The 51,027-nt window shown below is 67.4% G+C and carries 50 protein-coding genes and 3 tRNA genes (1 of these 53 cut by a window edge); 16 read left to right on the top strand and 37 right to left on the bottom strand.

Features of this window, described 5'->3' with window-relative positions; translation table 11 throughout:
• Positions 1–216 precede the first annotated feature (216 nt).
• Positions 217–726, bottom strand: a complete 510-nt coding sequence (locus tag NS220_RS05375) for an amino-acid N-acetyltransferase (RefSeq protein WP_058623052.1) — start codon at positions 724–726, stop codon at positions 217–219.
• Between the two features lie 70 nt (positions 727–796).
• Positions 797–3,322, bottom strand: coding sequence for an ATP-dependent Clp protease ATP-binding subunit (locus tag NS220_RS05370; protein ID WP_058623051.1), 2,526 nt, complete (start codon positions 3,320–3,322; stop codon positions 797–799).
• 189 nt (positions 3,323–3,511) lie between these two features.
• On the opposite strand from NS220_RS05370, the gene NS220_RS05365 reads away from it, so the two are divergent.
• Genes NS220_RS05365 through NS220_RS05355 form a run of 3 tightly spaced genes read left to right on the top strand, consistent with a single transcriptional unit; the run spans position 3,512 to position 4,979 of the window.
• Positions 3,512–4,138, top strand: a complete 627-nt coding sequence (locus NS220_RS05365; protein WP_058623050.1) for a hypothetical protein — start codon at positions 3,512–3,514, stop codon at positions 4,136–4,138.
• Positions 4,138–4,752 (top strand): hypothetical protein, encoded by a 615-nt coding sequence (locus NS220_RS05360; RefSeq protein ID WP_058623049.1) that lies wholly within the window; start codon positions 4,138–4,140, stop codon positions 4,750–4,752. Before NS220_RS05365 ends, NS220_RS05360 begins: the two co-directional genes overlap by 1 nt.
• The gene (locus NS220_RS05355; RefSeq protein ID WP_058623048.1) at positions 4,749–4,979 is read left to right on the top strand and encodes a helix-turn-helix domain-containing protein; all 231 of its coding nucleotides are present in this window, start codon (positions 4,749–4,751) and stop codon (positions 4,977–4,979) included. Before NS220_RS05360 ends, NS220_RS05355 begins: the two co-directional genes overlap by 4 nt.
• A 133-nt stretch (positions 4,980–5,112) precedes the next feature.
• Here the strand turns inward: NS220_RS05355 and NS220_RS05350 are convergent, their stop codons facing one another.
• The 3 genes from NS220_RS05350 to NS220_RS05340 all read right to left on the bottom strand — a co-directional run bounded on the left by NS220_RS05350 (position 5,113) and on the right by NS220_RS05340 (position 7,659).
• Complete coding sequence (locus NS220_RS05350) at positions 5,113–5,841, bottom strand: hypothetical protein (RefSeq protein WP_058623047.1); 729 nt, start codon at positions 5,839–5,841, stop codon at positions 5,113–5,115.
• Positions 5,842–5,919: 78 nt separating this feature from the next.
• Positions 5,920–7,386 (bottom strand): cardiolipin synthase, encoded by a 1,467-nt coding sequence (gene cls / locus NS220_RS05345; protein ID WP_193755277.1) that lies wholly within the window; start codon positions 7,384–7,386, stop codon positions 5,920–5,922.
• A gap of 81 nt (positions 7,387–7,467) precedes the next feature.
• Positions 7,468–7,659 (bottom strand): hypothetical protein, encoded by a 192-nt coding sequence (locus NS220_RS05340; protein ID WP_058623046.1) that lies wholly within the window; start codon positions 7,657–7,659, stop codon positions 7,468–7,470.
• A 133-nt stretch (positions 7,660–7,792) separates the two neighbouring features.
• Between NS220_RS05340 and NS220_RS05335 the strand changes: the two genes are divergently transcribed.
• Positions 7,793–8,929: a DUF4192 family protein gene (locus NS220_RS05335; RefSeq protein ID WP_058623045.1), complete on the top strand. Its 1,137-nt coding sequence runs from the start codon at positions 7,793–7,795 to the stop codon at positions 8,927–8,929.
• Here the strand turns inward: NS220_RS05335 and lysS are convergent.
• The 13 genes from lysS to tilS all read right to left on the bottom strand — a co-directional run bounded on the left by lysS (position 8,922) and on the right by tilS (position 20,742).
• The gene (gene lysS, locus NS220_RS05330; protein WP_058623044.1) at positions 8,922–10,442 is read right to left on the bottom strand and encodes a lysine--tRNA ligase; all 1,521 of its coding nucleotides are present in this window, start codon (positions 10,440–10,442) and stop codon (positions 8,922–8,924) included. The genes NS220_RS05335 and lysS overlap by 8 nt on opposite strands.
• A gap of 87 nt (positions 10,443–10,529) precedes the next feature.
• The gene (gene panC / locus NS220_RS05325) at positions 10,530–11,384 is read right to left on the bottom strand and encodes a pantoate--beta-alanine ligase (protein ID WP_058623043.1); all 855 of its coding nucleotides are present in this window, start codon (positions 11,382–11,384) and stop codon (positions 10,530–10,532) included.
• Complete coding sequence (locus NS220_RS05320) at positions 11,381–12,109, bottom strand: DUF2520 domain-containing protein (protein WP_058623061.1); 729 nt, start codon at positions 12,107–12,109, stop codon at positions 11,381–11,383. The genes panC and NS220_RS05320 overlap by 4 nt, the downstream gene beginning before the upstream one ends.
• Positions 12,106–13,677, bottom strand: a complete 1,572-nt coding sequence (locus NS220_RS05315; RefSeq protein ID WP_242864535.1) for a PH domain-containing protein — start codon at positions 13,675–13,677, stop codon at positions 12,106–12,108. Before NS220_RS05315 ends, NS220_RS05320 begins: the two co-directional genes overlap by 4 nt.
• Entirely contained in the window at positions 13,674–14,201 is a 528-nt protein-coding gene (locus tag NS220_RS05310) for a PH domain-containing protein (RefSeq protein WP_242864536.1), read from the bottom strand. The genes NS220_RS05315 and NS220_RS05310 overlap by 4 nt, the downstream gene beginning before the upstream one ends.
• 97 nt (positions 14,202–14,298) lie before the next feature.
• Positions 14,299–14,784 carry a DUF3180 domain-containing protein gene (locus tag NS220_RS05305; RefSeq protein WP_058623042.1) on the bottom strand — a complete coding sequence of 162 codons (486 nt, stop codon included), beginning with the start codon at positions 14,782–14,784 and terminating at the stop codon, positions 14,299–14,301.
• A complete protein-coding gene (gene folK / locus NS220_RS05300; RefSeq protein ID WP_058623041.1) occupies positions 14,781–15,308 on the bottom strand; it encodes a 2-amino-4-hydroxy-6-hydroxymethyldihydropteridine diphosphokinase in 528 nt (175 codons plus the stop codon). Before folK ends, NS220_RS05305 begins: the two co-directional genes overlap by 4 nt.
• Positions 15,305–15,673 (bottom strand): dihydroneopterin aldolase, encoded by a 369-nt coding sequence (gene folB, locus NS220_RS05295; protein WP_058623040.1) that lies wholly within the window; start codon positions 15,671–15,673, stop codon positions 15,305–15,307. The genes folK and folB overlap by 4 nt, the downstream gene beginning before the upstream one ends.
• A complete protein-coding gene (gene folP, locus NS220_RS05290) occupies positions 15,673–16,464 on the bottom strand; it encodes a dihydropteroate synthase (protein ID WP_058623039.1) in 792 nt (263 codons plus the stop codon). The genes folB and folP overlap by 1 nt, the downstream gene beginning before the upstream one ends.
• Positions 16,461–17,048 (bottom strand): GTP cyclohydrolase I, encoded by a 588-nt coding sequence (gene folE / locus NS220_RS05285; RefSeq protein WP_058623038.1) that lies wholly within the window; start codon positions 17,046–17,048, stop codon positions 16,461–16,463. The genes folP and folE overlap by 4 nt, the downstream gene beginning before the upstream one ends.
• Before the next feature lie 6 nt (positions 17,049–17,054).
• Entirely contained in the window at positions 17,055–19,058 is a 2,004-nt protein-coding gene (gene ftsH, locus NS220_RS05280) for an ATP-dependent zinc metalloprotease FtsH (RefSeq protein ID WP_058623037.1), read from the bottom strand.
• A gap of 110 nt (positions 19,059–19,168) precedes the next feature.
• Positions 19,169–19,720 (bottom strand): hypoxanthine phosphoribosyltransferase, encoded by a 552-nt coding sequence (gene hpt / locus NS220_RS05275; RefSeq protein WP_058623036.1) that lies wholly within the window; start codon positions 19,718–19,720, stop codon positions 19,169–19,171.
• Between the two features lie 23 nt (positions 19,721–19,743).
• Entirely contained in the window at positions 19,744–20,742 is a 999-nt protein-coding gene (tilS, locus tag NS220_RS05270) for a tRNA lysidine(34) synthetase TilS (protein ID WP_058623035.1), read from the bottom strand.
• An 89-nt stretch (positions 20,743–20,831) separates the two neighbouring features.
• On the opposite strand from tilS, the gene NS220_RS05265 reads away from it, so the two are divergent.
• Positions 20,832–21,365, top strand: coding sequence for an inorganic diphosphatase (locus NS220_RS05265; RefSeq protein ID WP_058623034.1), 534 nt, complete (start codon positions 20,832–20,834; stop codon positions 21,363–21,365).
• 67 nt (positions 21,366–21,432) lie between these two features.
• On the opposite strand, the gene NS220_RS05260 is transcribed toward NS220_RS05265, so the two are convergent.
• Positions 21,433–22,878 (bottom strand): peptidoglycan DD-metalloendopeptidase family protein, encoded by a 1,446-nt coding sequence (locus NS220_RS05260; protein WP_058623033.1) that lies wholly within the window; start codon positions 22,876–22,878, stop codon positions 21,433–21,435.
• Positions 22,879–23,092: 214 nt separating this feature from the next.
• Here NS220_RS05260 and NS220_RS05255 point away from each other — a divergent pair.
• From NS220_RS05255 to NS220_RS05245, 3 genes are all read left to right on the top strand, one after another.
• Positions 23,093–23,165 (top strand) — tRNA-Glu (locus tag NS220_RS05255).
• 28 nt (positions 23,166–23,193) lie between these two features.
• Positions 23,194–23,267: transfer RNA gene (locus NS220_RS05250), tRNA-Asp, on the top strand.
• Positions 23,268–23,331: 64 nt separating this feature from the next.
• Positions 23,332–23,404 (top strand) — tRNA-Phe (locus NS220_RS05245).
• 236 nt (positions 23,405–23,640) lie between these two features.
• Here the strand turns inward: NS220_RS05245 and NS220_RS05240 are convergent.
• From NS220_RS05240 to merA, 7 genes are all read right to left on the bottom strand, one after another.
• Positions 23,641–24,615 (bottom strand): Abi family protein, encoded by a 975-nt coding sequence (locus NS220_RS05240; RefSeq protein ID WP_193755276.1) that lies wholly within the window; start codon positions 24,613–24,615, stop codon positions 23,641–23,643.
• Positions 24,616–25,131: 516 nt separating this feature from the next.
• Complete coding sequence (locus tag NS220_RS05235; protein ID WP_058623031.1) at positions 25,132–26,133, bottom strand: IS481 family transposase; 1,002 nt, start codon at positions 26,131–26,133, stop codon at positions 25,132–25,134.
• Positions 26,134–26,202: 69 nt separating this feature from the next.
• Complete coding sequence (locus tag NS220_RS05230; protein WP_058623030.1) at positions 26,203–27,123, bottom strand: cytochrome c biogenesis CcdA family protein; 921 nt, start codon at positions 27,121–27,123, stop codon at positions 26,203–26,205.
• Positions 27,124–27,126: 3 nt separating this feature from the next.
• On the bottom strand, positions 27,127–27,651 hold the full coding sequence (locus NS220_RS05225) for a TlpA family protein disulfide reductase (protein WP_005882713.1): 525 nt from the start codon (positions 27,649–27,651) through the stop codon (positions 27,127–27,129).
• Positions 27,648–27,947, bottom strand: coding sequence for a hypothetical protein (locus NS220_RS05220; RefSeq protein WP_005882715.1), 300 nt, complete (start codon positions 27,945–27,947; stop codon positions 27,648–27,650). Before NS220_RS05220 ends, NS220_RS05225 begins: the two co-directional genes overlap by 4 nt.
• Before the next feature lie 29 nt (positions 27,948–27,976).
• Positions 27,977–28,639 (bottom strand): organomercurial lyase MerB, encoded by a 663-nt coding sequence (gene merB, locus NS220_RS05215; RefSeq protein WP_058623029.1) that lies wholly within the window; start codon positions 28,637–28,639, stop codon positions 27,977–27,979.
• A 45-nt stretch (positions 28,640–28,684) separates the two neighbouring features.
• Positions 28,685–30,109: a mercury(II) reductase gene (gene merA, locus NS220_RS05210; protein WP_005882720.1), complete on the bottom strand. Its 1,425-nt coding sequence runs from the start codon at positions 30,107–30,109 to the stop codon at positions 28,685–28,687.
• Between the two features lie 105 nt (positions 30,110–30,214).
• Between merA and NS220_RS05205 the strand changes: the two genes are divergently transcribed.
• Positions 30,215–30,604: a heavy metal-responsive transcriptional regulator gene (locus NS220_RS05205; protein ID WP_040347802.1), complete on the top strand. Its 390-nt coding sequence runs from the start codon at positions 30,215–30,217 to the stop codon at positions 30,602–30,604.
• Positions 30,605–30,793: 189 nt separating this feature from the next.
• On the opposite strand, the gene NS220_RS05200 is transcribed toward NS220_RS05205, so the two are convergent.
• The 8 genes from NS220_RS05200 to NS220_RS05165 all read right to left on the bottom strand — a co-directional run bounded on the left by NS220_RS05200 (position 30,794) and on the right by NS220_RS05165 (position 36,627).
• Entirely contained in the window at positions 30,794–31,048 is a 255-nt protein-coding gene (locus NS220_RS05200) for a hypothetical protein (RefSeq protein WP_058623028.1), read from the bottom strand.
• 1 nt (position 31,049) lies between these two features.
• Positions 31,050–31,658 (bottom strand): hypothetical protein, encoded by a 609-nt coding sequence (locus tag NS220_RS05195; protein ID WP_153004164.1) that lies wholly within the window; start codon positions 31,656–31,658, stop codon positions 31,050–31,052.
• Positions 31,655–32,587, bottom strand: a complete 933-nt coding sequence (locus NS220_RS05190) for a tyrosine-type recombinase/integrase (RefSeq protein ID WP_058623026.1) — start codon at positions 32,585–32,587, stop codon at positions 31,655–31,657. Before NS220_RS05190 ends, NS220_RS05195 begins: the two co-directional genes overlap by 4 nt.
• 205 nt (positions 32,588–32,792) lie before the next feature.
• The gene (locus tag NS220_RS05185) at positions 32,793–33,035 is read right to left on the bottom strand and encodes a helix-turn-helix transcriptional regulator (RefSeq protein WP_058623025.1); all 243 of its coding nucleotides are present in this window, start codon (positions 33,033–33,035) and stop codon (positions 32,793–32,795) included.
• Complete coding sequence (locus NS220_RS05180; RefSeq protein WP_058623024.1) at positions 33,032–34,399, bottom strand: replication initiator; 1,368 nt, start codon at positions 34,397–34,399, stop codon at positions 33,032–33,034. The genes NS220_RS05185 and NS220_RS05180 overlap by 4 nt, the downstream gene beginning before the upstream one ends.
• Positions 34,386–34,814: a hypothetical protein gene (locus NS220_RS19635; RefSeq protein WP_153004163.1), complete on the bottom strand. Its 429-nt coding sequence runs from the start codon at positions 34,812–34,814 to the stop codon at positions 34,386–34,388. Before NS220_RS19635 ends, NS220_RS05180 begins: the two co-directional genes overlap by 14 nt.
• Positions 34,811–36,229, bottom strand: a complete 1,419-nt coding sequence (locus NS220_RS05170) for an FtsK/SpoIIIE domain-containing protein (protein WP_058623022.1) — start codon at positions 36,227–36,229, stop codon at positions 34,811–34,813. The genes NS220_RS19635 and NS220_RS05170 overlap by 4 nt, the downstream gene beginning before the upstream one ends.
• Positions 36,229–36,627 carry a hypothetical protein gene (locus NS220_RS05165; protein ID WP_058623021.1) on the bottom strand — a complete coding sequence of 133 codons (399 nt, stop codon included), beginning with the start codon at positions 36,625–36,627 and terminating at the stop codon, positions 36,229–36,231. The genes NS220_RS05170 and NS220_RS05165 overlap by 1 nt, the downstream gene beginning before the upstream one ends.
• A 154-nt stretch (positions 36,628–36,781) precedes the next feature.
• Between NS220_RS05165 and NS220_RS05160 the strand changes: the two genes are divergently transcribed.
• The 7 genes from NS220_RS05160 to NS220_RS05140 all read left to right on the top strand — a co-directional run bounded on the left by NS220_RS05160 (position 36,782) and on the right by NS220_RS05140 (position 47,119).
• On the top strand, positions 36,782–37,333 hold the full coding sequence (locus NS220_RS05160) for a hypothetical protein (protein WP_058623020.1): 552 nt from the start codon (positions 36,782–36,784) through the stop codon (positions 37,331–37,333).
• 214 nt (positions 37,334–37,547) lie between these two features.
• Positions 37,548–39,389 (top strand): site-specific DNA-methyltransferase, encoded by a 1,842-nt coding sequence (locus tag NS220_RS05155; protein ID WP_058623058.1) that lies wholly within the window; start codon positions 37,548–37,550, stop codon positions 39,387–39,389.
• 14 nt (positions 39,390–39,403) lie between these two features.
• Positions 39,404–42,064 (top strand): DEAD/DEAH box helicase, encoded by a 2,661-nt coding sequence (locus tag NS220_RS05150; RefSeq protein ID WP_058623019.1) that lies wholly within the window; start codon positions 39,404–39,406, stop codon positions 42,062–42,064.
• A gap of 1,016 nt (positions 42,065–43,080) precedes the next feature.
• Positions 43,081–43,713: a hypothetical protein gene (locus tag NS220_RS05145; RefSeq protein ID WP_153004162.1), complete on the top strand. Its 633-nt coding sequence runs from the start codon at positions 43,081–43,083 to the stop codon at positions 43,711–43,713.
• The gene (locus tag NS220_RS19630) at positions 43,710–43,970 is read left to right on the top strand and encodes a hypothetical protein (RefSeq protein WP_193755275.1); all 261 of its coding nucleotides are present in this window, start codon (positions 43,710–43,712) and stop codon (positions 43,968–43,970) included. Before NS220_RS05145 ends, NS220_RS19630 begins: the two co-directional genes overlap by 4 nt.
• Positions 43,971–43,983: 13 nt before the next feature.
• Positions 43,984–44,442, top strand: a complete 459-nt coding sequence (locus NS220_RS19625) for a hypothetical protein (protein WP_153004160.1) — start codon at positions 43,984–43,986, stop codon at positions 44,440–44,442.
• A gap of 613 nt (positions 44,443–45,055) precedes the next feature.
• On the top strand, positions 45,056–47,119 hold the full coding sequence (locus NS220_RS05140; RefSeq protein WP_058623017.1) for an MDR family MFS transporter: 2,064 nt from the start codon (positions 45,056–45,058) through the stop codon (positions 47,117–47,119).
• Between the two features lie 136 nt (positions 47,120–47,255).
• On the opposite strand, the gene NS220_RS05135 is transcribed toward NS220_RS05140, so the two are convergent.
• The 3 genes from NS220_RS05135 to NS220_RS05125 form a co-directional block, all read right to left on the bottom strand.
• Entirely contained in the window at positions 47,256–48,842 is a 1,587-nt protein-coding gene (locus NS220_RS05135) for an AMP-binding protein (RefSeq protein WP_058623057.1), read from the bottom strand.
• An 88-nt stretch (positions 48,843–48,930) separates the two neighbouring features.
• On the bottom strand, positions 48,931–50,127 hold the full coding sequence (gene chrA, locus NS220_RS05130; RefSeq protein ID WP_058623016.1) for a chromate efflux transporter: 1,197 nt from the start codon (positions 50,125–50,127) through the stop codon (positions 48,931–48,933).
• A gap of 40 nt (positions 50,128–50,167) precedes the next feature.
• Positions 50,168–51,027 carry the 3' portion of a Gfo/Idh/MocA family protein gene (locus tag NS220_RS05125; RefSeq protein WP_058623015.1) on the bottom strand. Its footprint extends 97 nt past the window's final position, so 860 of the gene's 957 nt are visible here — the last part of the coding sequence; its start codon lies off the right edge, out of view; its stop codon occupies positions 50,168–50,170.

Below are 51,027 nucleotides of genomic sequence, written 5' to 3'. Positions count from 1 at the left end.
GAGGCGACAGGGGCGGGCGCGCTGTCGGAGGCGGGCGCGGATCGCCAGGGCGGAGCCGCGACGAGCCACACGACGAGGCCGATCACGAGCAGCGCGAGGAGCGCGGCGGCGAGACGGCGTCGACGGTAGACCGCCGGGGACTGCCTCCGCCTGCGGGGGGCATCGGTCATCGTTCCAGCGTATGCGGCCTCGCTGTGCCCTCACCCCACGGCACGCTCAGAGCTGCTTGAGCATCCGCGTGTTGCCGAGGGTGTTGGGCTTCACGTGCGCGAGGTCGAGGAACTCCGCGACACCCTCGTCGGGGCTACGGACGAGCTGCGAGTAGACGTCGGGGTCCACCACCTGCTCGCCGATCTCGGCGAAGCCGCGGCGGGTGAAGAAGTCGACCTCGAAGGTGAGGCAGAACAGTCGCGAGACACCCAGCTCCCGCGCGCGCTCCTCGAGGTTCTCCACGATCGCCCGGCCCACGCCGTGGTGCAGCCAGTCGTCGTGCACGATCAGAGTGCGGATCTCGCCGAGGTCCTCCCACATCACGTGCAGGGCCCCGCAGCCGATGACGACGCCGTCGGCCTCGGCCACGACGAACTGCTGCACCGAGCCGTAGAGCACGACCAGGTCCTTGCCGAGCAGGATGCGCTTCTGCACGAACGGTTCGAGGAGTTCGTGGATGCGGCGGACGTCGGCGGTTCCGGCGGGGCGGACGACGTACGGCGCGGATGAGGTCATTCGACTAGCGTACGCCGCAACGCAGGAGGGACCTGGATGCCGTGGCATCCAGGTCCCTGTCTGTTACGCGTCAGCTGCCCGCGAGCGTGTCGGGGGTCGCGGCGATCTCGCCGGCCGTCCCGACGCCGATGGCGACCTTCTCGCCGCGCGGAGCGGTGTCGAAGGTGAACTGGCCGTTCTCGACGCCGACCTTCACGTGGTCGCCGGACTCGAGCTCGCCGTGCAGGATCTTCTCGCTGAGACGGTCCTCGACCTCGCGCTGCATGGCGCGGCGGAGCGGTCGCGCACCGAGGGTCGGGTCGAACCCGATCTCGATGAGCTTGTCTTTCGCGTCGTCCGACAGCTCCACCGTCATGTCGCGGTCGAGCAGACGGTCGGCGAGGCGCTTCACGAACAGACCGACGATCTGACGGAGCTCGTCCTTGTTCAGCTGCGGGAAGACGATCACGTCGTCCACGCGGTTGAGGAACTCGGGCTTGAAGTGGCGCTTCAGCTCCTCGTCGACCTTGCCCTTCATGCGCTCGTACGAGGTCTGGGCGCTGCCCTCGACCTGGAAGCCCACGGGACCACCGGCGATCGCCGACGAACCGAGGTTCGTCGTCATGATGATCACGGTGTTCTTGAAGTCGATGACGCGACCCTGACCGTCGGTCAGGCGACCCTCTTCGAGGATCTGCAGCAGCGAGTTGAAGATGTCGGGGTGGGCCTTCTCGATCTCGTCGAACAGTACGACCGAGAACGGCTTGCGACGCACCTTCTCGGTGAGCTGGCCTCCCTCTTCGAAGCCGACGAATCCGGGAGGGGCACCGAACAGCCGCGAGACCGTGTGCTTCTCACCGAACTCGGACATGTCGAGCGAGATCAGCGCGCCCTCGTCGTCGAAGAGGAACTCGGCGAGCGCCTTGGCGAGCTCGGTCTTTCCGACGCCCGTGGGGCCGGCGAAGATGAACGAACCGCTCGGACGCTTCGGGTCCTTCAGGCCCGCACGCTGACGACGGATCGTGCGCGAGAGGGCAGCGATCGCCTCTTCCTGGCCGATGACCCGCTGGTGCAGGGCCTTCTCCATGAACATGAGGCGGCTGGACTCCTCCTCGGTGAGCTTGAACACCGGGATGCCGGTCGCCTGGGCGAGCACCTCGGCGATCAGGCCCTCGTCGACCACCGCGTGCGAGGCGACGTCGCCCGAACGCCACTGCTTCTCGAGGCGCAGACGCTCGGCGAGCAGCGACTTCTCCTCGTCGCGGAGCGACGCGGCCTTCTCGAAGTCCTGCTCCTCGGAGGCCTGCTCCTTCTGCTCGCGGACCTTGGCGATCTTCTCGTCGAACTCGCGCAGCTCCGGCGGGGACGAGAGGATCGACAGGCGGAGGCGGGCGCCGGCCTCGTCGATCAGGTCGATCGCCTTGTCGGGGAGGAACCGGTCGCTGATGTAGCGGTCGGCGAGGTTGGCCGCCGCGACGATCGCGCCGTCGGTGATCTGCACCTTGTGGTGCGCCTCGTAGCGGTCGCGCAGGCCCTTCAGGATGTTGATCGCGTGGGGCAGGCTCGGCTCGGCCACCTGGATCGGCTGGAAGCGGCGCTCGAGAGCGGCATCCTTCTCGAAGTGCTTGCGGTACTCGTCGAGCGTAGTGGCACCGATGGTCTGGAGCTCACCGCGGGCGAGGAGGGGCTTGAGGATGGATGCCGCGTCGATCGCGCCCTCGGCGGCACCCGCACCCACGAGGGTGTGGATCTCGTCGATGAAGACGATGATGTCGCCGCGCGTGCGGATCTCCTTCGTGACCTTCTTCAGGCGCTCCTCGAAGTCACCGCGGTAGCGGGAACCGGCGATGAGGGAGCCGAGGTCGAGCGAGTAGACCTGCTTGTCCTTCAGCGTCTCGGGGACGTCGCCCTTCACGATCGCCTGAGCCAGGCCCTCGACGACGGCGGTCTTTCCAACACCGGGCTCGCCGATGAGGACGGGGTTGTTCTTGGAGCGACGCGAGAGGATCTGCATGACCCGCTCGATCTCTTTCTCGCGCCCGATCACGGGGTCGAGCTTGTTGTCGCGCGCGGCCTGGGTGAGGTTGCGTCCGAACTGGTCGAGCACGGCCGAACCGCCCTGGGCGGCCCCCTGGCTCTGCTCGCCGGCTCCGGATGCCACACCCGCGGGCTCCTTGCCCTGGTAGCCCGAGAGCAGCTGGATGACCTGCTGGCGCACCTTGTTCAGGTCGGCGCCGAGCTTCACGAGCACCTGCGCTGCGACACCCTCGCCCTCGCGGATGAGGCCGAGCAGGATGTGCTCGGTGCCGATGTAGTTGTGGCCGAGCTGCAGCGCTTCGCGCAACGACAGCTCGAGCACCTTCTTCGCGCGCGGTGTGAAGGGGATGTGGCCGGTCGGCTGCTGCTGACCCTGGCCGATGATGTCCTGCACCTGCTCGCGGACCGCGTCGAGCGAGATGCCGAGCGACTCGAGCGCCTTCGCGGCGACACCCTCGCCCTCGTGGATCAGCCCGAGCAGGATGTGCTCGGTGCCGATGTAGTTGTGGTTGAGCATCTTCGCCTCTTCTTGGGCGAGGACGACCACACGACGGGCACGGTCGGTGAATCTCTCGAACATCTCAGTCCCTCCAGAAATGGGCTGACAGGCACGCCTCCGCGCGCCGTACATCGAGAGTAACCAGCAGCCGGATGCCAGAGCCCCGTGTTCGCCGTGGGCATACCGGAAGCGGCGGCGGTCTTGCGCGACCCATCGGTATTCGTTAACTTATCGACGAACGATAACAACGATCATCGATAAGGAGTTGTCATGACCTCCCCCCGTCCGGCCTCCCGCGTCCTCTCCCGCGGCGACACGGCCTCGTTCTGGTTCTTCGTCGTGGCGGGTGTCGCGATCGCGATCTGGGCCGTCGTGCGCAGCATCGCGAACATCGCGGCCGCCGTTCCGAACCGGGATGTGCGCGTCGCCGCGCCCTTCCTCGACACCGTGGCGCAGGCGCCCCTCGGGCCCGACGGCGCCCCCGTCCCCGTCGAGCTCACCGGCGGCGTGATCACGGCCCCCAGCCTTCCGCCCGCGTCCCTGGGCGCATTGTTCATCGCCGAGGGACTGTTCGCCGCCGTCGTCGTCACCGTCGTCACGCTTCTCCTGCTGCTGACCTCCGACATCCTCCGCGGACGCATCTTCAGCCGCCGCAACACCGGTCTCGTCTCGGCGGCCGGCGTCGTGACGCTCGTCGGGTTCGCCGGCGTGCCGTTCTTCCAGAACATGGTCGCGAACGGGGCGATCGCGTACCTGTCGGACCGTACGTTCGATCGCGGGGCCGTGCAGCTGATCGATGTCCCTTCCCTCATCGGCATCGCCTTCGTGGCGGGCCTCGCGGGCACCGTCTTCGCCGTGGGCGACCGCCTGCAGCGCGACACGGAAGGGCTCGTGTGATGACGAATCCGTCCTGGGTGTCGGCCCGCATGGAGCGCGGCACCGTCCTGCTGTTCGTCGCCGCCGGGCTCGTGATGGGCTTCGCGCTCGCACTCCCCGCGATCCGTGCGGCGATCGACATCGCCGGAGGCGGCGCGACCATCAGCCTCCTGACCGAGGCCGAGGTGCCCCGGACCCCGGGGGCGGACGGCGCGACCCTCGCCTCCGCGACGTTCGATTCGGCCCGGATCGTCGCCGAGGGACTGAGCGGGAGCACTCGCGCGCTCCTCGCCCTCGGCGCGGCGTTCGGCGCGCTGACGACCCTGCTGACCGTCAGCGCCGTGGTGCTCTTCTTCCTCCTGCTGATGTGGCGACGACCGTTCCACCGGGCGCTCATCACCGCCACCCAGGTCGCGGGCGCCGCCCTGCTCATCGGCGGGATCCTCTCGGCGGGTCTCGGGGGCCTCGGACGCATGATGGCCGCGGACGAGCTCAACCCGGCGGCGGGTGGGGTTTTCGTGATCGGCTTCTCGTTCGACCCGGCCTGGATGCTGGTCGGACTCGGAGTCCTCGCCCTCTCCGTCGTGTTCACCTACGGCACCCGCCTGCAGCGCGACACGGAAGGCCTCGTATGAGCCCGGCAGCCGACGAGGACCCGACCGGCATCCATTGCCGCCTCGACGAGCTCCTCGAAGCCCGCGGGATGACGCTCACCCGCCTCAGCGAGATCGTCGGCGTCTCGGTGGTGAACCTCTCCGTGCTCAAGAACGATCGCGCGCGCGCGATCCGCTACTCCACGCTGTCGGCCATCTGCCGAGCCCTGGAGTGCGAGGTCGGCGACCTCCTGGTGATCGACCGCTGAGTCCGCGCGACGCCCGCGCTCGCTCGGGCTCGCCGGCTCAGCGTGTCAGCGTGTCAGCGAGTCACCGGCTCAGCGGGTCACCGGCTCAGCGGGTCACCGGCTCAGCGGGTCACCGGCTCAGCGGGTCGCGAGCTCAACGCGTGCCGAGGATCGACACCGGCCCGTCGACGTTCACGTCGCCGCCGGAGAGGACGAGGGTCGTGGCGCTCGTCTCCCCGAGGCCTGACACGTCGGCCACGCTCAGCCGGGGCGCGATGTCGAGGGTGCACACCTGATCGGCGGGCGGGGTGGCGAAGCCGACGGCGATCGCGTCCTGCTGCGCCGAGACCGTCTCGACGGCGGGAGGACAGCTCGAGCTCCCGTAAGTCAGGATGGCGACGAGCGAGTCACCGACCCAGCCCGCGCTGGGCTCGAAGTCGGTCGCGGCCGGGGGTGCCACGGCATCCGTCAGCCCTGGCAGGGTCGCCCGCCCGGTCACCACTCCGGTCACCGAGATCTCGAGGTCCTTCGACGCATCGAGCCCCTCGGGCAGGGGGACGAGCGTCGGGCGGGGAACCATGTCGCCCGTGCACGTCGTCCCCGGGCGCTCGGTCAGGTCGACAGTGAGCACCCCGTCGGCGACCGTCGGGACGTCCGTGATCCGCGCCACGCAGGAGGAGCTCCCCCAGGTGACCAGAGCGATGGAGGCGCCGCCGTTGAGCCACCCGGCTTCGACCGGGGACGGCTCGGCCGAGGCCGTGGCATCCGGTTGGGCGGGAGCCGACGACGGCGCCGACGCCGCACCCGAGGCGCACCCGGTCGCGGCGCCCAGGACGATCAGCCCGGCTCCGAGGAGCCCGAGAAACGAGAGACGACGAGACATGAGACCTCCGGGGGCGAGTTGTCGTCGCCCCATCGTGGCCGAGAATCCTGGATGCCAGCGGCGAAGACCGCGGCCGGCCTACTGCAGCGCCGAGGTGAGGCGGGCCAGATTATCGAGGATCGTCGATCTCAGCGGTTGCTGCTGCCACTCTTCGGTGGTCAGTTCACGGCTGAGGCCGCGGTAGACGTCTTCGACCGCGCGCATGTCGCGGACGAACTCCTGCCCGCGGACGAGCATCGACACCTCGAGGTTCAGACCGAACGAGCGCATGTCCATGTTGCTCGACCCGATGACCGCGACCTCGTCGTCGATCGTGACGCTCTTGCTGTGGAGGATGAACGGTTTGCGGTACATCCAGATCACGACGCCGGCCCGCAGGAGCGTCTCGTAGTAGCTGCGCTGAGCGTGGTAGACCATCGCCTGGTCGCCCTCTTCGGAGACGAAGAGCTCGACGTGCACACCGCGCTGGCACGCGGTGGTGATCGCGAGCAGCAACGCCTCGTCGGGGACGAAATACGGACTGACGATGATGATGCGCTCCCGCGCCGCGAAGAGCAGGCCGAGGAAGAGCTTGAGGTTGTTCTGGAAATCGAAGCCGGGGCCGGAGGGGACGATCTGACAGTCGAGCTCGCCCGGTCCGGTCGTGACACTGAAGAGATCGATCTCGTCGCGCAGCGTCTCGTCGGTCTCGCTGTACCAGTCGGAGAGGAAGACGGCGTTGATGCTGGCGACCACCGGTCCCTCGACGCGCACCATGAGGTCGACCCAGTGCAGGCCCCGCCGGATGTTCTTGCGGAGGTTGTAGGACGAGTCGGTCACGTTCTGCGAACCCATGTAAGCCACGTCGCCGTCGATCACGAGGAGCTTGCGGTGGTTGCGCAGGTCGGGGCGCTGCCAGCGACCCCGGAGCGGCTGGACCGGGAGCATCAGGTGCCAGTGCGCGCCCATCGCGTCGAGCCGACGGAGGGTCTTCTTGTAGAAGGGCTTCCCGCGGTTGGCCCAGTGATCCAGCAGCACCCGCACGACCACCCCGCGCTCGGAGGCTTCCTCGAGGGCCCGGAAGAAGTTGTCGGTCGAGTCGTCGGATTGAAGGATGTAGAACTCGACGTGCACGTAACGACGAGCCTGACGGATGGCGTCGGCCATGGCATCCAGGCTCTGCTGATAGTCGGAGATCAGGGTGGCGGCGTTGTCTCCGGCGATGGGCATGGCGCCGAGATTGCGGTTCAGCTGCACGAGCGCCCGGAACCAGTGCGGGGCGTTCGGTCGCAAGGTGCCGAACTCGAGCGACGCGCTCGTGTCGTGGATGTACTCGTTGATCGCGGCCTGCTTGCGGCGACGGCGGCGCGGCAGACGGGGGTTTCCGATCAGCAGGAACAGGAACACGCCCACGAACGGGATGAAGTAGATCGCCAGCAGCCACGCCATCGCGGCGGTGGGGCGGCGGTTGCGGGGGACGACGATGATCGCGGCGATGCGCACGACCAGATCGATCACGAAGAAGGCGATGACGAGCCAGCTCGCTTCGAACGTGGCGTCGATCACGGGTCCTCCTGGGCGGGTCGTCCCCTCAGCGTAGTGAGTACCCCCGACACGCGACGGGACCGACGTCGGCGGACGGCGTCGTTACCGGGCTGCACTGTCGCCGGCGACGGGAGGGAGACCGCGCTTCGCGCGCTCCTCGGCCTCGATGCGCGCGTAGGCCTTCCGCTCCGTGCGATCCATGCGGATGGCTCCGCGCAGGATCAGGAAGAACGTCACCGAGACGACGATGGTCGGCAGAATCGCCCACAACACCGGCAGCCAGGAGTTCTCCATCCCTCAAGGATACCCGCGGTCCCGTGACCTCCGGCCCGGTACTCCTCCTGCACACCGGGCATCGTGTCGAATCCCTCCCCCTTTCGCGCCCGGCGGCCTTCGCGCGAGAGAGGAATCCACGACGCTCGTCGTCATGTCCACGGTCATCCGAGCCTCCTCGCCCCTGTCCCTCCTCGCCCTCGTGCCACGTCTGCTGGGCTGCACACCGCGACGCAGCCTCGTCCTCGTCCCCTTCGCGGAGTCGCGATCGCTCGCCGCCCTGCGGGTCGACCTTCCCGCCGACGACAACCCCGACCTCCCCCGCATCGCATCCACCCTGATCGGCATGGCCTGCAAAGTCCCGCTGACGGATGCCGTGACGGTCGTGATCTACACCGATGACGACGTCGCCGATCGGGGGATGCTCCCCCACAGCGCTCTCGTCGACGCCGTCCTGGAGCGCGCGCACATCTGCGGACTCCGCGTGGTCGAAGCGCTCGTTGCGGGGGCGAACGGGTGGGGCAGCTACCGGGATCCGTCCGTCGGCGGCGCGCACACCCTCGATGAGATCACCGCCGCGGGTCCGGACGTTCCCGAATCCTTCCCCGAACACGATCAGGTGGCCGCGGCCGCGCTGCCCGTCGTCGACCTCGCCGAGACGGAGCGCATGGCGCGTGCCCTCGAGGACGTCGATCTCCTTCTCGACGTTCCGCGCCGCCGGAAGAACCTGAGCGTGTCACGACGGCGCTCCGCCGAGGCGATCCTCGACGAGCTCTCCGATCCACCCGCGCTCTTCGAAAGCGTCCTGGAGCCGCTGACCGACACGACCGGTCGGCACCGACTCGCGAGCCTCGCCTTCGCCCTCGAACGTCCCCTGCTACGCGACGTCGCCCTCATGCAGTGGGTCGGCGACATCGCCGCCGGGGACGCGGCGTTCCACGCGCAGACGCGATTCCCCGACGGCGAGGGGTATCCGCAGGACATCGCCCGACCGATGTGGGGAGAGGGTGCGATCCCCGACCTCGACCGGCTCCTCGTCGCCCTCGACCGCTGTCGCCGAGTGGCCGCTACCGCGCCGCGCTCCCGGCGGCCGGGCGCTCTCGCCGCGTGCGCGTGGCTGGCCTGGGCGACGGGGCGCTCCACGCACGCGGCGTTCTATGCGGAATCCGCCCTCGAGATCGACCCCGCGCACGGGCTCAGCGGGATTGTGCTCACCCTCACCGACAACGGCCGACTGCCGGAATGGTTGTTCGAACGGACCCCGCGCCGAGCGCGGGGGCGCCTCACTTGACCAGCGGGAAGAGGATGGTCTCGCGGATGCCGAGACCCGTGATGGCCATGAGCAGCCGGTCGATTCCCATCCCCATGCCTCCGGTCGGCGGCATGCCGTGCTCAAGGGCACGGAGGAACTCCTCGTCGATCGACATCGCCTCGACGTCGCCGCGCGCGGCCAGAGTGGCCTGCTCGACGAAGCGTTCACGCTGGATGACGGGGTCGACCAGCTCGGAGTACCCTGTCGCCAGCTCGAAGCCGCGGACGTACAGGTCCCACTTCTCGACCACGCCGGGGATCGAACGGTGCTCGCGCACAAGCGGGCTGGTGTCGACCGGAAAGTCCATCACGAACGTCGGCCGGGTGAGGCCGCTCTTGACGAAGTGCTCCCACAGCTCCTCGACCCACTTGCCGTGCGTCTCGTGCGCGGGGGCTTCGACACCGGCTTCGGCGCCGAACGCGCGGAGCTCGTCGACAGGGGTCTGCGGGGTGATCGTGCGCCCGGACGCCTCCGAGAGGGAGTCGTACATCGAGATCCGATCCCATTCGCCACCGAGGTCGTACTCGGTCCCGTCCGCCCATGTGACGGTGGTAGAACCGGCCACCGCGACGGCGGCGTTCTGAATGAGGGTCTGGGTCAGATCAGCGATGCCGTTGTAGTCGGTGTACGACTGGTACGCCTCGAGCATCGCGAACTCCGGGCTGTGCGTGGAGTCGGCACCCTCGTTACGGAAGTTGCGGTTGATCTCGTACACCCGATCGATGCCGCCGACCACGGCGCGCTTGAGGAAGAGCTCGGGCGCGATGCGCAGGTAGAGCTCGGCATCGAAGGCGTTCGAGTGCGTCACGAAAGGACGAGCGCTCGCGCCACCGTGCTGCACCTGCAGCATGGGGGTCTCGACCTCGACGAAGTCGCGCTCGGTGAAGGTGCGGCGCAGGCTCGCGTTGACCTTGGCACGGGCGAGCACTGTCTCGCGTGCGCGGTCTCGCACGATGAGGTCGAGGAAGCGGCTGCGCACGCGACTCTCCTCGCTCAGCTCGCTGTGCAGGTTCGGCAGCGGAAGGACCGCCTTGGCGGCGATGCGCCACTCGGCGACCATGATCGACAGCTCGCCTCGGCGGCTGGAGATGACCTCTCCCGAGACGAAGACGTGGTCACCGAGGTCGACGAGCTCCTTCCACGCCTGGAGGGACTTCTCGCCCACCGCGGCGAGGGACACCATCGCCTGGATGCGACTGCCGTCGCCCGCCTGCAGAGACGCGAAGCAGAGCTTGCCGGTGTTGCGGCTGAACACCACTCGGCCGGCCACTCCGGCGGTGACACCGGTCTCGGCCCCGGCTTCGAGGTCGCCGTAACGCTCGCGGAGCGCCGGGATGGTGTCGGTCACGGGGACCACGACCGGGTATGGCCCGCCCGCGGCGTCGGTGCGCTCGGCCAGGAGGCGCTCGCGCTTACCGAGGCGGACGGCCTTCTGCTCGAAGACGTCTTCTTCGGTGGGCTCGGGGGCGTCGTTCGCGGGCGCGTCGGTCATCGTGAGGGCTCCTCGGGGTCTCCCCCAGTCTATTCGCCGGGCGTCGGGTGCCCCTGGCCGTCGCACTCGCCGCGCGACCGCGCTGACTCAGCGCAGCGAGATCTCCGCGTTGTCGATGAAGCGGTGGCCCCCGACGGTCGCGGCGATGAGCGCCAGGGCCCGCCCGCGGTGCCCTTCCTCGACGGGCAGAAAGGTCGCCGGATCGACGACGGTGAGGTACTCCAGCGCGATGCGCTGCTCGCCCATCAGCGACGACTGCGCCGCCGCGATACAGGCGTCGACGCCGAGGTCGGCGTTGGAGGCGGCGGCTTCGAGAGCACGCGGAAGCTTCGCCGCCGCTCGGCGATCGGCGTCGTCGAGGAGAGCGACGCGACTCGACACCGGCAGACCGTCCTCGGCGCGCACCGTGGGGACCACGGCCGTGTCGATCGCGAAGTCAAGGTCGCGGATCATCCGGCGGACGAGGAAGACCCTCTGGAGGTCGCGCTCCCCGTAGATCGCGATGTCCGGGCGCACGAGATGGAAGAGCTTCGCCTCGACCGTCAACACGCCGTCGAAGTAGAACGGGCGCGATCGTCCCTCGTACCGGAAGCCCAGGTCTCCTGCGGCGACCCGCATCGTGGCGGTCCCGGCGGGCAGGAACTCCGTCGCCGTGGGGGCGAAGACGATGTCGACCCCCAGGTCGACCAAGAGATCGGCATCCGCCTCCGGGGAACGGGGGTAGGCCGCGGTCTCCTCGGCGGTCCGGAACCGCAGCGGGTTCACGAACGTCGAGACCACCACGACATCCGCGCGCCGACGTGCCTCGCGGATGAGGTCGACGTGTCCCGCGTGCAGAGCGCCGAGAGTGGAGACGAGGGCGACGCGGGCGGCCCCCTCGGGGGAGTCGGCGCTGCGCACATCCGCCAGGCGGGAACGCAGATCGTCGATGGTGCGGATCATTCGTTGATCGTAGCGTCCGGCTTCGACCCCTCCGGCCCCGGCCCGGTGCTGTCGGCGAGGGCCTGGTCGACGCTCGAGCGGACGAGAGCGGAGAGGTACCCGCCCGTGTTCGACACTCCCACCCGCGAGAGCAGCGCTGCCGATTGCTGCACGATCGAGCGCGAGAACTCGGTCGCTGTCGCGATCGCCTCGGCGTACGTGGCGCGGTCGCCTTCGGCGACCACCACCGGCTCGCACCCGAGCTCGACGGCCAGCGCCTGCGCGATCGGGAGCACGGGAGCCGGAGCCGTCACCGCCGCGTACGCCTGGGCGAGCTGGTGCAGGTCCAGTGACGACGCCCCGGTGAAGGCGATCGCGGGGTGGATCGCCAGCGGGATCGCCCCGCTCTTCATCGCGGGGGCGAGGACGCCGACGCCGTACGCGGGGTCCGTGTGCACGACGAGTTGCCCCGGCTGCCACGCGCCGAGGTCGGCCAGTCCCGAGACCAGCCCCGGGAGCTGGTCGTGCGGCACCGCGACGACGACCAACTCGCTTCGCCGCGCGACCTCCTCGGGCGACAGCACCGGCAGCCCGGGAAGGATGGCCTCGACGCGATCGTCGTCCGATCCCGAGGTGATCCCTGTCAGCGCATGACCCGCCCCGGCCAGCGCGGCACCGATGACCGGGCCGACACGACCCGCTCCGATGATCCCGACGCCGAGTCGTCCGTCGCGCATTCCGCTCATCCCGCCCACCTGTGGGTCCTGTCCTGCGCCGAGGCCGTCACGGTCGCGCGCGCGGTGTCTTCCATCAACATCATGGCCGCGTCGCGGTCGAGCACCGCCACCGAGGTCTGAACCGTTCCCGAGATCACGTGCGCCCCCAGCCGCGCGGTGCGCATCGCCCGGGCCAGCGGCCCCTGGTGCAGCCCGATCGACTGCAGGCGCGCAAGAGGGAAGATCGACAGCGATCTCCAGATCCATCCTCGACGGAGGAACAGCGCATCGACCGTCAGCAGCACCCCGTTCCGACGCCACGACAGCGGGCGCAGGATCCGCGCGCGACGCGGCGTCGTGACGTACGGATCATCGGCGGCCGGCCCCAGAACGCCGTCTCGGACGACATCGGCCCAGCCGTCCGCGGGAAGGCCCGGCGCGAGGATCCGAAGGACGCGTTCGACATCGTCGCGCGTCCCCACCGGAAGAACGGCGGCGAGCTGGTCGGTCGAGGAATCGGTCGACGACCGGCCCGAGAGACGGTTGACCGAGATCGACCACCATCCGAACGGACGCCACAGCAACGGTTGGCGGACCTCGATGGCATGCACTCGACCGGGCGGAACGACCTCGCTGATCGTCGTGAACAGCCCGAACGTCAGCCGGACCCCGTCTGGCGTCGGCGCGATCGAGTATCGCAGCCCCCGCGCGATGGAGCGGACGTAGTACGCCCCGTAGGCGAGGAACGTGGGCACCACCGTGACCAGCAGCCATACCGTCGAGATCGAGGCGGCGACGATGATCGCCGCGACCAGCCCGAGAAGCCACAGCATCGAGCCGCTCAGCACCCGTGAGGCCACCAGCCGTCCCAGGGGAATCCGCACGATGCTCTCGGGCTCGGCGTCGGAGAAATCCTCGCCCTCGACGAGGCCCTGGATGCCGGACCCCACGGCCTCGGCGGTCGCCCGCACCAACGAGCCCCCGGCGACCGTCGCGCCGGGCCCCGCCTCCGCGAGACGACGACCGGACGCCAGACGCAGGATGTCGCCGCGGAGGGCGTCCGCGTCCCTGGCGGAGAGGTACTCGAGCTTGACGTTGGCATCCAGGCCCGCACCCACCACCTCGAGCTTCGCCAAACCGAGGAGCCGCGCGACCATCGGGCGTGTCAGGTTCACACCCTGCACGCGGTCGAGCGGCGCGCGACGGTGGGTGCGGAACAGAACGCCCGATCGCACCTCGACGTCGTCGCCGATGCGCAGGGTGTGAAACCGCCACGACAAGCGGAAGGCCCCGAGGAGGATCACCAGCACCACCACGACCGCGCCCGCAGCGATGAGGAGCAGGTTGTGCGAGAAGAGGAAGTCGACGGGATCCGGTGGCATCGCCCCCGGGGGAAGGTCGGTGAACACCGGGAAGAAGAGCTCGAACAGGCGCTCCCGCAGATTCGCGACCAGGACGCCGATCATCACGAGCAGGAAGAGTCCCCCGCGCAGGAGCGGCGTGAGGGGATGGAGCCGGTGCCACTCTCCGTCGCTCATGGGCGAACGGGTCGCGATGCGCCCGGTCGCCCCGGGGCGCGACGGGGTGGCGTCGGTCACAGCCCGGTCCGACGGGTCTCGGCGACGGCGATGAGAGTGTCACGCAACTGCTCGGCCGCGGCCTGGGTGAGGCCGGGGATGGTGACACCGGTGGATGCCGCGGCCGTCACGAGCTTGAGCTGCGCGATACCGAAGCCGCGATCGAGGGGACCGTGAGTGATGTCCACGAGCTGCATGCGGCCGTACGGCACGGCCACCACGCGCTGCCAGAGGATCCCGCGGCGGAAGACGAGGTCGTCACGACGCAGCTGGTACCCGAAGGACCGCGCCTGGCGCGGGGTGATGATGAGCCCCACGAGCGTGATGACCGCGAGGACGCCCGCGGGAATCCACTGCCACTGCAGGTCGAGGAAGAGCTGGAGGCCGACGGCGACCGCGAGGACGAGGAGAAGGAACGCCCCCTGCGAGATCACCTGCACCCGCACGTAGGCGCGGGCCAGCTGATGCCACGTGCCGTCGCCGAGCGGCAGGCGCCCCGCACCGCGCGGCTCCAGGATGCGGAGGTACGTGCCCTCATCCAGAATCGGCGCATCACGCGACTCCGCCGTCTCGGGTGTCGCGGCCCCCGGCCGGCGGGCCGACTCGGCGACCGCGTCGTCGCGGTGCGGACCCGACTCCCCCTCAGCGGGGGGCGGCGTCCGCTCCGGGAAGTCCGGGGTGTTCGTCATCGTCGTCCTTCCGGATGGTGCAGAGCTGCTCGGCCACGAGACCCGCGACGACGAGGACGACTCCGCACACGACCGTCGCGATGATCGATGCCATCGAGCCTACCGACGGAGTCACCGGGCGGGTGAAGAGGAAGGACAGCAGCCCCGCACCGAAGCCCGTCGCCGCAGCGCCCACGAGAGAGGACGCCTTCGCCAGCATCGCGATGCGCAGTGCGCGGAACGGATCGATGCGCCGGGTCGAACGTCCGCGTGTCGCCCGCGCGACCGGGACCGCGAGGACGACGATCACCGCGGCCAGGAGCACGAGGATCGTGGGCAGGCTCGCGGCGGGAGAGAAAGTCGGGCGTCCCATCGCCGCAAGGACGGTGTCGAGGATGAAACCGCACACCGCGCCGACCACCGCCGCGATGACGAGGATTCCCGCGCCCGTGCGTTTCATCGTGTGCCTCCCCGCAGCTCCCGCAGCAGATCCTCGACCCGTCCGCGGCCCGGGATCGCGGCATCCGGGTCCACGTCGAGCCACGGCGCGAGGACGAACTCCCGCTCGTGGGCCCGCGGGTGCGGCACCGTCAGATCCTCGTCGTCGACGCGTTCGTCGGCATAGGCGATCAGGTCGAGATCGAGCGTGCGGTCTCCCCAGCGCTCGCGGCGGACACGACCGTGGTCGGCCTCGATGCGGTGAAGCTCGCGCAAGAGGGCACGCGGGGCGAGTCGAGTCGACACGAGGGCGACGGCGTTGAGGTACCGCGGAGCGTCGGTGTCCTCCCCGTGCACGGTGACCGCCACGGTCTCGAGGGGCTTCGACACGCGCACCTCTGTCGTGAGCGGAAGAGCGCGCAGCGCATCGACGGCGGCGGCCAGGGTCTCGGCGCGGTCGCCGAGGTTCGCCCCGAGCGCCACGACAGCCGGCACTTCGGCATCCCGAGGCGGATCACCGATCCCGTGAGCCAGACGAACGCTCATGCACGACCTCGACGGATCGTCACGGCGACATCCCCGAACGGGACGGTGATCGGGGCGGACGGCTTGTGGACGGTGACCGTCACCGCCTCGACGCGCGGGTCGGCGAGAACGTCGTCGGCGATGCGCTGCGCCACGGTCTCGAGGAGGTCGGCCGGCTCGCCCTCGACGATCTCGACGATCCGTTCCGCGAGCTCGCCGTAGTGCACGGTGTCGCTGACGTCGTCGGTCACCGCGGCGAGGTGCAACGGCAGGCGGAGCGTCACGTCGACGACGAACTCCTGCCCGTCGCGCTTCTCGTCGGCGTACACCCCGTGATGGCCGAAGGCGCGCACCCCCGTGAGGGTGATCTCGTCGACGGCATCCATCAGGCCTCCCAGGCGCGGGCGACGGCGAGCGCGTCGCGAGTGGTCGGAACATCGTGCACACGGACGGCCCACGCCCCGGACCGCGCCGCGAGCGCGCTCGTGACGGCGGTGGCGAGGTCGCGGCGGGCGAGATCGGCGTCGTCACCGAGCACCTCCGCGAGGAAGCGCTTGCGGCTCGTGCCGATGAGCACGCGCGGACCGAGTTCTGCAAGGGTGGGGATCGCGTTCAGAACCCGCCAGTTCTGGATGCCGCGCTTGCCGAAGCCCACCCCCGGGTCGACGATGAGGCGCTCCGGGCCGATACCCGCGGCGCGGGCGTGCGCCACCCGTTCGGCGAGCTCTTCGGCGACCTCGCGGCCCACGTCGGCGTAGTCGGCGCGGGCGTACATGTCGGTGGACGGGCCCCGCCAGTGGCCCAGGGCGATCTCGGCGTCGGTCTCCGCGACAGCGGCAAGCATCTCGACGTCGGCGAGGCCACCCGACACGTCGTTGACGATTCGGGCGCCCGCGGCGATCGCGGCGCGCGCCGTCGAGGCGTTCATCGTGTCGATGCTGACGACGGCACCCTCGGATGCCAGTGCCTCGACGACCGGCAGAACGCGCTCCTGCTCCACCCGAGGCGCGACCCGTTCCGCCCCCGGGCGCGTGGACTCGCCGCCGACGTCGAGGAGATCCGCCCCTTGCGCGCGCAGCGAGCGCGCGTGCGCGATCGCCACGTCGGGGTCGAGGTAGCGCCCGCCGTCGCTGAAGGAGTCCGGCGTCACGTTGACGATCGCCATGATGAGGGTCACGCGCGCGCCCCGATCAGGGCGACGAGCTCGGAGCGGGCGGCCGCGTCGGTGTAGACACCGCGTGCGGCGATCGTGACGGTCGAGGCGTCGAGCTGGCGGCCGCCGCGCATGGTCACGCACTCGTGCACCGCATCGAGCACCACGAGCACTCCGCGCGCATCGAGGGCGGATGCCACGGTGTCGGCGACCTGCTCGCCGAGGCGCTCCTGCACCTGGGGACGAGCCGCCAGGATGTCGATCACCCGCGGAAGCGCGCCGAGACCGACGACTTCTTCCCCGGGCAGGTACGCGACGTGCGCCCGACCGCGGAAGGGCAGCAGGTGGTGCTCGCACATCGACCGGAACGCGATGTCGCGAAGCATCACCGCGCCAGAGGGGAGGGTGTCCGGCGCCGGGCCGCGCGTCACGGAGATGGTGTGTTGCAGAGGGGCGGCGGCATCTTGCCCCACTCCCCCGAAGAACTCGCTCCACGACTCGGCCACGCGGGTCGGCGTCTGGCGGAGCCCGGGGCGATCGGGGTCCTCCCCGATCGCCTCGAGCATCTCGCGTACGAGCGCGGCGACGCGCTCCCGGTCGACGGCCACGGCGCCTTAGGCCGTGGCCGGTCGCGTCTGTCCGCTCGGGCGGCGCTGCGCCTGCGTCGCGGTCTGAGCCTCGGACTCCACCGACGCCGCGACCCCGGTCGGGACGGGGCGGCGGGGAACGTCGACGGGAGGCAGGGTCGAGACCGGGCGGTCGCCGGACGACAGCCACTGGGGGCGCGGCGGCAGGCGCTTGACGTCCTTGAAGATCTCGGCGAGCTCGAGGTGGTCGAGCGTCTCCTTCTCGAGCAGTTCGAGAGCGAGCCGGTCGAGTACGTCACGGTTGGCGTTGATGACCTCGTAGGCCTCGTTGTGCGCCTGCTCGATGAGAGCGCGCACCTGCGCGTCGACGCGCTCGGCGATGCGCTCCGAGAAGTCGCGACCGTGGCCCATGTCGCGTCCCATGAAGACCTCACCGGAGGAGGAGCCGAGCTTCACGGGACCCACGTCGTTGGTCATGCCGTACTCGGTGACCATCTTGCGGGCGATGCTCGTCGCCTTCTCGATGTCGTTCGAGGCACCGGTGGTGGGGTCGTGGAACACGATCTCCTCGGCGACACGACCGCCCATCGCGTACGTCAGCTGGTCCTGCAATTCATTGCGGGTGACGGAGTACTTGTCGTCGAGCGGCAGCACCATCGTGTAGCCGAGCGCCTTGCCGCGGGGAAGGATCGTGACCTTCGTGACGGGGTCGGTGTGGTTCATCGCCGCCGCGGCCAGGGCGTGACCGCCCTCGTGGTAGGCCGTGATGAGCTTCTCTTTGTCCTTCATGACGCGCGTGCGGCGCTGAGGACCGGCGATGACGCGGTCGATGGCCTCGTCCAGCGCACGGTTGTCGATGAGCTGCGCGTTGGAGCGCGCGGTCAGCAGAGCGGCCTCGTTCAGGACGTTCGCGAGATCGGCACCGGTGAAGCCGGGCGTCTTGCGCGCGACGACCTCGAGGTCGACCGAGTCCGACAGGGGCTTGCCGCGGCCGTGCACCTCGAGAATGCGCTGGCGACCCTTGAGGTCGGGCGCGTCGACGCCGATCTGCCGGTCGAAACGGCCGGGACGCAGCAGGGCAGGGTCGAGGATGTCGGGGCGGTTGGTCGCCGCGATCACGATGACGTTGACCTTGGGGTCGAAGCCGTCCATCTCGACGAGCATCTGGTTGAGCGTCTGCTCGCGCTCGTCGTGACCGCCGCCCATGCCGGCCCCGCGGTGGCGACCGACGGCGTCGATCTCATCGATGAAGATGATGGCCGGCGAGCTCTCCTTGGCCTGGTTGAACAGGTCGCGCACGCGGCTGGCACCGACTCCGACGAACATCTCGACGAAGTCCGAACCCGAGATCGAGTAGAAGGGCACTCCGGCCTCGCCGGCGACGGCGCGGGCGAGAAGCGTCTTGCCGGTTCCGGGAGGGCCGTACAGCAGCACGCCCTTGGGGATGCGGGCGCCGACCTCTTCGAACTTCTTGGGGTCCTTGAGGAACTCCTTGATCTCGTCGAGCTCTTCGATCGCCTCGTCGGAGCCCGCGACGTCCTGGAAGGTGACGGTGGGCGTCTCTTTGGTGACGAGCTTCGCGCGCGACTTGCCGAACTGCATGACCTTGCTGCCGCCGCCCTGGGCGCTCGAGAGCAGCCACCAGAAGACCAGACCGAGCAGGACGAGCGGGAGCATCAGCCCGATGAAGCCGTCGAACCAGCTGGGCTTGGGAACGACGTCGTTGAAGCCGTCGGCGGGGGCGGCACTGTCGATCGCACTGGCCACCTCGTTCGCCCGAGCCTGGCTGAAGTAGAACTGCACGTCGTTCGCGCCCTCGAAGGGCTGCGACAGCGTGAGGTCGACGCGCTGGTCGGGATCGTTGGTGACCACCTGGGTGACCGTCCCGCCCTTGAGCAGGTCGAGACCCTCCTTGGTGGAGATCTGACGAGCACCGCTCAGGTTCGAGATGAGCGAGAAGCCGATGACCAGAAGCAGACCGACCAGCAGAACGTAGATGATCGGGTTGCGGGTGATCTTCTTGAAATCCATGGTGGGCGAGCCCAGCCCTTTCGTGATCCGCCGCGGAAAAAGCGGTGGGATCAGGGTAACGCGCGCGGACTATGCCGGGCCTGTGCGTTCGTCGTGGGCGTATCCGGTGCTCAGGAGTACACGTGCGGGGCGAGCACCGCGACGTCGCGGAGGTTGCGGTACTTCTCGGCGTAGTCGAGCCCGTACCCGATGACGAAGTCGTTGGGGATGTCGAAGCCCACGTACCGGCAGTCGACCTCGACCTTCATGGCATCCGGCTTGCGCAGGAGAGCGAGCACCTCGACCGACTCGGCTCCGCGCGAGGCGAAGTTCTCGAGCAGCCAGCTGAGGGTGAGACCGGAGTCGATGATGTCCTCGACGATCAGCACGTGCTTGCCGGTGATGTCGGTGTCGAGGTCTTTGCGGATCTGCACCACGCCGCTCGATCGCGTGCTCGCGCCGTACGACGACACGGCCATCCAGTCCATCGTGATGTGGCGGGGCAGGTGCCGAGCGAAATCGGCCATCACCATGACCGCGCCCTTCAAGACACCCACGAGCACGACGTCTTTGCCGGAATAGTCGGCGACGACCTGCTGCGCCAATTCGGCGAGCTTCTCGTGAATCTGTTCCTCGGTGAGGAGGACTTCGCTGATGTCGTCGGAAATATCGGCCGCGCGCATTCGGAAAGTCTACGTCGGTGGATTCAGGATGCCGCCCGCGCGACGACCTCGATCCGCCCGCCGACGCGGCGCGCGAGGCATCCGGGCAGGTCGATCGGCCCCTGACCCCGCCAGTCGGTCGCCAGCCGCGCGACCTCGAGGGTCTGCGTGCGTGTGAGCGAGACCCCGAACTCGCTCTCGACGACGTACCGCACGATGCGGTTGCGCAGCGCCGCCGGATTCGCCGCGAGCGCCGCGGCGGAGAGCGAGATGCCGGCCTCGGCGTGCTCGACGATGTCCTCGATCGTCTCGTCGATCATGTCCTGGAACGCCGCGGCATCCTCCCGCATGTGCTCGGCGGTGCGGGCGAGAGCCTCCGCGACCCCCGGGCCGAGCTCCGCCTCCAGGACCGGCAGCACGCGCTCGCGCACGCGCACGCGCGCGAACGCCGGGTCGGCGTTGTGCGGGTCGGTCCACGGGTCGAGCCCCTCGGCCGTGCAGGCGGCGACAGTGACCCGACGGCGCACGGCGAGCAGCGGTCGCGCCCACGTCGGCCCGGTGGCATCCCGCCGCTCGGGCGCCATTCCCGCCAGGCTCGTCGCACCCGCTCCGCGCGCGAGACCGAGAAGCACCGTCTCCGCCTGATCGTCGAGGGTGTGGCCGAGCAGGACCGTGTCGGCGCCGATCTCCGCCGCAGCCCGCCCGAGCCCGGCGTAGCGCGCGTCCCGCGCCGCGGCTTCGGGGCCGTCGCCCGGGGCGACCCGGACCGTCACGATACGAGCGTCGAGACCGAGGGCCCGCGCCTTCTCCGCGGCCGCGGCGGCCACGGCATCCGATCCGTCCTGCAGCCCGTGGTCGATGACGACCGCTGCGGCGCGGATGCCGGCGCGCGGAGCCTCGAAAGCGGTCGCGGCCGCGAGGGCGAGCGAGTCCGGCCCGCCCGACAGCGCCACGACGACGGAGCCGTCGATCCGATCGAGCGCCGCGCGCACGGCGCGACGGACTTCGGCGACGGAAGGGTCGAGTCCGGGACGGTGATCCATCCCTCCACGCTAGCGGCGCAGCGGCGCGGGCTCGGGGCGGCTCCCGACTAGGCTGGGCGCGGAAATCCACAGATCTAAGGAGCACGAGTATGGGCGCATACGACGCCGTCATCGAGATCCCCCGCGGCAGCCGCGTGAAGTACGAGGTCGACCACGGCACCGGCCGTGTCTACCTCGACCGCATCCTCTACACGGTGTTCGGCTACCCCGCGAACTATGGCTTCTTCGAGAACACCCTGGGCGAGGACGGCGACCCGCTCGATGTGCTCGTGCTGCTCGACCGCGACCTGCACCCCGGCATCCTCGCCAAGGTGCGCCCCGTCGGCGTCCTGAAGATGAGCGACGAGGCCGGTGGAGACGACAAGGTCGTCGCCGTGCTCGCGAAGGACCCGCGCTGGGACCACATCCAGGATGTCGGCGACATCGACGAGTGGACCAAGAAGGAGATCTCGCACTTCTTCGAGCACTACAAGGACCTGGAGCCCAACAAGTGGGTCAAGGTCGACGAGTGGGCGGATGCCGCCGAGGCCGAGCGCCTGGTGGCCGAGGCCTTCACGCGATTCGACGAGCACGACGCGCAGACCAAGACGCAGGGCTCGGGCGAGGCGCCCAACACGCTCTGATCCGTCACGGATACGAAAGAACCCCCGGTCGCAGGACCAGGGGTTCTTTCGTATCCGACGAGGAGTGTCAGACGTCGATTCCGCGCCAGCGCAGCCAGGGCGCCGGGTCGGTCGTCCCGCCCCACGGCGGGTAGACCTCGAAGTGGAGGTGGCAGCCGAAGGAGTTGCCCGTCTGACCGGTGGCCGCGATCTGCTGACCCGACGAGACCCACTGGCCGTACGAGACGTAGATACCGCCGTCGACGATGTGGGCGTAGCCCGTGCCGGAACCGTCGGGGTGCTCGATGCGGATGTAATTGCCGTAACCGCCGTTGTACCCGGCGTACGTCACACGGCCGTCGAAGGCTGCGTAGATCGGCGACCAGCATCCGGCGCCGAAGTCGAGACCCAGGTGCCACGAGCTCGCGCAGTAGCTGCCGTTGCACTGGCTCGAGCGCGGGCCGTAGCCCGAGGTCGTGCCGGCCCACGACGGGCGGGACCAGCCGCCCGGGCCACCGCCCCCGCCGCTGTTGCCTCCGCCGCCGCCATCGCCACCGCCGCCGCTGTCGCCACCGCCGCCACCGCTGTTGTTGTTGGCGTTGTCGCGCGCTTCCTGCTCGCGACGCTCGCGCTCGGCACGGTCACGCGCTTCGGCCTCTTCACGGGCCTTGCGCTCGCGCTCTTCGCGGGCTTTGCGCTCCGCCTCGACACCCGCTTGGTAGTCGGCGACGGTCTTCGCGGTCGTGTCCTGGAGAGCCGCGAGCTGCGCCTCGAGCGTCGCCTGGTTGGCCTGCTGGGCCGCGAGGGCGTCCTGCGCGGCCGCGGCGGCCTGCTGAGCGGCGACCATCTTCTCTTCGGCGATCTTCTGCAGACGGTCGCGCTCGGCGCGAGCGTCGTTGGCCTGGTTGCTCAGGTTCTTGGCGTTGTCGCGCGCCGTCACCGCGGCGGCGTACACCGCGCGGTTGCGATCGACGAGCTTGTCCATCGTCCCGAGCTTCGCGAGCAGATCGTCGGCCGTCGCGGCCGAACCGGAGAAGAACAGGTCGAGAGAGGTGTCATCGCCGCCGGCGCGGTAGAGCTGGGCGGCGACCTTGCCGGCCTTGGTGGCGGCATCCGTCGCCTTCTGCGCCTCGGCGTCGGCCTGCGACTGGATCTGCTGGGCGCGATAGTCGGCGTCGAAGTAGGCCTGCTGCGCGGTGTAGTACTCGTCGGAACGGGCGACCACTTCGGCCTGCGTGCGCGCCACCTCGGACTGCAGCTGCTGGATGAGGCCCTGGATGCGCGTGATCTCGCCCGCTTTCGCGGCTTCATTCGCCCGCGCGGCCTCGACGTCGTCCCACGAGGGGTAGTCGGCGGCGTAGGCGGGCGAACCGAACGACGGAACCGTCGCGCCGAAGGCACCGACCGCCACGGCGCCGATGGCTCCCAGCTTCAGCGCGCTCCGACGGTCGAGCGACGGCCATAGACGGCGCCTCTCACTCGCGGAGGGCGCGCAACCGCAGTCGTCTTGATCTTCGGGGCGCTCGAGCGTCACGGGAATACCTTCTCTCACCGGTTCGCAACTCGGAACACAGTAGCAACACGAGTCACAGGAGCAACAGGGCGAGTTCCCGCCGTCGGGCCTCATTCTCGGCCCCGATGCCCCCTCCGACACGGACGCCACGCCCTCGATTGGCAATCTCGCGAATCATGAAGTAGGCTCGGTCGTCGGCAAGCGAGCACGAAATCGCCAGGTTTCGGGCTCATCCGGCCCCATCGTTTAGCGGCCTAGGACGCCGCCCTTTCACGGCGGTAGCACGGGTTCGAATCCCGTTGGGGTCACTTTCCGGTAGAACAACTAAATACGCATGGCCCTGTAGCGCAGTTGGTTAGCGTGCCGCCCTGTCACGGCGGAGGTCGCGGGTTCAAGTCCCGTCAGGGTCGCTCTGAGCGACGGGCCCTTTTCGAAGGGCCTTTCGTTTCGGTCGCGGCATCCATGGTGTCGCGAGGCTCTGTAGCTCAGTTGGTAGAGCGCACGACTGAAAATCGTGAGGTCACGGGATCGACGCCCGTCGGAGCCACACGGACCGTCGTTACAACGGTCCCAGAAACCCTCGCCTAGCTTCTACATGGCGGGGGTTTTGCTTTTCCCTGGTGCGGGGCGGTTTCCGTGTCGCCTTACTGCTGCTCCGACTCAACGCTGAGCGACCGAAGTTCCCGTACATGGAGCGAGCGCGGCGAGACGCGAATCCCTCGTCATGGGAGCTTGGGCCGGTCGAGGGCCGGTTCGGGCGTCAATCGCAGTGCTCCTCAGGAACTACTTTCTCCAGAGCGCCAGCTCCTGCCATCCATCCGGGAATCCCATCGTGTTCTCGAGCGTCATCCCGCCAACGTTGCCAAGCTTCTTTGCTTGAGTTGGCAGGGCCGACCATGCCCAGGTGCTCGACGGGTTCACCGCTCGCTCGAGGTGCGCCGTGAGGGCGATCAGCAAGTAGATCTTCTGCCGTCGGTCGTTGTCCAGATCGTTGAGATGATGCAGGTGCTCCGGCGCGACCTGGGTGGCGAACTTCGGCGGCACATCGACTGTCGCTCGGTTCCAGATTCGATTGCTGTGGGCACAGTTGTTGCGAAGGATGTTGAGCGCGCGCAGCCATCGGTAGAGCGTGTCCGCGCCGTTGCCCCTCAGACCGAACTCGTACGCAATCTTCTTCCGATCGCGAGCGTCCATCAGCGAGTACAGCCGGATCAGACAGCCAAAGTCCATGAACCCCGTCGCTACCCAGATCGGGATCTCACCGCCGTAGTGCAGGACGTGGTGCTTTACGTACTCCTCATCCTTCGCATCGCTTCGGAGCTTCTCGTATCGTGCGACCCAAGCTGCGTGCGCCGTGACGCCGTCCCGGTTGACGACCGTGCATGCCGATGCATCGAGGTGCTGGAGCTTCAGGTGGCCGTCTCCTGCCCGCTTGCCGAGCGTGTAGCCAATCTTTGTTGCGAAACCGACCTCAAGCTCCTGGAGAGCCTGCAAGACCACCGCGCGGAGCTTACGATCGAACTCGTAGAGATGAAGCGCGTCCTCAAGGCTCGAGCCGGGCCGGAAGGTCTCCGCGCGCGTTCGCTTGGCTGCAATATCTGCTTCTGATGGCGGCTCGCGGAACGGGTAGGTGTACGCCGACAATCGGTAGTACCCGATTCGCTTGAGCGCAGCGATGGCACCCGGGCGATCGGCGCTCGTGAGCCCGCGACCGAGCATCTTCGCGAGCTGATCGTCGTACGGGAGGTGTTCCTTCACGCTACCCATCATGGCGAAAAAGAAAACCAGCCCATGTCATCTCGGCAACTCGAAAGTTATTGAGCGACAGCGGGGCTGGTATTTATGGTCCTACCCTAACTCCCGGCGCCGGCAGTCGTCAAACTCTGAACAGAGGTTTTTTCAGGTCACTCGGCGTGTCGTCCGAGGGTTGTCCGGCGCTCTCTCGGGGGTTCAGCCCGACCGTCTTGATCCGCCATGGCGGGCGAACCTCAGACGGGTGTTCCGCTGACCAGGAGACGCGCATCTAGCCACCAGCGGTCGCCCAAGTTGCCCTGCAGACTCCCCGCTCTGGATGAACGTCGGGGCAGTCGGCGAGGCAACAACCGCACATAGGGCGCGCAACTGAGCCGGTGTCTGCTTCGTTCTCACAGGCGCACCTGACACAGGAGCAACGCGTGCCGCGCGCGGGGAGATTCAATTCGAGGCGTTGCTCCTCGTTCACCTCAGATGCGAACACGATGTTGTACTCGACCCCGCCGAGCACCACAGTGCGGTCTAGATGTATGAGGCCAGGACGTTGTTGACGCGAATTGGCACGAGCGTGGCCGGCGGCTGACCGTCCGCGGCACCGTGCGGGCGGTGGTAGTTGTAGTGCAGGTTCCAGCGCTCGAGGGCGTTGGCGCGTTCGTCTTCTGAGGTCCATGTCCGTGCATAGAGGAACTCTTCGGCAAGGATCCGGTTGTACCGCTCGATCTTTCCGTTGTGGCGGGGCGTGTAGGGCGTGATCCGTTGGTGCCGCGACCCGGCCAGTGCATCGGCGAGCGCTGAGGCGCGGTAACAGGATCCGTTGTCGGTCACGATCCGTTCGATGTGCGTGATGCCATGAGCCGCGAACCATGCCCGCGCTCGCGCGAGGAACGCAACGGCCGTCGCGGCCTGCTCGTTCGGCAAAGCCTCGGTGTACGCGAGGCGTGAGTAGCCGTCAATCGCTGAGTGGAGGTAGACGTAGCCGGCTCGCGTGCCGCGGGTTTTCGTCCGCGCGACGGCGCGAGCTTCCGGGCTGTCCTTGCCATGAGCCCGCCATCCGCCGCCATCGGGGATTCGGCCGACCTTCTTGACGTCCAGGTGAACCATGTGGCCGGGGCACCGAGCGACAATCTTCCTCGCTTCGCGGTTACTTTCCCCGGTCGGGTCGATGAAGCGGCGCCGGTTGAGCTGCAGGTCGGTGAGGATGCGACTCACCGTGCGCCGACTGATCTGAATGCCGACCTGTTCGAGCTCGAACGTGATCCGAGCCGCTGAGCACTTGTGCTCGCGCCGCATGCGTTCGACTTCGCGAACAACGACGTTGGGGGTGGCTGTCGGGGATTGCTTAGGCGTCGATGAGCGGTCGAGCAGACCGACCTCACCGAACTCACGATGGCGATGGACCCACTTTGACGCGGTAGCGCGGGAGATTCCCATCTCAGCTGCCACGTGAGCGATCGGCCGGGTCTTGCAACGCTCGACCAGCCGCCGACGTCCCTCGACTGACAGTGGCGAGTTGCGGTGAGTCATGCACGTCCTTCGAAGAATGTTCCAGTCGAGTCGCTGAGTCCCGGACCAAGCCCCCCATTCAGCCGTCGGCTACTGACCCTCGTGGTCGCCGCCTGACACGCCGAGCCCGACGTTCGTGGTGTCGCAGCAGGCCTCCGGCGATTCGGAACTGGCTCGACGCCGCCTATGGGCGGCGCCAAGGGCGAGTACTACGAGGAGGGAGATGACCGCGAGCGCCGCGATCGGCGCCGTGTGAGCCTGAACCCAGCCGGACAGGGTCGTTGAGAGCCTGGCGACACCGCCGGCACGGCCGGTCGCGACGAGGTTGTTGTCGGCGGTGGCGGCGGGCCACCAGTACCACGCGAGGTAGACGCCGGTGAGCAGCAAGACGGCGCCGGTGATCCGGGGGCCATAACTCCCGAGGCGTGCGACGTGGCGGGTTAGGCCGGTACCCGCGGCGGTGGTCGCGAGTGCGAGCAGCAGCAGGATGCTGGCTGAGCCGGCGGCGTAGACACCGAAGACCAGCAGCAGCCCCGCGTAGCTGGCGGTGGCCTGTGCCTGGGCGATGACAGCAAGGATCACTCCGAAGGTGCACGACAGGGAGGCGAGGGCGTAGCCGATCCCGAAGACCAGCATCCGGGCGGTTGGCGGGAGGCCTTCGGTTGCTCGGCCGGTGATCCGGGGCAACCGCACGGAGATCGAACGGCCGGCCAGCATCCACAGGCCGAGGAGCACCAGTAGGACGCCTACGGCGAGACCGAGTTTGGGCGCTGCCTGGATCAGGCCCCGAGCCCCGGCGCTCACCAGCAGGCCCGCAGCTGCGAGGGTGCCGGCGAACCCGATCGCCAGTGCGATTCCGGACCGCAGGGCCCTCAGCAGCCGCACCGGGACGGGCGAGGCGTCAGCGTCGCCGAGGGTCTGGCTGATCCAGGCCGGCAGCAGCGCGAACCCGCACGGGTTGACCGGCGCCACCATGCCGGCGGCGAAGGCGAGGCTGAGCAATCCGCCCATGGATCAGGCTCCGGCCTTGACGAGTTCGGCGGTGATCGTCTTCGCGTCGGGCTCGGTGGCACGGAAGGTCACCTTGCCGTCGCCGTCGATGACGATGAGGGTGGACAGGGCGGCAACGTCGAATCGCTGGGACAAGGCGGCACCCTCGTCTATGGCGGCCGGGACGTGTTCGGCGTCGACGTACTCCATGAATCCCTCGATGGTCTCCTTGGACTCGCCGGGGTCCATGTCGACGGCGAGGAAGCTCGCCCCAGCACCCGACTTCTCGGCAGCGGTGGCGGCCTCGCCGAGGGAGCGGACGCCTTCAACGCATTCGCCGCAGCCGACGGAGAAGAAGAACACCGCGGTCGGCTTCCCGCTGGCGGGCAGGCTGACCATCTGGCCGTCGATGCTAGTAACCGCCGCTGGCGTGCCCGCATCTGCGGCTGGTGTGGCGTCGGTGTTTCCGCAGGCGGTCAGAGCCAGGGAGCCTGCAAGCAGGAGACCGGCGACCGAGAGGGTCGCGCGGCGGGTGCGGGTAAGCGTCATCGATTCTGGTCGTCCTTCGTGTCGCTGGGGTGGGTGGAGTTCACAGGCGGGCAACAGCCATGCCTGGCGTTGTTGCCGCCGCTGCGGCGCCGCGTGGTCGCGAGGACCGCGAGCACCAGGACGGCGATGCCGGTGCCGATCACCCAGGGGTTGCCGAGGAACCCGCCGACACTGGCCAGCAGACCACCGGCGAGGAGCAAGGGAAGTAGGGCGCAGCAGGCGACCATGAGCAGCGCGGCCCCGGCTCCGAGGAGCAGGCCGCTGCCTCCCGGTTGGTCGTCGTGGTTGGACTTCATCGGAGTGGAGTTCCCTTCGGTGTTCTTGGTCAGCAGCGGCAGTGGCCGTCGTCGGCCACTGCCGCGTTGGCCTGGAACTGGTTGAGGAAGCCGGTCGTGAGGTCGGTACCGATCCGATAGGCAACGGCCACGGGCACGACCTCGGCGCGGGGGTGCTCGGCCAGCCAGCCCGCGGCGTCCTCATCGGAGGTGAAGTAGTGGACCTGGTTGCAGAAGGAGGACCGGATCGAGGTGATCTGGTCGGGGTTGACCAGCGACACCACCGCGGTGGCGGGTTCGACGCTGGTGACGCCGGCGGCGGGGTCGATGGTGACCCGGATCGGCTCGCCGCTGGTCGGGGAGACCGACTCCACGCTCGCCGCGCGCTCGAGCAGGGTCGGAAAGATCAGGGTGTCCAGGGCGCACCAGGTGTAGAGCTCCTCACCGGCCACGGTGAACCGGTGAGGGGTGGGGCGCAGGGTGAGGCCCTGGCCGATGATGCGGCCCTGGTCGTCGTACTCGGTGTCCGGCACCGCGGCCAGACCCGTGCGTACGTCGTCGACCGGACGGCCGGCGGCCGCGGCGAACTGCTCGACGGTGACCGGGCCGCCCTCGACGATCAGCCGCAGCAGCGGGATCAATAGGACGGCGTCAAGGCCGGTCTCTTCGGTGTTGTTGAGTCGTTCGGGCAGTTGCGTCGTGAGCTCCGACATGGCGGTACCTTCTTCATGAGTCGGGTGGAGGCTGTCGGCTGCGGGTCACGCGCAGCAGGACAGCTTGGAGATGTCGGTGGTGAAGGCCTTGGCGGCGATCCGGATGCCTTCGGTCATGGTCAGGTAGGGCGCCCATGCGTCGGCGACCTCGGTGACGGTCTTGCCGAGGATGTGGACACCGGCGGCGGCGAGCTCGCCGGCGTCTTTGGCGACGGCGGTGAGGCCGAGGATCTCGCCGGTCTCAGCGTTGGCGACGATCTTGATGAAGCCGCGGGTGTCGCGGTTGACCAGCGCCCGGGGCACGTAGTCCAGCGGCAGGACGCGGCAGTCGCAGCGGATCCCGGCAGCGAGCACCTGGGCCTCGGTCATCCCGACCGCGCCGATCGCCGGACTGGTGAAGGTCACCCGCGGCAGCCGGCTGTGGTCCACCGACCGCTCAGCGCCAGCGAACGTGTTCTCAGCGACCATGTTGCCGTGATGGGCGGCGACGTAGACGAACTCGGGGTGCCCGGTCACGTCGCCGGCTGCCCAGATCCGGGGGTTGGAGGACTGCAGTTGGTCGGTGACCACGATCTCGCCCGTGTCGCCGGTCTTCACCTCCACCGCATCGAGGTTCAGCCCATCGGTGACCGGTCGGCGGCCGAGGGCGACGAGGACCTGTTCGGCGTGGAATTCCTGCTCGCCGCCGGAGATGTCAGCGGTGACAACAACCTGGCCCCTGACGTCGTCACGGGCAACGTGGGTCGGGACCGCACGGCGGACCACGCGGATGCCCTCGTCGGCGAAGACCTCCTGCAGCGCCTTGGATACCTCCGGCTCCTCCTTCGACGCCAGCCGGGAACGAACCAGCAGGGTGACCTTGGACCCGAGCCGGGCGAACAGTTGGGCCTGCTCCAAGGCGACGTAGCCGCCGCCGAGCACCAGCAGCGAGTCGGGAACCTTGGTCAACTCCATCGCCGTGGTCGAGGTCAGGTAGCCGGCCTCCTCAAGACCGTCGATCGGTGGGGCCCATGCGCTGGCGCCGGTGGCGACCAGGTAGTGATCAGCGTCGATCGTCTCGACCGCACCGTCAGTCGCGGTGACCTCAAGAACGGGCGCTTCTGGCGTGCCGGCGAACGCAGCGTCGCCGTGGCGGATCTGCCAGCCGTAGGCGTCGGCGACGTCGACGTACTTCTCACCCCGAAGTTCCTCGACGAGGTCCTGCTTGCTGCTGATCAGCGCGGGCATGTCCACGTCGTCCGCTGTGGTGGCGATCCCCGGGAAACGGTTGCCCGCCTCGGCAGCGGTCTGGCGGGCCTCAGCGGCGGCGATGAGCGCCTTCGACGGCACGCAGCCGGTGTTCACGCACGTGCCGCCGAAAGTGCCGCGCTCGATCATCACCACCGACTTGCCGAGCGTGGTCGCGCGGATGGCGGCGGCGAACGCGGCGCCACCCGATCCGATGATCGCAAGGTCGTACCTGGACTGCATCTCGATTCCTCCCCTGAGTCTTGAGAATTGCTCTTGATGCAGCCACAATGGACCTTCCAGTACGGGGGAAGGTCAAGTGCGACCTGTGACACATCGGAGACCCAGATGAGGATCGGCGAACTCGCCGAGGCGGCCGGCACCACCGCCAAGACCCTGCGGTTCTACGAGGAGCAGGGCCTGCTTCCCGCGGCCGAGCGCACCGCGTCGGGATACCGCGACTACGATCCGGAAGCAGCGACTCGGATCGACTTCATCCACCGCGGCCAGGCTGCCGGACTTACCCTCGCGCAGATCAAACAGATCCTCGACATCCGCGATGGAGGCGAGATTCCCTGCGGCCACGTCCGGGACCTCCTAGACGTTCGTCTGAAGGACATTGAGCGCCAGATCTCGGATCTCGTCTCCCTCCGCGACAACGTTGCCGCCCTCCGCGACGCAGCCGCAGAACCCGAACCCGAGACCTGCAACGCCGACGAGGTCTGCAGGTACCTGTAGCCAATCCGAGATGACGCGCGCAGAGGCGGAGCCTCCTGCCGCGACCTTCCTACGTGACCACAACGTTATGGCCAGCAACATCTAGATCCTGATTTTTCATAACCTGCCAGGATAGCTCTACGCCACTGCGGGTAGACGTTGATGGCTGGCCCGGGCTGGAACGCCGCGGCGCGATGCGATCAGAGACTCTCAGTCGTTGTCGAGTCGTCGGAAGATGAGTTCGTAGTCGTGCTCGTCAATCAGATCTGCAATGAAGGCGTACTCGACGGCATCGAAGCTGTTCGGCCGGGTTTCCCAGTCATCCGCGAGGCCGGTCGTCTTGTACTGCGGCTCATATGTCCACGAGCGAAGCGTCCTCACCAGTTCTTCGCGCGAGATATCGCCCCTCGCTGCGGCGCGGACTACATCCATTGCGGTCGCGAACTGCGACTCCGACCCGCTCACATCACCACCTCCAAATCGCGTCCGGGATCTCGGCGCCGACGACGAGCGAGAGCTTCCGCTTGGTCTTGTCGAGCGTGTTTCCCAGAGTCGCACGACCCTCGGACGGGATCAGGAGATCGGGATACCCATCGAGCGTGACCCACCCGTCAATCAGCGTGAGATCCAGATCCCACTCCATGCTCGAAAGGTCGCGGTAGCGATCGCGAGAGCGCCCGATGTCTGCCTCAGCATCCGCTCGGTCCCACCCGTTCACTCGGCACAAGGTCGCGATGACGGACTCCCACCGATCGTTGAGCTCCGCCAGCCCGGAGTGCTGTGTTTCATGGCAGGCGCCGCACAGCGCGATCACCCCGGTGAGCCGCTGGACAGGGTGAGATCCGTTTCTGTCGAACTCCCACATCTCATGACAGTCCGGGTTCCGCGTGCCCTCGCCGTAGAACGACGGCTGATCACACACCTCGCACACTCGGCCGGCGCGCTCTGCAGTCCTGCGACTTAGCGCTACCCACCTGGACGTCGGCAGGATCGCTCGCAGGTTGGAGCCCCATACGCTGCCTGGCAGCCGGTCAGCGCCGAGCGTCATGGTGCCGTCTTCGTTCCGGATGATCATGAATCGCCGCCTCTCTCAGCTTGACCGAGGCCCGAGCCGAACAGCGAGTCGATTGCGGCGGCCGCCCGCTTGGCGACGTCGGACCGAGCGCGGCTGTATCGCTCGGTCATCTGCATGCTCGAGTGGCCGAGTACCGCCTGCACGTCGTTCGCGGACGCGCCGGCATCGAACAGCATGGTGGCGAGCGTATGGCGTAGGTCGTGGAGCCGGAGGTCGTCCCGGTGCAGCTTCGCGCGGAGCGTCTTCCAGTCGATCGCGCGGCGCACGTTGGAGGCGTTGATCCGCCCGCCCCGAGGACCCGTGAACACGAGGTCGCCGCGGTGCTTGCCGGCCATGGCCTCGGTCAGCGGAGCGACGAGCGGTGTCGGGATCGGGACGTCCCGCTCCTTGTGGCTCTTCGGCGTCAGCTCGACCCCGCGTCCGTCCGCGCCGATGCTGAATGCCCGACGCACGTGGATCGTCCGATGCGCAAGATCGACGTCTTCCATGCGCAATGCCGTCGCCTCATTGGCGCGCATACCGGTGTAGACGAGAGCGGCAATGTAGCGCCGATAGTGCGCATCATCGATCGCTGCGAGCAGCGTAGGCACCTCCGCGGCCGTAAGCGCGCGAGAGCGCAGGCTCGTCGCCGACTCCGACTTCGGCCGACGCGCGAGACGCGCCTGGTTCAGGGGCACCAGGTGTGCGCGGACCGCGCCGTCGAGGAGCCGGCTCAGCACCGAGAGCGCATCGATCCGCGTGGAAGTGCTCCCCTCCCATCCGGCGATCGCTTCCTCGATGACGCCCGCCGTGAGCTTCTCGAGCCTCACGTGTCCGAGCCACGGCTTCACACGCAGGCGCCAGCCGCGCTCATAGGCACGAGCGGTCGACGCACGCACACTGCCCTCGATGACCGACCAGTGCCGCGAGTGCCACTGGGCGAGCGTCATATCGCCATCGGGATAGCGGCGAGTGAGGGTCTCAGCGCGGAGCTTCTTCGCTTCGGCGAGAGTCTCGACAAACGTCGACCGTTCTCGCTGCTCCCCGTTAAGCCCGATTGCCCAAACCCGCACCTGATACTTGCCGCGATCCTTGCGGAAGCGGATGCCCTCAGGCAGCGGGCGCCGTGTCTTCGGGTCGACCCGTTGGCTTCTTTCAGCCGACACCGCGGGTACCGCCTGCCTCGAGGAACGCTGCGATGGTCGATGCCCGCCAGAGCATGTGCTTGCCCATGTGCGCGTCGGGGAACGGGAACCGGTTCTGCCGCCGCAGCGAGTCGAAAGTCGACAGCGGCACGCGGCAGAGTGCGGCCGCCTCGCGGCGAGTCAGGTAACCGTTCTGCTCGGAGTTGTCGGCGACGTCGATCTCGGGGTCGTCGACGAGCGTGTGAGTGGTCATGTCGTGCTCCTTTCGGTAGGTGGGGTGTTGCGGTCTCGTGCGCGATCGTGGCGCCACTGGCGGGCGGCATCCGCTGCCTCTCTCGCGAGTGCTTTGTCGCCGTTCGTGAGCCAGCCCATGCCCGCGTATGCCCAGGAGCCGATGATGAGCACCTCGTCGGGGCGGATCTCCTCGGTCGGCTTCGTCTTTGCGAGCAGGTGCTGGAGGCGCCAGGTCCGTCGCGCGCCGCGGAGCGAGCCGAGCGTCACCGAGTAGCGCCGCGACTTCGTCGAGAAATGGCCGCGGAAGCCGAGCATCCCGTCCCAACGGTGGAGCTGCTCGTACGGACCTTCCGGATCGACGACAGCCGCCAGCTCGCGGACGGTCGATTTGATGCGCTTGATGTGGTCACGGCCGGCGCCAGTCGGCTCGAGGTCTTCGGTCGCTTTCGTGGCGTACTTCGCGATGTAAGCGGCCACAGCGCGGTCGGACAGTGCACCGTCAAGACCCTCGCGACGCACGATCGGCCGCACGTCGAACTGCTTGCCCCAGGTGAGCGTGCGAGTCCTGGCGTCGCCAGGAAGCTGAGCCGCAGCGACGCTCGTCTTCTTCACCGCAGATTGGATTGCGGCCACGAGGTGATCGGTCGACACCGCGGCCGGCGGCGCCGGAAACGGAAGCTGCTGATGGATGCCGTCGAGCCGGATGATCGCATGGAAATGCACCACCCCTCGACGCTGAAATTCGGCGACCTTCGCGAACTGCAGCCGTACGACGCGGGCCGCTGCGCGCTGCGTCAGGCCGAGCGATCGAGCCAGCTCGCGGCGCAGCCGGATCGTGAACCGACGCCACAGTTCAGGCGCGTGGTACTGCCAGACGACGTGACCGACGTAGTCGTAGCACTCGGCGCACACCGCATCACCCCGCTGCGGGTCATCGTTGTCATGGTGGCAGCGGCATCCTCTCGGCTTGCCGTGCTCGCAGACTCCGGTGCGGCGGTCGACCGCGGTCGTGTGCACCGCTCCAAACGACGGGGCAGTGAGCGTGAGGAAGACCATCGGGTGCTCGGCGACCTCCTCTGGCACCTCCTTCATCCCACCCGCAGCGCCGGCCATGATCATGTGCCAGGTGTCGCCCTTGTACTCGTAACTGCAGGACTCGCAGCGTGTGGCGCGTCGATTGCCGCACCGGGTGAAGGTGACGCCGTCCGGCTCGCGCGCGGACGAGTACTCCGAGAGGACCTCGCCGGATGCCTCGTGGAGCGTCGTCGAGGACCCGACGAGACGCACCGGGTTGAGGCAGTAGCCCGTCGAGGCGACGTTGTGCATCCAACGGTCGTATTCCTCGCTGCGGAGCCGCCGTGCGACGGATTCATCGAGACGCATCGGTCACCACCATCACGGGCACCGCGCAGCCGATCGGGTAGGTCAGGCCCATGAAAGGGTCGTCGTACCAGGTGATGCGGCAGATCTCATCGCTCTCGTCGGTCTCGCGACGCAGCTCCTGCCAGTTGATGATCGCTGCGTCCGAGCAGGAGTTGTTTGCGATGGTCGGCCCGTAGTCGTCGAGCAGACTGTCGTCGACGGCGGGCGCGTCGTATCGTGCGACCTTGAGCATGGCGGCGCGGTCCCACTTCTCCCCCAGGTTGCAGGGCGCAAGAACGTCAGCGGGGCGTGCCCCGGTCGTCTGGCGACTTGGGGTGGGTGACGGGCTCCCAGTCGGCGCCGCACATCCCGACAGGACGAGCGCCGCGACGAGGCCAACCATGGCGGCAGATGCGAGACCACGGATGCTGTTCATGATGCGGTTTCCTTTCGTGAGGTGCGTCGCGGGGCTCGCGGCGCACGAGGTGGGCGGGGCTGACGCTCTTCAGGAGCGGGAGGCTCGGGAACGACGACAGGCACCTGCCGCGGCGCGGCATAACGGGCCGCGACGTCACGGATCATGTCGTCAGTGATCAGGCCGGCGCGGACGCGCTCAGGCGGACGACCGTCTTCGGGGAGGACGTAGGCGACGCCGGGTGTGTTCGGCGAGATTTCGTGACAGCGTGCACCTGCCGCGACTGCTCCGTCGCCGAGGACCATCGCGGTCTCCATACGGTCGCGCAATCGGAGACCGACCGTCTGAGTGAAGAGGCCGCGCGCCGGCAACGTCTCCTTTCGCGGGTCCTGGAGGCAGGCGAACACGATAAACCCGACAGCGCGGCCCTGTGAGGCGAGGGTCGCGAGTGCGGCGTTGGCCCGGCGGAGCAGATCACGGTCGGTCTCGTAGGCAGTGAGTGCCGCGAGCTCGTCGATCAGCACGACGATCGTCGGGCTGTCGAGGGTCGCGACGTGCTGTCGCGTCTTGCCCGCGAGATCTTTAGCTCGCTGCTGCATCGCGGCGACGGCATCCTCGAGCAGAATCACCGAGCGCTCAGCGTCGGCGGCGAACCGCGTGAGCAACGAGCGCCCGAGAGCGAGTTCCATGCCGCCCTTACGATCGATCCCCCAGACCTCGACCAGGCCGGTATGGATCGGTTCGGCGAGCCCGAGAAGCAGACCCCACACCAGCGACGCCTTGCCGCTACCCGACGCGCCGGCCACGAGGGTGTGAGGACCGAGGCGAAGCGACCACGGTCCGCCCGTTGCGTCTCTGCCCATGGGGACCGTCTTGCCGTCCCACGCCGCGGGCAGGTCGAGGGAGAACGCGAACTCGAGTGCATCGACGTATTCGAGCCGCAGCGCCATGGCGCCGATGTGCTCGCCGTGGACCGTCGCGCGGCGTGCACCGAAGGCCTGCGCGAGAAGATCTGCCTCCACCTGCAGATGCTCACGGCCGAGTCCCTGAGGGAGGGCAACGCCGACCGCACAAGTCCAGCCCTGCCACACTGGGGTGCTGATTGCGGGAACCACCATGCCGCGCGTGCCGTAGCCGGGGGCGCCGAGGCCGACGCGCATCGCGACGCTGGGCCAGCTCGCGAGGATGTTGCGCGAGACATCGCGCTTCCACTTCTCCTCGGGGCGACGCGGCATCCGCAGAGCAGTGACCGTCACCCAGACGCCGAGCAGGAGGACAAGAGCCAGGCATCCGATGTTGAACGCAACCTGCACGGCCGGCACCGGCGGCAGCCACGAGACGACCACCACGATCGCCGCAGCCCACCACCACCGGCGCAGGAGAATGCCGATCTCGTCACCCCAGCTCCGCAGCTCGCGCGGCACGGCGGTTCGCATTACTCGGCACCCCGCGGCTTGGGCGCCGGCTTCATTTCGCGGGCGCGGAGCGAGTAGGCGACGCGGGGACGCCCCTGCCCCTCCTTGACGTACGGCGTCACGGTGAGGCCCTCGAACACGGCCGGGCGGAACGGCAGGCCGTTCAGTTCGGGCGGCAGCTGCGGCTCGGAGATGCTCGCGATCTTGACGGTGACCTCGCCCTGGCCCTTCTTGGCGTCGGGGTCGGCGTCGATCACGCGGACCTGCCAGAGCGGGTGACCGGAGTTCTTGTCGAGATCCTGCCCCTGCCGCTCGCCGTCGTCGGACCACTTGACGATCGGCTCGACCTCGCCGACGACGAACGCCCCGCGCGGGAAGAACGCGTCGAAGCTGACCGGGATTGCTGACTGGATTGCCATTACTAGTTCCTCTCAACTGGTGAACTTTTTGCTCACGGGACCAGCATCACACTTCCCGCTCAGGTAGTCAACCTTTTTCTCACCGAGCGCTTCTGATGTCGCCACTCGCAGAAAAACGGCACACGAGTAAGCTCAGAGCCGTGGAGGAGTCACCATGAGCGAGCTGCCGGCACTGCCGACGTGGGGCGTCGTTCCCGACCCGGTTCGCAACGTCCTCCAACGGCTCAAGGAGCGAGCCGCTGCCGGGGTCGAGGCAATGGATACTCAGAAGATCAGCGGCGAGACCCCGCAGAACCACGACGAAGCGTTCCTGCAGATGTCGTGGGCAGCGGAGGCCGCAGATCGCGCCACCCGGGACTATCGCAGCGTCTTCAACGCCTACACGCACAAGTTTCACCAGCCGAAGCCGCCGATCGGCGAACTCGCTGCAATGCAGGGAGCGATCACGCAGTCCTTCGCAAAGCGCTACACGCCGAAGACCGTCCAGGCGATCGAGGCACTCCTCTCAGCGGAACCCAACCTCGACGCGATCCGCACCGGCATCCGTGCGCTCGGCTTCGCGGATCTCCGCGGCATCTCCGATGCGCTTGATCGAGCGATGGAGGAAGCCGAGTCGCAGCGGGGCTTCCACCCCTGGCTGCCAGCGGCTGACAAGGCGCGTGCTGCGAGCCGTGCCCTGGAGCGACTCGGCGACGACGAGCTGTGAGAACTTTCTTTACTCGTTCAAGGCCGGCCTCCGGCCGGCTCGGCGGTTGGGTGCGCCGCTCTGCGGTGCGTCCGGTCCTCGCTTCGCTGCGGTCCGGGCGCTCCTCGGCGACATTCCCAACCGCCGGGAACGTGATTGTCGAGTAAGAGCGTGACTCTCACTGGAACCATTCCCCTTAGCCGCGCCAAGGCTTTGAATCGACAGGAAGATGCTTGTGCCTGAACTGAATTGGGTAGGCAAAGCCAAGGTGATCACCCATCACCTCGACGTCCCGTTCCGCGTCCTTGACCGGCAGTACTCATTCGACGAGCGCGGTCAGAAGACGGACGACAACGGATCGCCGAACATGATCATCCATGGCGATAATCTCGAAGCTCTCAAGGCGCTGCTCCCTCAGTACGAAGGGCGAATCGACTGCGTCTACATCGACCCGCCCTACAACACGGGCAACGAAGGCTGGGTCTACAACGACAACGTCAACGACCCCAGAATCAAGAAGTGGTTGGGCGACGTCGTTGGTAAGGAGGGCGAAGACCTCTCGCGCCACGACAAGTGGCTGTGCATGATGTATCCGCGGCTCCGGCTGCTCCACAAGCTCCTCGCTCCGACCGGCGTCATTTTCATCTCCATCGACGACAACGAGTTCGCCAGCCTCGGCAAGATCATGGACGAGATTTTCGGGCCCTCCAACAGGCTTGCCTATGCGCCTGTGCGTTCTGAGCCCAGCGGCGGGAAGGACAAGACCGCGCTGCGTACCGGGCACGAGTACCTCCTGATCTACAGCAAGGGCGACCAGAGCATGCTGGCGATGGAGGAGAAGGAGAGCGGAGCGCTCAATCTCAGCGACTCGTTCGGACCGTATAAGAAGGGTCGCGAGCTGCGCAAGTGGGGTGCCACCTCCGACCGATCCGACAGGCCCACACTGTGGTTCCCAGTCACGGCTCCGAACGGAGCAGTTGTGCTGCCGGTCAAGAACGACGGGACCGAGGGGTACTGGCGTTGGGGTAAGGACCATCGCGGGATGGCACAAATCCTCGAAAATCCGGGCTTCGCGCACTGGGAGCTCACGCCGTACGACAAAGGGGTGTCAGTCGACGGCGAGACAGAGCGATGGGTGCCGTATGAGAAGATCCGCGAAGTCAGGAGTTCGTTCGGCTGGAACACATGGCTCGACGGCTACGGCACGAACGCGGAGGCCACGGCCGTCATTAAGGCGATCTTCGGTTCCAAGAAGTTCGACACGCCTAAGCCGCTCAGCCTGCTCGAATGGCTCGTCGCCCTCAATAGCAACCCCAACGCAATCGTCCTCGACTCGTTCGCGGGATCAGGGACGACTGCTCAGGCGGTTTTGAACCTCAACAAGAGGGATGGCGGGAATCGCAGCTTCATCCTGGTCGAGCTGGGTGACTACGCAGAAGAAGTCACGGCTGAGCGAGTGCGTCGCGTGATCAATGGCTACAGTGGCGAGACCTCGGAAGAGGTTGTGCTGTTCGAGCAGAAGCTCACTCTGGGCGCGCTGAAAAATGCTCCCGAGATCCTGGCAGAAGCGACGAAGGTCGCTGACAGCGCTGTGGGGGTGTACACGACGGTGTCCCGTCCCAAGGTGGTCACCAAGGTGGCGGGGAAGACAGGCTCCTCCTTTGTGCAGGTAGTCGCCACGCACACTCGGGAGTTCGATGTGTCGGGCACAGGTGGTTCCTTCTCTTTCTACGAGCTCGGAGAGCCTCTGCTCGTCGATGGCACTTTGAATCCCGCGGTGCCGGCGGAGCGAATTCGTGACTACATCTGGTTCACAGAGACCCAGACCACGGCACCCGAGGTGTCGTCTGAGACGCATCCGTACTTCTTGGGGACCGATCGGCACGTCGCCTACCACTTCATCTACGAAGTCGACGAGGTCACGAATCTGGGCCGCAAATACATCGCTTCCCTGTCTCCTGAGGTGGTGTCGGATGCTTTGGTGATTTACGCCGATACCTGCACGCTTAGCGACCAGGAGTTGTTGACCCTGAACATCACGTTCAAGAAGATCCCGCGCGATATTACGAGGCTGTGAGTCAAGGACCCTTCATGGAACTCAAGAAATACCAGAAGCGAGTGATCGGTGACCTCGTCTCTTACCTGGACTTCCTAAAGCAGACCGACTCACTTTCCGCTGCCTTCGCAGACTACTGGGCATCCAAGCAAGTGCCTGTCGGTGCGGGCGGGATTCGGCCATATCAGAACATCATCGATGGCGTGCCTCACGTCTGCTACAAGGTGCCCACAGGTGGGGGCAAGACCCTGCTGGCGTGTGCATCGGTGCGGCCGATCCTCGACGCGCTCCCCGTCCGTACGCCGAAGGCCGTCGTGTGGCTGGTGCCCTCTGACGCGATCCTCACGCAGACCCTCGCTGCGCTAAAGAACCCCAGCCACCTTTATCGGCAGCAGCTCAATCTCGACTTCGGATCTCGCGTCGAAGTGTACTCGAAGCACGAACTACTTACAGGGCAGAACTTCAACCCGGCGACGGTCGCCGAGCAGCTCACGGTGATGGTGCTCTCGTACGACTCGTTCCGCTCGGCGAACAAGGAGGGGCGTAAGGCCTTCCAGGCCAACGGGGCGCTGGAACCTTTCCGGACCGCCCTCGGCCCGGCAGAAGTGACGATCGACGACGCCGACGAGACGGCTTTGTTCCAGGTCATCAACCAGCTCGAGCCCCTAGTCATCGTGGACGAGTCGCACCATGCACGTAGCGATCTCTCTAAGGAGATGCTGCGCAACTTCAATCCCTCGTTCGTCCTGGACCTGACGGCGACCCCGAAGAGCGAGTCCAACATCATTTCCTACGTGGACGCATTGGCGCTCAAGGCCGAACACATGGTCAAACTGCCTGTCGTGGTCTACAACAAGGAGTCGCAGACAGAGGTCATCACCGACGCCATCGATATCCGGCGAGTTTTGGAGCGCGCCGCTGCCGCCGAGTTCGAGGCCGGCGGCGAGTACATCCGACCCATAGTGCTGTTTCAAGCGCAGCCGAAAGCCTCGGAAGATGCCACGTCCTTCGAGAAGCTTCGTGCGAAACTGATCGACGCCGGGGTGCCCGACGATCAGATCGCCATCAAAACGGCCAACCTCGACGAACTTAAGAGCGTTGACCTCCTCAGCGACTCGTGTCCGGTCCGGTTCATCATCACCGTTAACGCACTCAAAGAAGGCTGGGACTGTCCATTCGCGTATGTGCTCGCGTCGCTGGCCAACAAGACCAGCCAGGTCGACGTCGAGCAGATTCTCGGGCGTATTCTTCGTCAGCCCCACACGAAGCACCATGCGAACGGCTTGCTCAACACCTCTTATGTCCTGACCTCTTCGAACGACTTCAGGTCCACCATCGACAACGTGGTCGCCGGGTTGAACGCAGCGGGATTCACCGCTCGCGATTACCGCCTAGCCAGCCAGTTGCCGGTAGATGAGTCGGGTTCGCGCACGCTGCCAACGCCCACGACAGCGCCTACATCGGACGGGACCGGCGCTCCTTCGGGGGATCCCGGAAGGGCTGACGAGGATTTCTTAGAGTTCGATATCGAGGCCGTCTCGGAGCGAATTGGGACCGGCAACGCGGACGAGGTGCCGTCGTCGGTCGAGGACATGGTGCGCGTCGCTGAGCAAGCTGGTGAAGAGTACGAACGCAAGGCGGAAGACGCGCTGGAAGGGGCGTCCGAGAACGCGCTGCCGGCGGATTTGGAGGACAAGGTGCCCCACTACGCGATGAGCCAGGCTCATTCTGACCAGGCACTCGCTCTGCGACTCCCGAGGTTCTACGTTGAGACCGACGATCTGTTCGCCTCTGTCGAAGACGAATCCCGAGTGCCATTGTCGCCGGCGGGTCTGACAGAGGGTTTCAGCCTCAAAGGCCGTGACTCTAACGTTGACGTCGCCCATGCAGTCGAGCAGATCGTCACCGTGGACGTGCGCACAGGAGAGGGGGATAGACCCAAGGCGTTCGCCATGAACACTCGGCAGCAGCAAGAGCTTCGCAGACACTTCGATTCGCTGCCCATGGAGAGCCGAGTGCGGGAATCCCGCGACATGATCTTCAATCTCCTGGACAAGAAGGGCTACAACTCGATTCCCGCGGATGACCTCAGGAACTACGTGCATCGGGTCGTAGAGAATCTCGATGGTGCACAGCTCAAGGTTGTCGAAACGTCTCCGCACGCGGCTGCGAATCGTATCCGCTCGAAGATCGATCTTTTTCTTGTTGAGCACCGTCTTGACGTGTTCGAAGCAGGGCTCGACGACGGTTCGATCAGTGTTCGCCCGACCTACAAACTCCCGGAACGCATCTCACTGACCGACCCCAACACATCAGTGGGTGGGTCGCTGTACGAGGCCGAAGGAAATATGAACGGCGAGGAACGCGACCTCGTCATGAAGGTCGCTGCTTTGGAGAACGTGGCGTGGTGGCACAGGGTCGTCGAACGAGCGCCAGACGCGTTCTGCATCAATGGTCCGATAAACCACTACCCGGATTTCATCGTCTACACCAAGAGTGGGAAGATCGTGCTGGTCGAATCCAAAGGAGAGATGCTGAAAAACGACGACTCTCGCGCGAAGATCGAGTTGGGCGAGAAGTGGGCGAACGCTGCTGGCGGGAAGTACCGCTACTACATGGTCTTCCAGGACGGTGTGCAGCCTTTGGCCGGAGGATTTACGGTTTCCGATTTCCTCAGTCGTCTGGAACGCCTTTGAGCCTCGGTGTCGATGCAATGCGTCTTTGGGCTGACGCGGCATGCGATCTCCGCATCCCGATGACGCGAAGGCGAAGAGCAGTACGGGGAGGCGCTGCGGGCCCATCAGGACCAGGTTCGTCTTTCAATTCGAGGCGAACTCGAATTGCGGTCGCGCAGTTCCGTGATCGAGGTTGCCGACAGCGTGATTGTGGAGAAGCTGACCGTAGCAAGAACGAAGAAGGCAGCTCCTGAGGTGCACGAACAGCCGTTGTTCGAATAGCGTGTTGTGCCGGTTCTGTGCCGGTAGCTCCGCTGAAACCATCCTCACCCAGCTGTCACCAACCAGGACGACTTCCGTGGAATCACGCGGCGAACGAGCACTCGTGAGCATCCACCGACCCCGCGAATACAACTGAAAATCGTGAGGTCACGGGATCGACGCCCGTCGGAGCCACTGGGACCCTCGTGTGGCTTCTACGCACGGGGGTTCTTCTGTTTCCGGATGCCTCCCGAACGTCTGGGTGGGTTATCGGCCAAAAAGTGTGTATGGGTCGGGCGTGTCAGCTCCGTCCTGCCCATCCTGTTCTGAGCCAGAGGCCTTCGGTGGCGTCGAGGCCGTTGTCGTAGAGGGCGGGGCTGGGGGCGTCGAGGTCGATGCGTGGGTCCTTGTGCGGGGTTGGGGGCGTGGGCGCATCTGTGAGCGTGGTCGATGGGGACTTCATGGAGCAGGAGGAACCATTCGATGGCGCAGCGTGGGGCAACCCCACGCCGACAGCGCGCGGGCGAGTCCCCGTTTCGCGACCCGGCCGCCAAGACCGGTAGAACTGTGCGCCAGTCGACGAGCCATTCTCTTGACTGTGGACTCAGCGCACCACCTGCAACGCATGGGGACTCAGGCACTGAGCCCTAGACATGAGTTTCTCGGCCCCGCCGAAGGACACATAGCTTCGCACCACCATCGCAATGTTTGAGCGACCAGTGGGTGTATGGGTCTTCGCAGGCGCTACAGTTTGGCCATGACGTCAGGACCATGCCGTGACCACGCTTGACCGAACGCTAGGAGTGGCGTCGTACCGGCAGTCCCTCACCCTTGCGACAGAGTACGCAGCCGCGCACTCTACGGAACTGCGTGATGCACTGCGTTATGAGGTGTCACCACCAGATGGTGTGACTCCCGAAGATTGGTCAAGCGCCGTCGGAGCACTGCGCTTCGCATACGAGGTCGCAGTCCGCGAAGGCTTCGAGCCCGTTCGTGCGGATATCCGAACGGCATTAGATTCAGTCACCGATCACAAACTAGAGACGCTCGTTGACCTCATCCAGGACGACTCTGCGGTCGCAACGCGCATCGCTGGCACTCGCGAGCGCGATGGTATCCTTCCCAACTTGGTCGGGTCCGCGCTGAGCCTCGATCTCCGTGCAATCGACCTGTCAGACGATGACGACCTGCAGCTAGCACCGATCGTCACCGTACGACTCATGTTCGACGAACATGTCGCGGGCCAGGACGCAATTGTGTTTCAGACTCAATTGACAGCCTTGGAGGAGATCGCTGCAGAAGCGAAGCGCATCTCCATCCGTATCAAGCGTCTCGAAGCCGATCTCCCCACCGCGACGGTGCCACCATGGGCCAAATCCTCACCGCAACAGAACGAGCCGGCAGAGTGACCCCGGAGGTCGTGGTGCTCGTCCAGCTTGGGACAGCAGGGGTGGCGGCTCTCACATCGCTGATAAACTTGGTGCTCGTCTTCGCCAAGCGCAAGCTCGACCCAACTGCCACCCAGCTTCTGAGCGATCAGTTCAAAGAGATCTCACGAACTAACAAGCGAAACGATGCGTATCTCAAGAGCCTTATGACGCTCGTCAACAAGAGGCTAGGATCGGTCGACAAAGCGCTGACGCGACTTAAGTCGCCTACTGCGTAGCACGGAGGTATCGATGTTGGAGTTAGCCTTGGTGGCGGTCGTAGTGCTCAGTATCGTCGCGCTTCTGGCGTCCGTGGCGACAGCACTAATCTCTCTTACTGAGCGCAAACGGGCGCTGTCTAACGCCGCGAAGGCTGCCACAGTCACCGCCGAACTAGAGCGACACCTTCTTGAGATGCAGCGCTCCCTCGCAGCCCAGGCCTCTGCACCCGAGACCACGAAGCCTCATTCCCGCGACATAGCTCTACTCCTCGACCGAACTTCATCTCACGCAACACGTGGAGGATGGGACAGCCCTCAGCGAGCCCGCCTGCTGTACGAGACAGTCCGCCTTGGCGCTATCAGCGAGGCCGATGCAGCGTACTTGGAAGAAGTCACAACGGTGTACGATCACCGGCGCAATGTGAATCTAGCGTTAGCCGGCCCAGCCTTGGTCGCCTCCAGGTTTAAGGAAGCTCCAGTCCTGGCGTGAGTGTATTGGCACGGATAGTTGTCGACTTGCCCCGGGCCTAGCGTGGAGAGTGACGGTCAGTTCGACTGTCATGCGTTTGTCGGCCGTCGGACGGACCGACGCCGCACCTCAGGTCGGCTCCGCTCAACCCGACGGCGGGACAGCTGTTCGCCTTCGCCCAGGACTATCGTGACCGGCTCACCGCCTTCGCCGCCCCCGCGGTGATCGTCCTCTTCGGACTGATCGGATTCGGCAGCGGCCATCGACGGCGGCTGGAGCTGGCGAGCAACCTCCACGCGGGCGCCCGACGTCGCGATCTCGTGCGGGTCGCGGCGATAGAGGCGTTCCTCTGGGCGAGCGCGGCCGCCACGGCCACCTTCATCATCACGCGTCGCGCGCGAAAGCCGGCTGTTCTCGTTGCTCAAAGCGCGCACCTGAGGCGACAACCGCGGCCCACGCAACGAACACCCGCGAGCGGTCGATAGGCCATGTCGCCGCGCTGACGTATGCGTTCCCCCGTCGCGACCACCAGCCGCCTCGAGACGCGCTACACTTAGTTGACTTTTAGCAAACACCTGGCGCTCGACTGAGCCATCCCGAGCCGTCCGCCAGGCCTTCTCTCGAAGAGGCCCCGATGTCAGACATCACCCGAACCCGGCGCGCGCGCACGGCACCGACCACCACGGGCGCAACGAGCACGGTCATGACCCACCGCATGATCATGTTCGTGATCTTCGGCCTCATGGCCGGCATGTTCCTGTCCGCCCTCGACCAGACGGTCGTCGGAACCTCGATCCGCACGATCGGCGACGATCTGCAGGGACTCAGCCTGCAGGCGTGGGTCACCACCGCCTACCTGATCGTGTCGACCATCTCGACGCCCATCTACGGCAAGCTCTCCGACATCTTCGGACGCCGCCCGCTCTTCCTCATCGCGATCCTCATCTTCATCATCGGGTCGGTCCTCGCGAGCTTCTCGACCTCGATGATCGAGCTCGCCGCGTTCCGCGCGATCCAGGGCCTCGGCGCCGGTGGCCTCATGTCGATGCCGCTCGCGATCATGGGCGACATCCTCGCGCCACGCGAGCGCGCGAAGTACCAGGGCTACTTCCTGGCCGTCTTCGGCATCTCCAGCGTCATCGGCCCGCTCGTGGGCGGTCTGTTCGCCGGCGCCAGCCAGATCCTCTTCATCACCGGCTGGCGCTGGGTCTTCCTCATCAACGTGCCCATCGGCATCGTCGCGCTCGCGATCGTCTGGCGCTTCCTGCACATCCCCAAGCAGCCGCGGCACTCCGTACGCATCGACTGGTGGGGCGCCACGTTCGTGATCGTCGCCCTCGTCCCGCTGCTGCTCGTCGCCGAACAGGGCCGCGAGTGGGGCTGGGGCTCGCCGATCGCCCTCGCCTGCTACGCCGTGGGCGCTCTCGGCATCCTGGCGTTCGTCATCGCCGAAACGAAGATGAAGGACGACGCGCTCATCCCGCTCAAGCTCTTCCGCTCGCCGACGTTCTCGATGGCCACGGTCATCGGTGTGCTCGTCGGTTTCGGCATGTTCGGTGCGATGCTGACGCTCCCGCTGTACCTGCAACTCGTGCTCGGGTCGACCCCCACGCAAAGCGGCCTCGAGATGCTCCCGATGATCCTCGGCCTCATGATCGCGTCCATCGCGAGCGGTCAGCTCATCGCCCGCACCGGCCGCTACCGCATGTTCCCCATTCTCGGGACGCTGCTGATGTCGGTCGGCTTCTTCCTGCTGACGTTCCTCAAGTACGACAGCCCCTACTGGCACGTCGCGATCGCCATGCTCGTGATCGGACTCGGACTCGGCCAGCTCATGCAGACCCTCACCATCGCCAGCCAGAACTCGGTCGGCGTACGCGATATGGGAGTGGCCACCAGCGGCTCGACATTCTTCCGTCAGATCGGTGGAACGCTCGGCACCGCGGTACTGCTCTCACTTCTGTTCACGCTCGTGCCGACGAACATCCTGGGCTCGTTCACTGACCGCACCACACTGACCGACGCGTTGGATGCCGCGCTGGACCCCGCGGTGTCGTCGGCGCCCGCGAACCAGAAGATCATGTCAACGGTCTACGCACCGATCATTTCGGGCATCACCGACGGCGCGACGACGCAACTGCAGCAGGTCGTGCAGCAGGCGACGGATGCCGCGACCCAGGCCGTGGCAGCGAAGGTCGCCGCGGGAGAGCTCCCCGCCTCGGCGCAAGCGGCCGCGACGCAGAATGCCGTCGCGCAGGCACTCGCCGGGGTGACCCAGCAGGCTCCCTTCGCCCGCATCGCGTCGGACGGCACCGTGACGCTCGACTTCTCGGACGCCGACCAGCGCGCGGCCTTCGTCGACAGCACTGCCACGACGCTCGAGCAGCGGTTCGCCGACGGCAATGAGAACGCCGCGTTCGGCAGCTCCACCCTCGACGACACCTCGTTCCTGGTGGGCGCCGACCCGCGCCTGAGCAAGCCCATCCTCGTCGGGTTCAACTCGTCGACGATCACCGTCTACTGGGTGGCGATGTCGGTGGTGCTCCTCGCCTTCGTCCTGTCGCTGTTCTTCCGCACCCCGCCGCTCCGGGCGAAGTCGGCCCTGCAGGAGGCCGCCGACGAGCGCCGCGGTCGCGACGACGAGGAGAAGCGGGCCGAGGAATCCGCCGCACAGACGGGTGCTCTGATCGCGCCGTAGAACGCACCGCACATGCCCAAGGGCGGGGCCGTCGACAGACGCCCCGCCCTTGGGCATTCTCGGTCGCCCTCTGGCGCCCCGCTCTCCCCGCGCTTTCGCTCGCCCTGGCCTGCCTGCGCGGTCTCGAGCCCCGCTCCTACCCGCGCTCGCGCGCCCGGAGGTCTTTCCGAAGGATCTTGCCCGAGGTCGACTTCGGGATCGCGTCGATGAACTCGACGCGACGCACCTTCTTGTGCGGGGCCACCTCGGCGGCCACGAACGCCATCACCTCTTCCGCCGTCAGCCCCGAGTCGGGCGCGGCGACCACGAAGGCCTTGGGGATCTCCTGCTTGTCGTCGTCGTCCACGCCGATCACGGCGGCATCCATGATTCTCGGATGCGAGAGCAGCAGCGCCTCGAGCTCGGCCGGGGCGATCTGGTAGCCCTTGTACTTGATCAGCTCCTTGAGCCGGTCGACGATCGAGAAGTACCCGCTGACGTGGTGCACGCCGATGTCGCCCGTGTGGAGGAAGCCGTCGGCATCCAGGGTCTCCTCCGTCGCGTCGGGCCGGTTCAGGTAGCCGAGCATCACGTTCGGGCCGCGCACCCAGATCTCCCCCGGCAGCGTGAGGCCGTCGTCGCCGTGCTCCTCGATCTCGGCTCCCGTCTCGGGATCGATGAGCTTCGCGTCGACGTTCGGCACCAGCACCCCGACCGAGCTCGCGGGCATGTCGACGCGGTCGTCCGGGACGGCGTGCGAGACGGGGCTGAGCTCGCTCATGCCGTAGCCCTGGAGAATCCGGGCACCCATCCGACGGGCGGCTGCTTCGGCGGTCTCCCCGTCGAGGGGCGCCGCACCCGAGAAAATCGTGCGCACCGACGTGGTGTCGAAGTCGTCGACCACGGGGTGCTTCGCCAGGGCGACCGCGATCGGCGGGGCGATGAAGAGGAAGGTGCAGCGGTAGTCCTGGATGTTGCGGAGGAAATCGACGAGATCGAACCGCGGCATCGTCACGAGGCTCGCGCGCTGACGCAGCGCCAGATTGAGCAGCACCGTCATGCCGTAGATGTGGAAGAACGGCAGCACGGCGAGGACGCGGTCCTCTCGCTGTAGATCGATGACGACCCGGCACTGGTGGACGTTTGCGACGAGGTTGCGGTGGGTCAGCATGACGCCTTTGGGGTTGCCTGTCGTCCCCGACGAGTAGGGCAGCACGGCCACGTGCGTCGACGGGTCGAAGCTGACCTCGGGCGGAGTGCGGCCCTCCGCGAGCAGGCTCCGCAAGTCAGGGTGCCCCTCGACCCCGTCGAGCACGATCGCCCGCTCATCGGGGATGCCCGCCGCGCGCGCCGCCTCGGCCGCCGGCCCCAGCAGCGGCGACACGGTCACGAGCCAGGTGGCCTCGGCATCCCGGATCTGGTTCTCGATCTCGTGCGCCGTATAGAGGGAGTTGATCGTCGTGACGACCCCGCCCAGACGCAGGATGCCGTGGAACACCGTCGCGAAAGCGGGCACGTTGGGGCAGAGCACGGCCACCACGGTCTCGGTGTCGACGCCACGAGCGGCGAGCGCCCCCGCGAAGGCGTCGACCTGCGCGCGCAGCGCGCCGTAGGTCGTCTCGGCTCCGCTGGTCGGGTCGATCAGGGCGACGCGGTCGAGGTCGGCCTCGTCGAGCGAACCGAACAGATCGTCGTAGATGCTCGCGTCGGGAATGTCGATACGCGGGTACGGGCTCTGGAACACGGACTTCTCCTTCGAAACCGGGCGGCGTGCGCCCATCCTGGCACCCTCGAGACGCGGTGTCACGGATCATGAGACCGGGAATCGCGGTCTAGGCGACCAGCTGGATCGCCACCCCGCCGACGGCACCGACCACGACCACCGCCCACGCGGGCACACGGAACCTCGTCAGCAGCACGAACCCGAGGAGTGCCAGAAGGAACGGCGCGGGACCCGTCACGGCCGTCGTGAACACCGGCGTGTACAGGGCCGCGCCCAGGATGCCGACGACCGCCGCATTCGCCCCGCGCATCGCCGCGCGCACGAGCGGCCTCTCGCGCACGGCATCCCAGAACGGCAGGACTCCGACCAGAACGAGGAATCCGGGGAGGAAGATCGCCGCCAGGGCGATCGCCGCTCCCGCGACCCCGCCCGGCCCGACAGTGCTGACCGCACCGAGGAACGCGGCGAAGGTGAAGAGCGGGCCGGGGACCGCTTGGGCGGCGCCGTAGCCGGCGAGGAACGTCTCGGGCGAGACCCAGCCCGTCTGCACGATCTCGGCCTGCAGGAGCGGGAGCACGACGTGTCCGCCGCCGAAGACGAGGGCGCCCGAGCGGAAGAAGGCGTCGGCGAGCGTCAGCGCACCCGAACCGCTGACCGCGGCGAGCGCCGGGAGACCGATCAGTCCCCCTCCCGCGAGCACGAGGCATCCGATCGCGATCCCCCGCGGCACCCGGAACGAGGGCAGCGGCGCCGACGCGGCCTCGGTCACCCCGCGCAGCAGAACGAGGCCCGCCGCCACGCCGACGGCGAGGGCGCCGAGCTGCCCGACCGCGCCCGGAGCGAGCAGCGCCAGGGCTGCCGCGACGAACGCGATTCCCGCCCTCGGCGCGTCGGGGGTCAGCGTCCGCGCCATCCCCCACACGGCCTGCGCGACGATCGCGACGGCGATGATCGTGAGCCCCTCGAGCACGCCGGCACCGATCGGCCCGCCGAAGATCGCGGCACCGCCGGCGAACGCGACCAGCAGCACCGCCGAGGGCAGGGTGAACGCGAGGAACGCCGCGATCGCGCCGAGGAAACCGGCGCGCTGCAGCCCCATCGCGAAGCCGACCTGGCTCGACGCCGGTCCCGGGAGGAACTGGCACAGGGCGACCAGATCGGCGTAGGCGCGATCGTCCATCCACTTCCGCCGGACGACGAGGTCGTCGCGGAAGTATCCGAGGTGGGCGACAGGACCACCGAACGAGGTCACGCCGAGGCGGAGGAACGCCCGGAAGACCTCCCACGGGCTCCCTGTTCTGCGCATCCGTCCGTCCTAACAACCCCGGAAGAACGTCAGGTGAACGTCAACGCAGGGGTTCGGCGAGCAGCGCGTCGACGAGACGCAGCGTGGCGGTCGTGCGTTCCTGGTCGGCGCTGATGTCGACGCCGGCGATCGCGTCGCGCAGCCGCTCGACCTCGCCGACCATCACGTTCTCGGGTGCCTCGACGTGGATCGCCTCGGCATCGCCGCCGTGGAGGGTGAGTTCGAGGAACCGCGGCGCGTCGATCGCGTCGATCCGCAGGAAGGCCTCCTCGCCCTGGATCTCGCTCGACAGAGCGGTGTCGGTGATCTTCGACCAGGCGATGTCGGCGACGAATCCGTCGTAGACCGCGAGGGCGCTGCCCAGCCCGTCGGTTCCCGAGGCGATCCCGACACGCACGCCCCGAACCGCCCGGGGCGCGCCGAAGAGCTGCACCAGCGCGTGGAGCGGGTACACGCCGAGATCGCGCAGCGCGCTCCCGCCCAGGGCGGGGTCGAAGATGTTCGTTTGCTCGCCGGCGAGCACGTGGTCGTACCGCGCCGAGCGCTTCTCGTACCGAAGCGAGACGCGGCGCACGGTCCCGAGGCGCGGCAGCAGGTCGGCCACGGCGGTCAGCCCCGGGTCGTAGGCGCTGCGCATCGCTTCCAGCAGCACGACCCCCCGAGCAGTGGCCCGTTCGACGAGTTCCTCCCACTGCGGAGCGGTCAGCGTCGCCGGCTTCTCGACGAGGACCGGGATGCCGGCATCCAGAGCCGTCCGCGCCTGAGCGACGTGCGCGGAGTGGGGGCTCGCGAGATACACCGCGTCGACGTCATCGGCGGCGAGGAGCTCGTCGAGTCCCACGGCGGTGCCGGGCGCCCCGATCTTCTCGGCGAACGCCCGCGCCCGCTGCGCGTCGCGCG

The sequence above is a fragment of the Microbacterium testaceum genome, from assembly GCF_001476655.1.
GTDB lineage: Bacteria > Actinomycetota > Actinomycetes > Actinomycetales > Microbacteriaceae > Microbacterium > Microbacterium testaceum_C.
This window is presented reverse-complemented; position numbering and strand designations above follow the sequence as displayed.

Excerpts from the sequence above, each read along its gene's own strand:
- NS220_RS05160 (WP_058623020.1), top strand. The coding sequence starts at position 36,782 with ATGAGCGAGCTGCCGGCACTGCCGACGTGGGGCGTCGTTCCCGACCCG.
- NS220_RS05180 (WP_058623024.1), bottom strand. The coding sequence starts at position 34,399 with ATGCGTCTCGATGAATCCGTCGCACGGCGGCTCCGCAGCGAGGAATAC.
- NS220_RS05360 (WP_058623049.1), top strand. The coding sequence starts at position 4,138 with ATGACGAATCCGTCCTGGGTGTCGGCCCGCATGGAGCGCGGCACCGTC.
- NS220_RS05150 (WP_058623019.1), top strand. The coding sequence starts at position 39,404 with ATGGAACTCAAGAAATACCAGAAGCGAGTGATCGGTGACCTCGTCTCT.
- panC (WP_058623043.1), bottom strand. The coding sequence starts at position 11,384 with ATGATCCGCACCATCGACGATCTGCGTTCCCGCCTGGCGGATGTGCGC.
- NS220_RS05335 (WP_058623045.1), top strand. The coding sequence starts at position 7,793 with ATGTCCACGGTCATCCGAGCCTCCTCGCCCCTGTCCCTCCTCGCCCTC.
- NS220_RS05165 (WP_058623021.1), bottom strand. The coding sequence starts at position 36,627 with ATGGCAATCCAGTCAGCAATCCCGGTCAGCTTCGACGCGTTCTTCCCG.
- NS220_RS05190 (WP_058623026.1), bottom strand. The coding sequence starts at position 32,587 with ATGACGCTCGCCCAGTGGCACTCGCGGCACTGGTCGGTCATCGAGGGC.
- chrA (WP_058623016.1), bottom strand. The coding sequence starts at position 50,127 with ATGCGCAGAACAGGGAGCCCGTGGGAGGTCTTCCGGGCGTTCCTCCGC.
- NS220_RS05170 (WP_058623022.1), bottom strand. The coding sequence starts at position 36,229 with ATGCGAACCGCCGTGCCGCGCGAGCTGCGGAGCTGGGGTGACGAGATC.
- NS220_RS05340 (WP_058623046.1), bottom strand. The coding sequence starts at position 7,659 with ATGGAGAACTCCTGGCTGCCGGTGTTGTGGGCGATTCTGCCGACCATC.
- NS220_RS05185 (WP_058623025.1), bottom strand. The coding sequence starts at position 33,035 with ATGACCACTCACACGCTCGTCGACGACCCCGAGATCGACGTCGCCGAC.
- NS220_RS05195 (WP_153004164.1), bottom strand. The coding sequence starts at position 31,658 with ATGATCATCCGGAACGAAGACGGCACCATGACGCTCGGCGCTGACCGG.
- NS220_RS05205 (WP_040347802.1), top strand. The coding sequence starts at position 30,215 with ATGAGGATCGGCGAACTCGCCGAGGCGGCCGGCACCACCGCCAAGACC.
- NS220_RS05265 (WP_058623034.1), top strand. The coding sequence starts at position 20,832 with ATGGGCGCATACGACGCCGTCATCGAGATCCCCCGCGGCAGCCGCGTG.
- lysS (WP_058623044.1), bottom strand. The coding sequence starts at position 10,442 with ATGACCGACGCGCCCGCGAACGACGCCCCCGAGCCCACCGAAGAAGAC.
- tilS (WP_058623035.1), bottom strand. The coding sequence starts at position 20,742 with ATGGATCACCGTCCCGGACTCGACCCTTCCGTCGCCGAAGTCCGTCGC.
- folK (WP_058623041.1), bottom strand. The coding sequence starts at position 15,308 with ATGAGCGTTCGTCTGGCTCACGGGATCGGTGATCCGCCTCGGGATGCC.
- NS220_RS05225 (WP_005882713.1), bottom strand. The coding sequence starts at position 27,651 with ATGACGCTTACCCGCACCCGCCGCGCGACCCTCTCGGTCGCCGGTCTC.
- NS220_RS05355 (WP_058623048.1), top strand. The coding sequence starts at position 4,749 with ATGAGCCCGGCAGCCGACGAGGACCCGACCGGCATCCATTGCCGCCTC.
- NS220_RS05140 (WP_058623017.1), top strand. The coding sequence starts at position 45,056 with ATGTCAGACATCACCCGAACCCGGCGCGCGCGCACGGCACCGACCACC.
- NS220_RS05230 (WP_058623030.1), bottom strand. The coding sequence starts at position 27,123 with ATGGGCGGATTGCTCAGCCTCGCCTTCGCCGCCGGCATGGTGGCGCCG.
- NS220_RS19635 (WP_153004163.1), bottom strand. The coding sequence starts at position 34,814 with ATGAACAGCATCCGTGGTCTCGCATCTGCCGCCATGGTTGGCCTCGTC.
- merA (WP_005882720.1), bottom strand. The coding sequence starts at position 30,109 with ATGCAGTCCAGGTACGACCTTGCGATCATCGGATCGGGTGGCGCCGCG.
- NS220_RS05375 (WP_058623052.1), bottom strand. The coding sequence starts at position 726 with ATGACCTCATCCGCGCCGTACGTCGTCCGCCCCGCCGGAACCGCCGAC.
- folB (WP_058623040.1), bottom strand. The coding sequence starts at position 15,673 with ATGGATGCCGTCGACGAGATCACCCTCACGGGGGTGCGCGCCTTCGGC.
- NS220_RS19625 (WP_153004160.1), top strand. The coding sequence starts at position 43,984 with ATGTTGGAGTTAGCCTTGGTGGCGGTCGTAGTGCTCAGTATCGTCGCG.
- NS220_RS05305 (WP_058623042.1), bottom strand. The coding sequence starts at position 14,784 with ATGAAACGCACGGGCGCGGGAATCCTCGTCATCGCGGCGGTGGTCGGC.
- hpt (WP_058623036.1), bottom strand. The coding sequence starts at position 19,720 with ATGCGCGCGGCCGATATTTCCGACGACATCAGCGAAGTCCTCCTCACC.
- NS220_RS05370 (WP_058623051.1), bottom strand. The coding sequence starts at position 3,322 with ATGTTCGAGAGATTCACCGACCGTGCCCGTCGTGTGGTCGTCCTCGCC.
- NS220_RS05220 (WP_005882715.1), bottom strand. The coding sequence starts at position 27,947 with ATGAAGTCCAACCACGACGACCAACCGGGAGGCAGCGGCCTGCTCCTC.
- NS220_RS05235 (WP_058623031.1), bottom strand. The coding sequence starts at position 26,133 with ATGACTCACCGCAACTCGCCACTGTCAGTCGAGGGACGTCGGCGGCTG.
- ftsH (WP_058623037.1), bottom strand. The coding sequence starts at position 19,058 with ATGGATTTCAAGAAGATCACCCGCAACCCGATCATCTACGTTCTGCTG.
- merB (WP_058623029.1), bottom strand. The coding sequence starts at position 28,639 with ATGTCGGAGCTCACGACGCAACTGCCCGAACGACTCAACAACACCGAA.
- NS220_RS05320 (WP_058623061.1), bottom strand. The coding sequence starts at position 12,109 with ATGAGCGGAATGCGCGACGGACGACTCGGCGTCGGGATCATCGGAGCG.
- NS220_RS05365 (WP_058623050.1), top strand. The coding sequence starts at position 3,512 with ATGACCTCCCCCCGTCCGGCCTCCCGCGTCCTCTCCCGCGGCGACACG.
- NS220_RS05350 (WP_058623047.1), bottom strand. The coding sequence starts at position 5,841 with ATGTCTCGTCGTCTCTCGTTTCTCGGGCTCCTCGGAGCCGGGCTGATC.